Raw genomic sequence first — 49,745 nt, forward strand, 5'->3', positions numbered from 1 at the left:
CCGTGTTTCAGACGTTCGCCAGATCGAGCTGTCACCACGGTGAGACGGGGGCCGAAAGGCCCCCTACTCTCAACTAGCGGAGCAAAGCATGAGAATCGAGTTACCGAGCATATCTGAGCAGCAGCGCGCCATCTTCGAGCAGGCCACGCAGGATGGAATCAAACAACTGAGGGCCAACCTCGACGCTCCGCGCCTCCCGTCGCAGTCTGAGGTCGACGAACAGGCCTACAGCCGGGCGCACCTGTTGCGCGAGCATGAAGGCTGGGAAGCCCCGCACCCGGATGTTATCTGCGCCTACTTCCGACACTTCCAGGCACACTTTTCTGATTACAATACCGATGCCAAGTTGGCGGCGCTGCTTGGCCTGACCAGTGACCGACGTATCCGGGAGTATAAAAGCGGTGCGAGAACTATCCCTTACGGGGTGTGGCGGAAATTCCTAGTGATGACCGGCAGGGCTCCGCAGGAAATAATCCAGGTCTTGGCATTCATGGGATGACTGAATTTCAGTTCAGGAGCAGGCTACATGCCGCATCAGCTTGAATCATACGAACTCGAACAACTACAGCAAAATCCTGCTCTTCCGATAGTCGAAGTGCTGAAGGAAGGTCGCTACTTTACTGTCGATTGGGACTATCAGAGCGCTCCAGAATCTAGGGTTCTCTTCGATAGGAGCGAATATCTCGGTGGCTTTATCAACGGGGTTCTCATTGGCCTTGGTGTTGCCGAAAAGAATATTCGCTGCGCTAGTTCAACTACGGGAACCGTTAAGAAACTGGATGAGGGGCAGGCTAACCGGCTGGCCGAAATTTTGACTGGACTCCTTCACCCCATTGTTAAACAATCACACAAACGCTTGCTTAATCAGGCGCTTGTTATGAAGCATATACAGGGTGCAAAGGAGAACCATGATGTCTAAACTCGCTGCCTTCCGGGAAGCGGAACGCAAACTTCAGGAACAAATGCAGCTGCTGGAGAAGCTCAAGGCCGACAGCAGCCTGAAAAAGGAGCTGGAGTTCCGCAATGAACTGGAAAAGCTCATGAAGAAGTACGGCATGAGCCTGCGCAACATCATCGAAATACTTGATCCCAGCGCCGTCGCGAACCGGCCTGCCGGCCCGGCCTCCTCAATCCGTCGGCCGCGGGCGGTGAAGGTCTACCGCAACCCGGAAACCGGCGAGGTGGTGGAAACCAAGGGCGGCAATCACCGGGTGCTGAAATCCTGGAAGGAACAGCACGGCGCGCAAACAGTCAATTCTTGGCTTCAGGAGTAGAGGAGTTGTCATGAATGACAGAGACTGGCCAGTTGTTTTGGTCTTGGGTGTGGGGTTATTCATCAGTTTCCTAGGCTGGAAGGTCAAGACCGCGATTGGCGTTGACTTTACAGCAGGACTCTATTTCGTCTGCGGGGTTGCTGTAGCACTAGCCGTGTTTCTTTTCGCTTGGTGGCAGGGCATCGCGGCCATGGCTGTCGTTCCGTTGAACCTCGCAATCGTCTGGATCGGGTTCTGGCCAGCGCTCGAACAGCTCGGTGTGAAGAAACCGTTGTACGTAGGCTTGACCGCGATAAATATGGACCAGAACAGTGTAGAGTTGTACTGGTGGGCAGAGTGGTATTCTGAGTTGCTGGTCCTGGCAGTGATTCTTGGAGTTGGCTACTACTTGGTACTCGGTCGCCGGTACTGATCGGCCTACCATAAAAATGCCCCGCCGAAGCGGGGCTTTTTTATGCCGGCGTGACGGTCACGCCACGATATGGGCATCGTACAGACGCGGCACCTTCGGCTGAGCGCGCTGCTCTGCATGCCATAGCTCATAGGCCGCCTGCATGGCCAACCAGTGGCGGGCCCGGCCGATGCCGGCACGCTCAAGGCGCACGGCCAGGTCCGACGTGATCGAGGCGTGCCCATTGAGCACCTTCGACAGTTGGACCCGCGAATAGCCCAGGGCCTTGGCGAAGTCCGTGATAGTGATATCCAGCTCGGGGAGCACGTCCTCGCGCAGGGTTTCCGCAGGATGCGGCGGGTTGTGCATACCCATAAGTAGCCCCTCAGTGGTAGTCCTGGTAGTCGACCAGCTCAACATCCTCGCAACGAAGCGGTTGCGGCCCTTCCCCGCCTATCTGTCCGTTCTGATGATTACCTTCGCGCCACTACCGGTGACGATTGGACTGTTCGCACCATGCGTCGAGAGATCGCCGGATCCCGGCATGCAATCGGCGTTCTGTCCCGCGGAGTAGGTCTTTCCGTCAATGACCACGACGCTGTTTTCGCCAACCACGATCGGCGAGTCAGGCCCAGTGGTTGTGCAATTCTGCGCGCTGGCTGGACTGACTGTGGCCTGCGAAGCGGTAGCTGTAGCGTTCTCTTCCGATGCATTGCAGCCAGCGACAAGAGCGAGCGTAGCCAGGGCCAAAACAAACAAGTTCTTCATGGGCATCCTTTAACTCTGTTGCATGTGCTGGCCAATCTTCGCAGCCAGTTGCCGGAATTCGCTCCTGCTCATCAGTAGCCCACCTCCTTCTGGTGCCGGAACGCCAAAACATAGACCGCATCGGCAGCCGGTTCGTGGCGGTACAGCGCCACATAGCCGGAATCTCCGAAGGCAATCACCAGCTCACGCAGCTCAGGCATTTCAGGGAACGGTCGGCCAACGTCCGGGGCCGTTTCCAGCAGCAGTAGTTGTCTCTCGATGGCCTGTCCGGCCCGCCTGGTGGCTTCCGGTGCCTTGGCGGCCAGGAACCGCCGGCATCGCTCCAAGCCTTCCGCCGCACCTTCGGTGACGATTACTTGTGGCACTCAGGCACCGCCTTTTCGTCTTCAGTGCCCCAGGTATTCAACCAAGTACGCACTTCCTGACCGGTCAGGTGCCGTCCGGTTTCCTGATAGGCCGCCCAGGATGCCAAGGCTTCCTGCTTGAAGCTCTCACGGGCTTCCTCGCGCTCAACATACTGCTGAATGGCTTCGAGCATGATCCAGTGTGGCGAGCGGCGGCGCTGACTGGCGAGGTGTTGGACGCGGCTTTTCAGGGCATCGTCGATCTTGAGCGAGGTTGCCATTGCTGCTCTCCTATCACTTAGTAATACCAAGTGATAATTTAGACCTTCTCGACCTGTCCGGTAAACAGTCGGTTGAAATCTGCCGCTGCGGTGTTGCGCTTGTGCCTGACCTGAACAAAAAGCCCCGCTCATGCGGGGCTTTTGCTTGCGTGGCTCGCCGGCGTGACCGTCACGTCCGCTCGTCGACCGCCGGCTCGGCGCGCAGCAGGGCCTGGTGCAGCTGGTTGATGTGCTCGACCGCCTTGTTGCCCCGGGCCAGGTGGCTGACCAGGATCTCGCTGGTCTTGGTGAAGCGGTGGCCGATGCGCACGGTGTAGGAGCGCAGGGCCCAGCTGATGAAGCCGGTGAAGTACATCGCGTCCTCGATGTCGCGCCACTTCACCCCGCGGTAGCCGCGGCGCCAGGGCAGGATGCCCTGGTAGAGCCAGACGCCCACGTCGTCGGTGTAGAGGTGGACGCTGCGCAGGTAGAGGAGCTTGTAGACGAACAGTGCCAGGGCGATGAGCAGGACGCCGGCACTGGCCGCCAGGCCGAGCTGGTAGGCCTGTTCGCTCGGCGCCTTGTGCAGCGTCCACCAGCCGAGGGCCAGCGCGCCGGCGCACAGGACCAGGAACAGCAGGACCGGGCCGACGTAGGCCAGCCAAGACAGGCGGTAGACCTGGTGCGGAGTGGCGTTGCGGGTGGGGTGTTCGTAGCCGTCCATTGGGGGCGATCTCCTTGGGTTGCGGGGTAGGACTACAGCTCGACGCGGAATTCGCGCAGGCCGATCTTGGTGGCGTAGCGCTCCAGCTGCGTGAGCGAGGCGAACACGCGCAGCGGTTCGCGGCGTGAGCGTAACGGGTAGTGGTGGCCACCGCCGGCATAGCGCACCAGCAGCTGCCAGCCCTCCCCGCCCGGGCCGCGGGTGACCAGGGTGTCGCGGGCGCCGCCGGCGGCGATCAGCGCCTGCAGGGCGTCTTCGGTGATCGACTCGCGCATCAGCGACGTACCTCCTTCGGCGTGACGCCGGCGGCCAGGCCGAGGGCGTGACGGGCGCGGCGGATCGCATCGAGGCGCTGGCCGTCGTGGGGGGAATCCTCGAGGTTGGTCATGGGGAACTCCAGGGGGTGAACGGGGGTAGGTTCGCGCGGCCGCCAGTGTAGGGGGTTCTGGTAGGCCAGTGTAAGGGGGCGTGGTCGCCGGGGGTTGAGCATCTGGCGACCAGGGCCTGGCTGGGCGAGGGGGGTGATTTAACAATCTGCCCGTTATGAGAAGTTCGCCTGTTACGGCTAATTAGAAATGTCACCCTCGATCCGCTTTACCGTTTCGTTGCCAATCACCCGCTTGCGCTCGTACAGCTCGGCCATTTCGTCAGCGCTGAATAGCCCCGTGTCGGCAACGCGCAGAATGTCCATCGCATCGAGCATGCCCTGGGCATAGCCAATGTCGAAACGGTAGGTGCGTACGTCGTCGGCCTTGGCCAGCGCGCGGAACGAACTTTCCAGCAGGTGCAGCAGCTCGTCGCGCTGCTGTTGAGTGGTCGTCTCGGCACTCATAGGGGCGGGTTCCTTGTTGGTCAGTGTGACGGTCACGCCTGGGCTTCTTCCAGCGCCTGCACGGCCGCGTCCAGGGCGTCCAGCGCCTCGCCCAGCTGCTCGACGGCCTGCTCCATCGCCTGACCCTTCTCGCCCTGTTGCAGGCTTTCCGGCAGGTTGTCGAAGCCGTCCTGTTCTTCCTCTTGCAACTGCTCGATGCGGTCGCGCAGCTCCTGCACCTGCTCGGCAATCTCGGCGAGCTGCTTGCGGCGGGCCTTGTTCATGGTGGGGCGGGTTCCTTTCGTTCGTTGGGTGTAGCACTGCGGGCGGTCCAGGCCGATCAGCCGTCAGCAGGGAAGCGAATGTTGCTCACGTCAGCACAGACCGACTCCACCCAAGCCACATGCTGACGCCACAGTTCCTCCGCCGTGATCTCCCCCGCCTCGAAGGCTTCCAGCAGCATCGGCGGGGAACCAGTCAGCGCCTGGAACTGCTCCAAGGCCGCATTTTGCTCAGCACTGAGCCTCTGGCTGTAGCACTTCGCAGCTTGGGGTCGCTTCGACTGACTAACCGGCACGGCTTTTCTGCCATCAGGCCGCTCAGCGCCTTTCAGCTCTTGCCAGGACAGAAGAACAGCAACCTTCGCGCCGACTTCTTCTGCTGCCCATAGCTGGACCGCCTCAATATCGGTGTCGTACTCGATAGGATCCAACGTCTCGACTTGGCGTGTGTGGCGATTGGCCTTGTCAGAGTCCTCGTTAATGGACATGAAATGGATGTGGTAACGATGCATAGTCGCTGACTCCTCTACTGGCCTTCCGGCTTGTTGGACTTGCTCCTGCCTTTTGCCGGCGACTTCGCCGTGGACGCCCCAACATGGGCCAGCAGTTGGGCGTTGCTTTCCCGCAGACTTTCAAGCTCACCCTCGACGCGTGCTGCTCGAAGCCCAGCGTCTTGAGCCTGCTTCCGAGCCTCGTCCCGCTCGGCCTGCACCTTGGTAAAACGCTGCGCCTGGGTGTTCGCTTCGGCTGCGGCGCGCTTGCGCTGCTCCTGAGCCAGTTCGTCGGCAGCCTGAAGCCGGAACACCTCTTTCTGTGCCGCATCCAGGCGCTGCTGGAGATCCTCGGCGCGAGCCGCAATCCCTTCCAGTTGGGCGTCTGTCCTCCCCTTCGCCTCGGCCAACTCCGCCTTCGCGCGGTCGATCGCTTCGGCCGCCACCGCCTTCACCTGCTCCAGTTCGGCCTGGTGACTCTGACGTGCCGCCGACAGCTCATTACGCAAGTCGGTTGCCTCGTCCCGGGCCCGCTGAAGCTCGCCCTTCAGGTCCTCCACCCGCTGGGTGATTTCCTCGGTACGGGCCTCGGCCGTGTCCGCCCGCGTGGTTTCATGTCCCAGCTCATGCCGCAGTTCGGCCAGCAGGGCGTCCTGTTCCTCCAAGCGGCGCTGGACACCTTCCTTCTCCTGCTGAAGCCGCTCCAGCTCGCCCTGCTGTTCCTCGTACAACTGGGAAAGCTCGACCCGGGTGCTCTCCATATCCTCGCGCTCTTGCGCCCAGTCTGCCTCGGCTTTGCGCAGATTGGCATTGGCCAGCTCCAGCGCCTCGGTCCAGAGGGCCGCGCCCAAGCCCAAGGCGGCCTGATGCAAGGCCGGGGGCAACTCAACCTGCACAAGCTCGGGCTTCGCGGTCTGCAACTGCCGCCATTCCTTCATGACCCGCGTAACCGTGTTCATGTCCGCCCGCGCCGCCCGGCGCACATCCGGCACCGGCGGGAAGCGCTCACGGCCCAGCTCGTCATAGAGACGGTCAGCCTCTTTGAAGATACGCGCCCGTATTTCCGCTTCGTTGCTGAGTTGTTCCGTCATATATCCCCCTGGTCGAGGTATTTTCAATAATAAGAATAATAATTTAATTATTATTATTATGATACTACCGCCCGACGAACGGGATCCCCGCCCCAGCCCGTTAACAGGCACAAAAAAACCGGCCATCAGCCGGTTTCTTCGGTTTGGTAGGCGCCGCCGTGATGCGTCACGGCCCTTCTTCGCCCAGGTTGAGGTTGTCCCCCTCGGCCGCATGCCAGCCCTCAACCCAGGACCGCGAGGCAGCCTCTCCTTCGCTGCGCGGACACATATCCAGAGCCAGGCCAGCAATGAATGCCTCCCGACCCATGCCGTACCAATCGGCAGTGAGCGGTGGCAGCTTGCGGGGGTCTATCAGCGTCATGGGGTGAGTTCCTTTCAGGGCGTGACGGTCACACATACGGCCAGCGGCGCGGGCACTTGGTTCGCTCGGCGGGCTCCTTACGAATCCGGTAGATGATCCTGGCCCATTCGGTGAAATCACTTCCAGGGCCTATCTGGTCCTCGTGGTAAATGTCGCGCAGCGCCTCGCGCCGCTCGCCCTCGTCCAGCCACTCATTGAAGCTCAGTTCTCGTTCCATCGGGTCAGATCCTGCCGGCAACGCCGGCGCTTGGGTGGGTGCCCCTCGAACGCGGGGCGGGTTCCCTTCTACCTCTATCCGTTATGCGAGGAAACACACGGGCGGTTACGTCGGCGCCGGCGGCTCGCCCTGGGCGTCGTCGCGTTCACGCCGGCGCGATAGATGGCGAACGCCTTATCGATCTGAGCTTGTCGCTCCTGAGCGGTGATCAGCCCCAAACGATACTGTTGGAGCGCCTGGTCAACACGCTCAGTCAGTCGAAGACCGGCGCCCGTCACGGCTGAAGGAGTAGTCATCACATGGCTCCCGCCGGCAGTGCCGGCTGTTCGGTGGGTGCCCCTCGGAGTGGCAGGGCGGGTTCCTTTCGATTCGTGACGGTCACGCGGTCTTTGCCGGCCGACGGCGCAAGGCACGCAACACGGCGGCTTCTAGTGCTTCCTTTCCGCCGTAGTCATGGCGCTGCGAATAGCTGGCGTACAGCTTGCGCAACGGCAACAGCAGCTCTTCGATTTCGTGGAAGCGCTTGGCGTCGGCCTCCAGCTTGTCGGTACGCTGCTCGGCTTCGGCGGCTTCGTCGCGTGAACGCCAGTCGATACGGGCCAGATCGTCCGACCATTGGCCTTGGTAGGTGGCTTCGCCCAGCTTGCGCACCTGTTCATCTGAAAAGCTCGCGCCCCGGTAGATACCGCCAACCGCTTTGCCCTTCAGGGCACGGTATTCAAACAGCATGCGTTCGCCCAGGGCGCCGTTGACGACCACAATCACTTCGGCACCCATTTTGCCGCTCTTCAGCAGGCGGCGGCCTGTATACACATAATCGCGCGCGACGAACTCGGCGCCGCCTTCTTCTTTCTTGGCCATCGGTGCGGATTCCTTTCAGTTCGCTCCTACAGCGCGAGGAATGATGTGCACCCATATGATGTGCATCCAAAGCAGCAGGCTGCCCACGACGCCGAAGGCGAGGAGGCACCAGACCGCCAGTTCTGGCAGCATCTGTTGGAAAGGGTGTTTGCGAGGCGGTGTCTCTGCTTCAGCCGCCACAGGCTTCGATTCTTTGTTCATCCTATTTTCCTAATATTGTTCCGTTGCTTGCCCCGTACCGCAGGACAGTTCGCCCAGCGTAAGCTGGGCGAGAGGGTCACTCGGTGTCATCACCGTCAAGGTCCGAAAGACTATCGGCGAGGTCGATATCGACCTGGTGCTGATCCGTTTCGGCTACGACGACAAAGCTGCAAGCGCTGTCCTGCTCTCCTGCGGCAATGTGCTCCTGGAAATAGCTGTCGGCAACGAACTGCGCAGCGTCCTTATGATCCCCATCGACTTCAACATCAATGGTCCAGGTGACGGTATAAGCGGCCATGTGCAACTCCTCATTGGTTTGTTTCAATGAGGGTATTTTACCTTTTAAGGTAAAATTTAACAACCTAAATTTACCATTAAAGGTAAAATTTACTTAACTCGGCTGCACGCTGACTTTCTTTTCGCAGCACCGCTAGGCGCCGCGAGAACTGGCTCATGTTCACTCCATACTTCGTCCAGGCCTCACTGGCCTTTACGCCATTGACCAGGTGTTCGCGAAGCGCATCGATCAACGGCTGCGCTCGGATAGAAGTGCCTTCCAAGAGCAGTTCAAAATGCCGCGGGTCGACTTCTCCTGGGGTTAGAAAGGAGTCTTTGGCGGTTCCAGGTTTCATGGGGCTACGTGTCCTGTATCTGTTCGTGGATCCGCCTCGATACCGAGGCGGTACATCGGTTCGCCGTCTTCGTTGCGGATCCACGCCACAACTGAGCAACGGCACTCATTCGCCAAGTCCTGAGCCTCGCGGGCCAGGTCCTCAAGGTGATACTCCGCACGGCTGCATGAGATCCTGGACTCGTCCAGCAGCTGGCCACGATCGCTGTAGAATCCTACGTTCATCGTTCTATGAAGAGCTGCGCAGGGGTTTGGAAGATGAATCATCCATGGGGGAAAACCTCCTCGGGATCAGTCGTTTTGCTCATACTGTGCTGCCATTTGCTTGACTTGTTCAGCCAGCTCTGGCGGTAACCAGACACCCACGAAAACAAGGCCTGCGGCGCCTTTCTGCAAGTACGGTTCTACACGCTTCAGCGCTGAGTTGACGTTCTGCGCGCTGCGTCCAGTTTGCCGCGCGACTTCGACCGGCTTCACGCCATCCACGTACACGCTCCGGGCGATCGCCAGGGTGTCGGGGTGTAGGCGTTTCATCGCCGGCAGGCACTTCTCCCAGTGCTCCAGGGTGTAACGTTCTGGCATCGTTCCATTCGCTCCACGGCTGTTATACTGACGTCGCTCAGTTCGCAGAGCAAAACAGGGGCCCACAAGCGTTGCAGCGTTTGTGGGCCTCGCCTTTATCGGGCACGTCACGGTCAAAACTCAAACTCCATCTGCGGATCCTCCGGGTCACACTTTGGCAGGTTCAGGGGGTGACCCAGCTGCCGGCGAATCTCCGACAGCCAGGCCTTGTAAGGAGCATTCGTCCGAGGACCGAACGGATAGGCTTTCCTGAACTCCCGGCGCAACGCCTTCAGGTCTGATCGACCAACACGTCGAATGACCTCGTGGACAATCGGTGCCGCTTGCTCAACCCAGCTCATCACCTCCTTCCCTGCCCCGCTCTACACCCAACCTGGGGCTTCCTTGAAACCAGGTAGATCCTCGATAGCCGCCTCGCGGATCCGGGACAGCAGTTCGTAGGCCCGCGACTTGTAGTAGCCCGGTGCATCACATGAATTCCGATGGTACGTATCGGCAAGCTTCAGCAGTTCCAGCGCAGAAACCGACTCGGCCTGGCCGTCGAAGACGAATGGGATGCAGTGCCCTTCGTCATAGTCCAGGCCCCTGGAGCGGAACCGCACAGAGCGGATGTTTTCTTCGCGCAGGAGTTGGCCATCCTGCTGGATCTGCTGAAGTTCGAGCGCACAGGTAAGTCGATCGCTAGGGTAGACATAGCGCAGCAGGGTCGACAGGTGACGACAGCTCAGCACAAGGTTGGACTCACTCATGGGACATATCTCCGTTCGCATCGCAGAGCCCTTCGGAGCGGTTGCAGCCGCTGTTTCCGAGGGGGTTGAAGGGCCCGGCCGAGCCGGGCGCCAAGTGCAAGAGAAGTGTGCGATTAGCACCGGAGAAAATCAACCCTTTATAAACTATTTATTTATTCAGGGTTCATTAAAAAAGTCCGATTCGTCACTTCGGGGACCGAAGGTGCCAGGTCCTCAGCGCCGATGGCCACCTGCAGGATGTGATCGAGGTCGGCGTGCTCCACCAGCTGCTCACCGGCCGCGCCGGACGAATCCGCAGCACCAGGTCTTCAGCACCCGCGGATATCCAAGTGCGGTCCCTGAAGTGACGAATTGGCCTACTTAATCACCCCTGGACGGTCGACAAGGAAGTCAGGATCCGCAGGATCAACGTCCAGCAGCGAGGGCCAGGTGAGGCCGAGTTGTCGCCTGGCATGAGGCAAGCCGCAACCGGTGGCGTGACGATAGCGGCGCACGGCAGCTACTACATTCCCAGCCTTCACCAGGTCGACGCATTCCCGCCTGAGCACCTCCTCTGTCACCTCCTGGGAGGCGGCCTCAGCCTGCTCCTGCAGGCGGCCGATGAGCGCCCTCATGCCTGGGTAGTGCAATCGATCGGAATAGGCACGAATCGGGGGGATTCGACCCTGCAGCTGATCCTGATGACCACATTCAGGGCAACCGTCGTTGTCCAAGGGCAGCAACACGCAACAGACAGGGCAAATCACATCATCGAGCGTGAGTCTCTTCATGTTCCCTCCAACACGGCGTGAATCCGTAATCCTTTGAACCCCTTGGGATCCTGGGCGCCATCAATCGCGATGAAGGATAGCAACACACGTCTTCGGCAAACATCTGTCCCCGAAGTGACGAATTGCCCTATTCGAGTAGGTGTGGCAGTGCCAAAATACTGTATATACGCACATATAAAGGTAATGCCATGTCCTCCTCCCTACCACCGTTCAAGCCCATCACGCTTGCTGAGCTGCGGCAGATATGGGAAGCCCACCCTGCCCCCGACGTGCGCCGGCTGACTCTCGAAGTCGCCAGATACCGCCACGTCATCGCAGAGATAGATGGCCTGTATAGCAGTATCCACCAGTCATGGCGCGAGACCGTGGGCGGCGAACTTTGCGCCCTTCACCTACTGAAGGGCGTTATGGCAGCCGAACGTCAGCGGCTGTTGTAAGAGGGCATTACGTGACGCAGCAAGACGTTAAGATTTCATATTTACGAATTATGAATTCGTAAATATGAAATCTTAACGCTAATCGGCAATTCCTGTGACCCTCCGACGGTCCTCATCGGATTCATGATAGTCACCGTCGATCCCATGAAGCTTCAACCGGGCTTGTAATACTTCAACCGCCCGGAACGCCTTACCACGTTCAGCGACAACCTGGGCGTTCTCGCGCTCCAGTCCGCGAAGCCGCTCTGCCAACTTCGCCCGCTGCGCTTTTAGCTCATCCAACTGGCGGCGCAGTTGCGCTGCCGTGTCAAAAGCGCGGGCAGCCTCCTTCTTCTGGTAGTCCAGTGCAACGTATACGTCGGGGCTATGACCCAGCTGGGCAAGACCGTCCCGGGCGAACCAGGGCGTGGAGCCGAACACCCGCCCCAGGCGCTCGCGAATTTCGACGTTATCAAGCATCCCCTGATCAATGCGCAAAGTCTCCAAGGCGTCGACCGCCTGCCAAAGGTAATGCAGGTCAGCCAGCACCAGCGGGGCAGGTGACTCTGCGCCGTCACGCAAACGCTCGGCTTCGGCGCGGAAATGCTGGGCCAAGGCATACTGTTCCTTGAAGTCGGCAAGCCGCCGGCGCAGTTCTTCTTGCCACTGATCTCTCAGCACCTTCGCATCCTGGCTACGCCCTATTGCAGCCGCGTCAAACTCAGGTAGATCAGCGAAAAGACGCTCATACAACGCCGCCACCTTCGGCGCCTCGGATAGATCCAGGGCACAACCACGGAAGGCAAACCAGAAATCGCACGCCTCCAGCAGGTGACGCCGCTCGACGAGATCCAAGTTATACGGCTTGAGCCCTTCCAGTTCGCGCAACTTCTTGAGTTTTTCGCGGCGGCGTTTCTGCCGTTCGGCGCCGCTCAGCGGCTTTCTCGGGGCGGGTGAGTCACCGAACATCACCAGTTGGCCGTCACGCGTCACGCCGTCCAGCGCTTCGGCCAGCCACTGCGGGCGCTTCTTGATCCAGCGCAAGTCTTCTTTCGTGATCGGCTGCAAGCCTTCGGCCTCAATCTGAGCGGAAATCTCGGCGCGCACTGCTTGCTCAAGGCTGCGTCCCAGGTGATCACCGACAGTCATGTAGACGCCACGGTAGCCGGTAGAACTGATAAACGGCTTGTCGAAGTCAACCGCCGTAGCATCGAAACCGGGCGCCGAGCGCAGCCCCTCGCAGTCGTATTCGACAAGCACCCGCACGCCATCGACCTCGACCAAGAATTCGCCTCCCTGCCCCCAATGGGGAATCTGGCCAGGCTCGGCGGCGAACATCGCATCGAGCACCCGACCCGGCCTGGAGTCGTCGCCACGACACCCGAAGAAAGTGCAACCGTTGAGCTTGAACACAATCGCGTCATGCTCAAGGGCGGCACGCCGTCGCGCAGAGTCTTCCGCGGCGACAACCGCATCGTTGTAGATGGCTCGCACCACGCCAGCTCGCGCATGCATGGCCTCGGCATCATCCGGCAGGCTGGCCACTAGGGCCAGGAATTCGGGGTCGTCTTCCCGCTCCAGGTGCTGGCCTTTCTTCTTGCGGGGCTTGTTCATACGCACCTCACAATTAGTAATTATGAATTCATAATAATGTTATGCGCGAGCGCAATCGAAGTCAATAAATATGAATTCATAATTACTAGTTCATCATGAAAGGGTATCGCCACCCCGACAAGCCGCTGGCTCAGAGCGTCGCCGGCTCGCCCGCCAGAAAGTGGCCACGTGTACAGTTGGGAGTTCTTCATCACGCGCTGGCCAGCGACGTGCCACCTTGATGACGGGCCGCTTGTGAGAGTTGTTCATCACGCGGCGGCCGTTTTCCAGCACTACGGCAGCCAGGTCGATGGGAGTTCTTCATCACACGCGGCGCCAGGGCAGCGTAATCTGACGCACTCTTCTGAGAGTTCTTCATCACGGCCAACTGGCCAGGGGCAGCAGTACCAGTCACTCGACATGGCCATGCCGAGCTGGTCATTCGTGGGAGCTGTTCATCACGCGCCGAGCCGGCACCGACGACTGATTGCATGGGAGTTCTTCATCACGCTGGCCGAGGCCGCGGGCGCGGCTGGTGTCGCTGAAAATTCGGCCTCGCCAGAGCGCGCATAACGCGCGAACGCGGGCCGGGGAGGGGCGAGCCGTCGCCCAGGATGAGAAAATCGCTTCAGGGGCCTATCAGGCGGCGAGACGGCCATATTCTGAGCGCATCGCCCCGCCCCTTGTCTGAAAACTCGCTTTTGGGGTGTTCTGTCTGCGCTGAGGCTGCCAGTCCAGCGCGCACACGCGCCCGGTTGAGCGGTGAGGTGCAAAGCGCCTCGGCGCGATTTATCCGTGGACTTAGCGCCCCGTAGGGGTCGAGGCGCGAAGCGCCGAAGAGGGCGGCCGACTTGTCGGCCGGGCCGCTTAGACGGACTGTTGCACCGATCTGACAGGCAGCGCCAAGGTAGAAAGCCTCCCGTAGGGGCATTTTGGGCTGTTGCTTTGCTTTTGCTGTTGCTTTTCTTGCGATGTGTCAGGCAGATCGCTGATGGTGCGGCTTGCACGCAAGGTAGAGAGAGGCCGCCGTGGCGGCCAGCATTATTAAGACGTGCATGGATGCACGTCGAAGGCCGCCGAAGGCGGGGCGAAGCCAGGGATGGCGGAGGGTAGGCGCTGAGGTTCGACGCGCGCGGAGGTTGAGCTTATCCACGGAATCATGGGCATAATCTATCAGGGCTCTTCTCTTTATAAGGTTCTTCTAACTACGGGTAAAGCTATAGGGTGGAACCGCTGTTTTCGGGCTGAAAAGCCCGTGCGGCGCGGGTTTGAGGGCTGTGGAAAAGCTGTGCATGTGGGAGTTGTTCTCACGGGTTCTGAGAGTTGTTCTCCGGGGCCGTGGGAGTTGTTCTCACCCTCCTCTGTGGAAAAGCTCGCAAGCCATTGTAAATAAAGGGATTTTTCTTGGGAGTTGTTCATCACGGATAACTTTCGTTCTCCACTAAGTTGTCCACCGCGCAGCGGGCCGCCGTGGCGGCCGTGCGAGCTGCTGCAGGCGGTCGCCCAGGACGTGGCCACCGGCCGCGCCGGCAGCAACAGCTCGGCGCCGGCAGCGCCGTAGATGAAAGTTTCGGCCGCTACGAATGCCCGGAAAACCTTAGCGTACGATTTTTTCCGTTTTCTGCGGCCTCCCCTAGATGGCCAACTGCAGTACAACCCCTCGCCGGGGGGCAGAGGGCAGGGGGGCAGAGCTTCCCCCTGTCCTCTGCACAGTAGGGTCTGGAAGGCCTCTGGCGGCGTCCAAGCGCGCTCCGCTCGCCACCGGCACCCGGTCCACGCCCTCCAGCGCCTGCGGCGCCTCCAGGCGCGGCTGCGGCCTTGGATGGCGGCCTTGACTCCACCAGCGGCAAACACAACATCTTGCGTGGATCTGCCAACGATCGGACACAACATATGGGATCGGTGGTGGCGGAAACGAAACCGCCCGTGAGAGTTGTTCATCACGGGCGGCGAGTAGGATGGTCGGCGAGCGCGGCGTCACAGAAGGACAGTAGGAGGGGGGGGAACGCCTGGGCGAATCCGGGGAGGACTCCAGCCCGCCACCGACCGAAAGGGGTAGGCGTGCGATTCTATCGCAGCGCCTGGACGTGAGGGGAGCCCTCCAAGCGTATGAGCTGCGCAACGCGCTGCAGGTACGCGAGTCCGTCAAGGATTGGCGAGCAGGAGTGCATCGCGTAGGCCACGCGCAGCGACGTTTCCTGATGCTCCATCACTGGCCCCCGAAGGTCAGTTCGCCCTGGGCGAAATACTGGCGAGATACGTGGGTGGGGGAGGGCAGCAGGACAAGCCCCTTGTCCGTGACCTCGATGCGCGCATTGGGGTACGTCACCAGTACCAGCTTGAGGGCTTTCAGGAATCCTTTCTTGAAGTCCAACACCGCGCGCGGGCTGGAATAGTTGCTGCCGAACTGGCCCATCAGGGCTTCCCACGGGATCGGCCGCGTCTTCTTGTTCACGTAGAACATCCGGTACGTGAGCCAGGTGTAGATATCCATCGCCAGGGGTGCCCGGCGCAGCGCTCTGTATGCGCGCATGTCGATGGGTACGGGCCGGTCAATGCACTCGTCGTAGAAGTTCTGCGTCAGCTTCACATAGCTGCGCCAGGCGCCGGCCGTGTCCGTGGCCTGCGGCGTCCATAGCATGGTCTCGCTCTCGCCGGCAGGCGGATCGGGCGGGAGCTGCAGCGCAGTGTCGCCGAGGTCCAGAGGCATGGCCGGATCGCGCAGCGGCTGGCCATCTGCCCCGACAAGGCTGAGGGCATTAGGCCGTGGCCGCTCGAAATCGAAGTCGCTTGAATCGAACTCCGCGTCGTCGGCGATGGTGACGTTTTTCAGCTTGAAGCGGCGGCCCGTGCTCTCGGCCGAGGACGAGACGTTGACCATTGAGCCGAACAGCCTTTTCATCTGCTCGGCTACGCGCGTGCTGCTGCCGCGCTGGCCACCGCCGCGCTGAACCTCCAGCACCTCGCGCAGGAAGTAAGATAGCGAGTCGCCCAGCTCGACCACGCGCGAGCGCGTGCGAACGGCCTCGGTCGTTATCCATGCCATCAGCAGCCGCGGATAAACGCCGTAGGGGATACCGCCCGAATAGCCTGCGATGATGCGCAGCGAAATATCGCCGTTCTTGCGCGTGAAAACGTCCGTTTTCGGGTCTTTGTAGGGCATGGTCGCAATGACCAGGGCGCGGGTCATGAAGCCCAGAGCGCCTGCACTCTTTGCGTCCTCGGCTTCGATGGCAAGGTTGGCCTCGATCACCTCTTTAACCCATGCCGGCGTCCGGGCGCGGGTGTAGTCGCTGATGACTTCGCGGCGCTGTGCGTTGAGGTCTAACTGCCCCTGCTCTGCGGTCTGATCTGTCATTTATGGCCCTCCCTCGCTGTACTTGTCCCCACGTAAGGGGGCTCTGGTTGAAACTTGCTTATATTGACATTTAACTCCGGCCGCGAAAGCGTGGACGCAAAGGTTTGCCGGCGCCGGTTTTAAGGCTTAGCGTACGACTTTTTTCCGAATTCTGCGGGATCCCCAAAAGAGCTTATAGCCATTAAAAATGGGTCATTGCGGCCCATTCAGACAAACCAACTGCCAACTCATAGTTATGAATTGGCAGTTGGTAATAGTGAATTACGAAACGATATACCCTTTGGCCTCAAGAGCGTCGCGCACGATAGCAGACACAGTCTTGAGGCCTCCGTTCTCCCGCTTATTCCTAAGCGCAGCATCCTCCAGTTGCTCGATCATTGAAGGTGGCAAGCTGATGGTGACAGGCTTCGCCTTCTGCTTAGCGGGCTGCTTCGAGCCATATGGACGCCCCGCCAGCTCTCGCGTCAGAGCCTCGATTTCGGCGGGGGCAGGGGTCTGCTTAGCAGGTTTGGTGTTCCTACTGTCTGCAATCACCGGCTGCTCAGCTCCGGCTTTCTTAGCAGCGGCAGTTTGGCTACGCGGTTTAGCCACCGAACACCTCCTTGGCGAGTTGTGCGATCTCAGCAGCTGCCTGAGCGTTGTCGCCCTCCAGTACTGACTGACCATTCGAAATCGCATCCCGGTACGCCTTCCTATAGAAGCCGACAGCCTCAAGACTCTCGATCGATGGGAACTCCTGCAGGTAGTTTAGAAATTCCTTTCGCTCCGTCTCTTTGACGGCTGGATTGGTGCTCGCCATGCTGTGGTAAGCAAGCACACGAAGCTCAGGGTTCAGCACTCGTACCCGCTCAAACTGCTCCTGGAGTTCCTCCATGGTGTCGAGGTCCAGCTGGCTGCACTGATGGGGAGCGATGATGACGTCCGCAACGGTTGCACCTGAGATAAGTTCAATCGAGTTACGGCCCGCTACGTCAACCAACACATAATCGAACTTTGCGTCCAAAGTCTTGAGCGTGCTTGCGATGTTCTCGCGCTTCTCTACCAGAGTGATCATCGGCAGAATCTGCGACTCCTCACGCTCAGCATGCCACTTTGCACTTGAGCGCTGAGGATCCGCATCGACCAAGCAAACCTCTTTGCCTTCCCGGCGGGCGAGAGCTACAGCAAGATTCAGAACGGTCGTAGTCTTCCCCGATCCGCCTTTGTTGCCACCGACAATGACGATCATGACGCCTCCATGTAAGCGTGTAAGGTTGGTAATTCATAATTATGAATTACCAACCTTGTGTCAACACCTCTGGAGCAAGCTTGCGTCAGTCAGGCTCGGGGCCAGTCTCCTCGATCTCCAGCACCTCCACCTCGGCAGGAGCACTTGCGGACAGATCCTGATCGCGCTCGGCCTCTCCTTCCTTCCACTCTCTGAACTCCGCCCGTTTCTCCTTCGAAGACAACTGCTCGAAACGTTCTGGGTCAGCGGCCAACTGCTCCTTGGACCACTGCTTGAACTCGCGCTCGGTCGCGCGCCTGGCGATGTTCTTGTCGTGCTTCGCCTGCAGGTCCGGTAGAACCTCCGGGCTCGCCTGCTGCTCTGCTGCGCGTTCCTTCGGCGTGAGCGCTGATTGCCGCTCTTCGTCACGGGTAACAGGCGTAGGGGAGGGCGCTTCGCTGGCCATCTGTGCTTCGAACGCTCGGTCCTGGGCTTCGATCGCTGCGATCGCAGCATCCACATCGATCCAGTCGGTTTCCTGGCGCTGCCGCTCTTGGTCCTCCAGCTGAGCCTTCTGTGCTTCCTGCACAGCGTCCGGGACTGCACCATAGCGCTGCTCCGCCTGCTCTATGAGCGACCGGGCCAGTGCGTAGCCAGGCGAGACCAGCAGCTCTTCGCGCAACACCGGGTTCAGGCGCTCGGTACGGTCACGTACCACCTGTTGGAAGGTTGCCCGGTAAGCCTCATGCTCCATCAAGGATGCCACCCGCTCGCGGCCGGCCTCGCTTCCATCCTCGCCAAAGAGCACCTGCACTGCATGCTCCTCTGCGCGCATGCCCAGCATCGCCGGAGCCGTGCCCACCTCGGCCATCGATAGCCCACTGTTTCGCTCCCAGCGCGCCTCGCGCGCCAGGATCGCAGAGCCTTCCCCAGCATCCACGGCATGTGCGGCTTCCGGCGTGACCACCTTCCCGGGCTCCCGCTCGACCTGTCCCGCCTCTGCGGCCACCTCTGGCGCCGAACGCGCCACCGGCTCCGCCGCCCATCCTCGCCGCTGCACCTCGCGCTCCAGCTCCAGCCCCGTGCGCTCGTCCCGGGTACGCACCAACACCGGGACAGTGCCCATGTCCTTCAGGCGAATCGCCTGGCCCAGCCTGAAGTCTTGTGCCTCCATCGCGTCCTTCAGGCCGACGCCCCAGTACATCTTCTCGCCGGCCGCCGTCATCAGCCGCACGTAGTAGCTCATGTTCTGCTTCGGATCGTGCTTGTAGGGGGCGTCCCCATGGTCCAGCAGTACACCCTTGATCACGCTGGGGTCGTCCACTTCAGCTTCGGCCGAGGCTGAAGTCTGCTCCGGCCCGACAGGCTCCGGCTGGTCCAAGTCCGCAGCGGTGATAGTCGCCCCCTCCCGTTCGGCCTCGATCTCGGCGCGGCGTTCAGACAGCAGCTGGTTCATACCCTTGTCGGCGAAGTGCACGTCCAACCCGTTCTTCGCAACCGTCTCGACGACCAGGCGCTTGAACTCTTCGCTACCCTTGATCGTCAAGGTGCTGCCGAAGCGTTCCTTGGCCAGCTCCAGGGCGACTTTCACCGCGGATTCGCTCATCGCTTCGCGCCTCAACGTGATCGCCTTGCCGGTGTCGACGAACAACGTCTTGTCGGACTGCTTGTCGAGGTAATGCACGTTCTGGCTGAACCTCGCCCGCTTGGTGTAGAGGTCGGCAGCGCTAAGCTCCCTCGCTCGCTCGCGCTGTTTCTCGGTGCTCACATCTTGCTTCATCCGCTCCATCAGGCGCTGCATGCGCTCTCTTGCCGGGGCTGAACTACGCCCCCCGCTGATGGAGTTCTCCGGCGCGTCGTCGTTCGCGCTCAGCAACGCGCGAATCTCTTTACTACCCATACTGCGGTCCTCTTCTGGTGGTTGAGCCAACGTCGGCTCCTCGATCCGCTGACGCGCCTTCATACGCTCGAACGCCAACACCGCCAGGAGCTGCTGTTTCTCCTGGCGGCTGAAACGTTCGTCGGCAAAAAGGGCGCGGCGGGTTTCATGAAACTGCTGGTCGACCCGCCACAGCGCCCGGCGCTGCGCAGGTCCGATCTGGTTCTCTTCGTGGCAGCGTAGGAAGTACCCCGCCACAGTCGACGCCGCCTTCCCTTGAGCCCTCCAGGTTTGTTTGCCTCCAGCTCGCCGGACTGCCATAGGTAACGGGGCCGATTCCACGCCCGCACTTCCGAACAAGCGGCTCGCGCGCTGCTCCAGCGCCTTGATTGAGGCGCTGCGCAGCGGATTGACGTAGGGGGGAGGGGAGGGGAACCTCAAAGCCAGGCCAGGACCGGGCTTCCACTCGAAGTTCTTTCTGTCTCGGCTGGGTCGGCCGGGTCGGCTGGGCCGTCCACCAGGTGGTCGCCGGCGAGCAGAACTCGCCGTAACGGTAGAACCGGCCCCCGCGCCAGAGGAGAGTTCGGCCGAGCGCTGCTGCAACGCGAGCATCGACGTGTCACGCTCTGGCCCGCCGGTGGAAACGGGAGGAGGAAAGGGGAACGTCAGTCCTCGTCCTGCAGACGTTCGATCTCGCCCTGGGGCTTTTCCCTCAGTCCGCGAAGGAACGGGGGCAGATCGTCGCTGCGATCCTCCTCGTCCTCCAGTCCTTCCTCCTGCTCTTCCGTGGCGTACAGCATGTCGCAGTCCAGGATCTCCTCCTGGTTCTTGCTGTCCCAGGTGAACGTATGCATCGTGCGGCAGTAGCAGCGAGCGGTCACCTTCGCCGTATCCCTCCCTGTGATCTGCCACATCGCGGCCGGACAGGTCTTGCAGGCCAGCGGCAGATCTGGAAGTGCTTTCTCTTCCAGCTTCAACAGGACTTCGCTGATGACTTCCCGCTCGTTCGGAAGTATGTAAGCCATACTGTTCTCCATGTTTTAAATAGAACTGTGATTCACGCTGCGCCAGTAGGTCGTGACGTTGCGCAGGTGATGCTTGGTTGTAAAGTTTTCTAAATGAAGGGGTGGCCTTGCTTACGTACTTGATTTCTTTGGCTCGCTCCGGCCAGGCTCGCAGGCGCTCGTTAATTACATGTCTCTCCAACGGCGGCTTCTTCAGTTCACGATGGACGATGAAGCTGTCGTGAAAAATAGTGTCCTTCAGATTGGTGAACTTAGCGTCACCGGGTAGCTTTACAGCAAGGTATTCATTCTCCTTTCCTTCATTGCGCACGCGAGTTTCCCCGAACTCAGCCACCAGGTTATGGAACTGCTCGCGAGTGCGCACATCCCGCTCAACGATCAGTGCAACCAGTTTTTCTTTGAAATCTCTGTTTTTGCCGCGAAAGTCGTCTCCTTTGTACCTGGACAAGATACTCGAAGCATCCGTTGGATCAATGCGTATGCGATCCCGCGGGGAGGTAAGTTGATACTTCTGGTTTATGTATTCTTGAAAGGCCTCGAAATAAGCAACATGAGAATCGTACATTCCTCTTGGGTTCATTTCCCTGTCAGAAAGTAAATTACGCCGTGGAATGACGACGTGAATATGAGGCTTCCGAACTTCCATTTCGCCCGTCGCCTTGTTCTTTATTTCCTTTAGCCTAGGCAGATGAGCCTCGGCGTAAAAGTTGTATTCCTCCTTTCTGTACGCAACCATTAAGAACGATTCAAACTCTTCAGTTATCGCCTGTAGTGTTTCCCGCGGAATGTCGTCCTCCGCAAAAGACAGGGTGAAAGTCACATAGCGCTCTTGCCCTTCATCTTCAATGGACTGGTATATCCGCTGGGTTAAATCCAGGTCTCCACTAAGAATTACGCGCTCATCCAGTTCTTCGCGCGAATAATCGCGCCCGGCCTTATTCCCTTCCTCTAAATACTCCTTGACTCCGTTGTTATAACCGCTAACCCGAATCAGCATCGTCCACCCCCGATAAAAGTAGGGCATGAATTGCCGCAAGGGAATTCATGAGTTTGAGGTATAATCTTTCGGAGACAATTTCAGACTTGTAGGCCAGGTGAACCCGATGTGCTAATTGGTTAAGGTTGTTGCTCGCCTTGTTGTACAGAAAGAGTAACTTAGCATTGTCCTTGGATGGAGCAACGATAGTGACTTGATCCAGCCTCTCTAAGAGCAGCTTCCTAAAGAAATCGGACTTACTGATGCCCAGTTCCTTGAGCTTCTGTTCATAAGGGGCGAACTTTTCGTCCGGCACGCGAAAAGCCACGACCTGGCTACGGGCCGCCTTCTTGTCCGACATGTGATGACTCCGACGATGACTGACTCGACCGACTGGCCGCTTGCTTCGCAGCGTTACGCTGCGCGGGGTTTCAAAGGGGTGTCCCCTTTGGCACGTCGATTGTTGGAAGGGGCTTGCCCCTGTAAACAATCGGTCACGTGCCTCTGTTTTTCCTGGCGATATTCGCCACTAGACATACAGTAGGCAGAACATGGCATTGCATAGACACTCTCAAATCATTACATCCTGCAATCTAGACATTACCTGCCGATTCATGGCATACAACGGACAGTTCATAGACAGGTGATAGACAATGAGCCGATCCAGCCTGCAAGAAACCCTCCGTGCTCTCTCCTCCGGCACCGCCAATCGATCTCAGACAGCCCGCCTGAACGAGGTCTTTGATGATGTTGAGCGGGCACTGAAAGCGGGCGTTAGCAGGAAGGCTGTGCATAAAGCCCTTCTCGACGATGGTTTCACCATGAGCTTCGCCACGTTCGAAAATAGCCTTCACCGCATTCGTAAGCGCCGGGTTAAGTCAACGTGCAGCACGCCACTCGAAGCCCCCCTGCACGAGCCTGAACCGGAGAAACCACTGTGAAAGACGAAGACCTCCCAACCATCTTGGAGCCTGTCATTCAGGCCCTACGCTGCTCGATCAGTAAGCAGAAAGCCATCAACAACAACCTGCCGTTGCTGGAAAGCCTTCGGACCTATGGCTACTCCCATGCACTGATCGCCGGGATTCTCTCCAAAGAGTCCGAGAACGGGATTACTCCCGCGCTTCTGGCCTCGATGATGTATCGAGCGAGAAAGCGCAAAACTCATATGAAAGGGAGTAAACACCTTCCAGCAGCACCCGTTGAAGCTCCGGCAGCAAGTACAGGCTTCCGGTTTGGCCAGGGAAAGGTTGACCCTAACGCACCAATCCGAAGAAACACCTTCGAATGGGACTCGGTACCCAACAAAGAAAAGCTCTACGGTAAAAAGGAATAGCGCCTCCTAGAGGCGCTATCTTCACTTCTTGGATGCCTTATATTGGGTGTACCAGTAGTTGGCGTCCTTCATCGCATCCTTCACCGCGAAGTATGAGTACCCACCAACCCCCAATGTGGTTGAAGCAAAGAAGAAACACAGGGCCATCACGATAGAGAACTTGGTGTGGCTGACACCTTTGCTCCCCTCCAGGCTTTCCCGAACCACTTTCACCAGTTTCTTGGCCTCGGTATCTCGCACTTCGACAAGGGCGGTTTTCCCCTCCTCAACCAATCGCTCAACAGTCTGCTCGGCATCTTCGACGGCGCTCGCGATTTTCTCAATGCTGATCCCCATTTCACCAGGTATCTGCTTCACCGCGAGCACCAGCGGCTCCGTCATCCGTTCAAGCACTGCCTCAGTAGCAAACACTACGCTGAATATTGGGTCCTCTCGGGACACCTTTATATTCAGTTCAGCTAGGGCCCGCTTGCGAACCTCGTCCAGCACATCCGCCTGGCGTTCACTCATCGTCGATCACCTCCCTGCCGAATACCTTGTCCAGCTCGGTGAAGATATCGTTATACACTCGGCAAATTCGGCTCTTCGCAATAACTCCGAAGTCCTCGGACTGCTTAACCTCCTGTAACGTCAAATGTGCCTCTAGAACATTACGAATGTCTGCCGTGAAGGCGTCGCTGTTCCTGTCAATGACAGGACATATTCCTTGGATTATGTCTGAATTGCCCAAGATCAGCTCTGTCTTATCAAGTGGCTTCCCATCAAAAACGGGAACTCCCCAAAATTCATTCTGCCAGACCACCACTTTAGTGTTACTTTGCTCGGCGCGTATCATTTCAATGAGACGCTCCAGGCCATTAAAAGTATCATCCTTCGCTTGGCCAGCCGTAATAACAGTGTGGATATATAGCTGCTTACCTGCATCCTGGAGCGCCGACAACATACAGTTGTCACTGATGAACTTGAGCATCGGAATGAAAGTAGATGCGCCGTTATCAACGATGCAAACATCATCCGTGGATAAAAGCTCTTCAAACAGCGGATCAAAGAGCTTTTGAGAAATCACACCACCTTCCATGATCTTTAGCAAGCTGACATTAAGCGCCGCGAATTGGTAGAACGAACTGTTCACCGGATCAGTATCAGCACATGCCACGTTATATCCGCGCTCGATAAAGTACTGCGCCAAAGCGCTAGCGCTAAAAGACTTGCCGACGCCGCCCTTACCTTGAAGAACAAGATGAGAAGTATTTTTCATTGGATAATCCACTATAAATAACGGCGACCTTAGCCGCCGCACAGTTGAAGTTATTCAGTTTTCGCCAAGGTGACCGCTAGAACGGAATGTCGTCGTCGAAGCTGTCGTTGTCCTGGGCAGGCGGCGGCGGAGGGGAGGTCTTTCCTTTGCCCTTGTCGTAAGTCCCTCCTGACGCCTTGCCTTTCCCCTTTCCTTTGCCGCCGGCGGGAGCCTCCGTCGGCGCAGCAGCGTTACCCGTAACGTTGTCGTCCGCGCTGTCGCCTGCACTTCCGCCAGGCCTACCGCCAAGCAACTGCATGTTGCCGTTGATGTCGACCACGATCTCGGTGGTGTAGCGATCCTGACCGTCCTGGCCCTGCCACTTGCGGGTGCGCAGGCTGCCTTCGACGTAGACCTGGGAACCCTTGCGCAGGTACTCGCCGGCGATCTCCGCCAGGCGGCCGAAGAACACCACGCGGTGCCATTCGGTGCGCTCCTGTTGCTGGCCGGTCTGCTTGTCCTTCCAGCTCTCGCTGGTGGCGAGGGTGATGTTGGTCACCGCATTGCCGTTGGGCATGTAGCGGGTTTCCGGGTCACCACCGACGTTGCCAACCAGGATCACTTTGTTAACTCCACGTGCCATCTGTATTACCTCTCTCGTTCAAATCGATAGAAAGGGCGCGCATGGGTCTGTCCTGCATCAGCCCCCAATCGCGCCCAGCTGTCATCGTTGTTCCACTCGGCCACAACTTCTTCGAGGGAATGGCCGCTCACCATTGCCATGCGACACTCCTGCACCCGGCATTCAATCGAGTGCGTGAGATCTCCTGCGCCGCCAGGCAGAGTCCTGACGGTTGGTCGTTGGTGGCATACCGGGCACCCCTTGATACGGTCCTGTTTCATGGATGAAGTCCCAAAGTCGTAGGGCTCTGCCCTACTACCCGCTCTCGCCGTCGAGGACTCGGGAGCATGGGCGATGAAGCTGCCCTTGCTCCCGGTCGAAGGCTGTTTCTTTCCAGTTGGCGTCAAGTGTTCGCTGCGCCCGTGCCTCCGTTCAGCGGGTCGATGAAGCCGACCCGCCGAGCCGGGGGCGCGGCACCTGACGCGGTTGCTGATGTTTTTGAGGGGGGGGGGGAGGGCAGAGCGTTACGCGTAACGCTTCCCGTTGGTCTTGCTGGCCTTGCTGGTCTTCGGAAAATCGAACGCAACCTTTCCTTGGCCATCGAGGCGCAGGGCGGCGTCGAAGGCCTTGCCCTCTTTGTTCTTGAAGCCTTTGATCAAGCTGGTCTTGCCCTTGCTGAGTAGGCTTTCGAGGTGACTGGTGGTCAGCTCTTTCCCAGCGATGCTCGGGTACATGCGAAACTCGCACCCCTTGCACCCCACCACCTTTGCCGTCCTTACCAGCTCGCCACCGCACATGGGGCAGCGCGCCGCCAGCGGCTCGACCCCAGCACGTCCGGCAATGGGCATGTCGCCGAGATCGATCGTGCTGATCTGCTCACCGATGAAGGCCTCCAGCTCGTCCAGGAAGGCATCGACGGACAGCTCGCCACGCTCGATCATCACCTGCTGCTCATGCCACAGCGCCGTCATGTCGGGGGTCGTTGCGATCCGCGGTAGCGCCTGGATGAAGGCCACTCCGAGGGCCGTCGGAACCAGCTTCTTCTTCTCGATCGTGTAGAAACCGCGCTCCTGCAGCTTGCCCAACATCGCCGCCCGGGTGGCAGGGGTGCCGATGCCGCCACGCTCTCCAGCCTTGCCATCGTCGCGGTCCAGCAGCAGCGCCTTGATGCGAGGATCCTGCACGTATTTGGCCACCTGCTTCAGGTCTTTCAGCAAGGTCGCCTCGGTATACAGCGGTAACGGCTTGGTCTTCGCCTTGGAAACCGATACATCCAGGCAATGGCCTTGCTCCCCTCCAGCGAGAGCCGACAGTTCCTCGAACTGCGTAGCCTCCACCTCGCCCTCGCCCTCATCCTCTTCGCCGGCCTGGCTCGCCTCATCGGCTACCTCGCGCAGCAACTGGGTCCAGCCCGGCGCTGTAGTCTTGGTCGCGCTGGCCTCAAACACATGACCCTGCACATCAAACAGCGCCTTCACGGCCAAATACCGCTTCTCGCTCATGAACTGCACCAGGTACTGCCTGACGATCGCCAGGTAGACCGCTTGCTCGTCGGCGCTCAGCGCCTTCATGTCCACCACTACCGCGGTCGGGATGATCGCGGTATGCGCCGACACCTTCGAATCGTTGAAAGCCCGTCCCTTACGTCCTGGGTCAAGCTGCTCGAAGGTCGTCCGCAGCTCCGGTAGTGCTTGCGATAGCGCCGCCAGCGTTCCCGGCGCCTCGGCATGCTGCTCGGTGGACAAGTAGTTGCAGTCCGAGCGGTTGTACGTGATCGCCTTGTGCTTCTCGCGCAGCACTTGGGTGATCGCCAAGGTCTTTTCCGCATTGATCCCATGTTCACGGCTCATCTGCGCCTGCAGGTCCAGCAGCGAAAATGGCAACGGTGCGACCTGCGATTTCTCTTCCTGGACGACCGACACGACTAGGCCCGGCTGGCCGCGACACGCGTTCGCGATGCTGTTGGCATAACTCTCTTCGAGGATCCGCCCCTTTTCGTCAGTCGGCGCGTCATCCGCGACCAGCAGGCGCCCCCGGATCCGCCCCTTAAAGTCCAGCGCTGCCGATACGTTGTAGTAGAAAGAGCCCTTGTGAGCCGTGTGTGCGAGATATCGACTCACGATCAGGCCCAGGATCGGCGTCTGCACCCGCCCCACCGACAACACTCCTCGGCCCCCCCGCGCCTGAACCGCCAGGCTGTACGCCCGCGTCATGTTGAAGCCGTAAAGCTGGTCTGCGATGCTCCGCGCCTGGCCTCGCAACGACAGCCCAAGGAACTCGCTGTTGTCGCGTAGATTACCCAGCGCCTTCCGTGCCGCGGCGGCGTTCAGGTCGTTGATCAGGATCCGCTTCACCGGTCGACTGTTGCCGAAGTAGGCCAACACCTCGTCCACCAGCAACTGTCCCTCTTCATCTGGATCCCCGGCATGCACGATCTCATCGGCCTGGGCGATCAGCTGGCCGACCACATTCAACTGGTCAGCTGTTCCAGGAATTGGCTGATATTTCACCGGCCGCAGCTTCATCGGCAAATCCTCCGCATTCCACTTCGCGTATGCCGGGTTGTGCACTTCCGGCGGGGCCAGTTCGAGCAAGTGCCCAACGCACCAGGTCACCACGTCCTGACCACACTGGATACTGCCGCCTCGACGTTGACCGCCGCCCAGCGCCTCGGCGATGACTTGCCCGAGCTGGGGTTTCTCCGCAATGAACAACCGCATATAACCTCCTTGCCCACCCTTCCGCGCACGACGGACAGCCGCATCCGCGGCAAGCCAACTGGCCCGCCGGCGCGTAAGGAAATGGTTTGTGATGTGAAAAATGCTGATGGAAATCTGAGTTCAGATTTCCGCTACCGCTTGTTCCGCCTGGCTCGCTTCGCTTCCCTCGGCCAGCGCCTCGGCGTAGGCACGCACCAATTGCTTGCCAGCCCGCAAGGCGGTGGTCGATACGCGTCCATGCCGCCCCCCCTCATGCTGATCCCACCGGGCGTGCCCCTTGATGACCCTGAACCCGAGTGTGGAACGCCTGCCGTCCGGCTCCCGTACCGCGTACACCTGGTACGCCCCCTTGGCGCAATGCCCGTCATACGAGCCAACACAGTGGCCCATCTCGTAACCCTCCTCCGCCAAGGCCCGGCTGTTGTTCAGCGGGGTGAACACGATCCCCTCGATGACCGTCTCGCCCAGCAACGACGACCACTGCAAGCCCTTTTCGCCCTCCAGGTGCTCAATAGCGATGCGTTTGTGCCAGTCCTCGGAACGCCGCAACAACGCCGGCCAGGTCGCATTGCGCTCTGGCTGCCCACGATCGAACCCTTCATTCATCAGGTAATCGAGCATGTTCGACACATTGCCGGCCTCGCTGCGCAACCAGCCCCGCACGTAACCGTGGCCTTGCTCCTTCCAGAGCATCGCGCAGTGGATCAGATAGACCCGCAAGAGCTGTTGCAACTGCCCCGGATAGCTGCCGGCATAACGCTCGATGCTTTCCTGACGGCGTTCTGCCGCTCGAAGCACGTGGACATACGCGCACACCGGTACCCGGACACTGACCTTGGCCAGCGCCAAGTGGGTAACGATCGCTCGTCCTCCTCGCCATTCCTTCACCACCACGCTGCTGGCCCGGCTCAACCAGCGCCACGCGGCGCCGTCGTCGAAACTGCATACCCGCCAGTAGTCGTCACCCTCGATACCCGCGCCCCAAGCAGGGCGGACAGGCCGCCGGTCTAGCGCCGTGAATCGGCGCCCCCCGCGCACCCACAGCTTGCGCGAGAACAAGTTGTTTCGCGTCCACTGCTCCGGATTGATGCGACGTAGCAGTGGCAGCAGGTTTCGGTGTTCCCGAGCGACCTTGAGCAGCCCCTCCCGCCACCGCGCATAGCTCAGGTAACGGGTGAAAGAGCAGTTCCGATAGTCGATGACCCGCATCGCCGACAACACCTCGCCATCGAGGATGTGTTCGAAGAAGCCCGCGCGCAACGCCCGGGCACCGGCCTGCATCGATTTCGATTCCAACAGCCCGCCCTTCCACCGGTACACGCCCGTCTTCCCTTTCCCTTTCACTTTCACTTGTTTGCCGATGTAGCGCTCAATCATTCGGTAGGCCATGTGCGCGGCCGACATTTCCTGCTGCCCGGGTGCCGGCACTGGAAACGGCGAACCTTTGACCTCCACCCATCTAGTCACCAGGCGGCGATACTGCGGCAACTCGGCATACCCCGCTGCGTTCAGCGCCTTCCAAATCGCCTTGCGCGCAATCTCCCGCCACCAATCGAGCGTTCGGGTCTCTCGGACCGGAAAGAACGGCACTTCCGGCCAGCCCGCTAAATCCTCCACCTCTACCCACGCGTCATGAACCAGATCGTGTTCCAGGATCCGGATCGCCCCGTCGGCATAACGCTCGATGCGCCATAGATTGCTGATCGTCAGTTGCCGAACGCCCTCCAGCTCCGCATACCGCACCAGGCGGAACAGCTTGTGCGTGATGATGAGGTCCTTCGCCTGGCGGTAAACCTTCGCCAAGTCGGCACGTCCAAACGCTTCACGCGCGGCAGCCTCCACCCTCGGACCACCCCTGACCGCCGCCACCTCCCTTAACAACATTCAGCACCTCCTTCCCCTGGCCGACCAACGCGCAGCCGTCCCCGCGGTACGCCGCGAGGGCTACCGATGAAGCGGTCCAGGGGAGTGAACGACGTAGAACGAATCAGCCGGGGACGCGGCCGTACTTGTTGAGGATCTTCGACTTCGCGGCCGGGTCAGCGCCGAGTGCACGAGCAGCTGCATCGGGGTCAGCCTCGGAACAACCGTTCAGGTACTGCTTGCGCTTCTCGAACGTCGGGTTCGATTTGAACTTGCCCTTCTTCCTGACCTGGATGCTGAAGAACTTCTTCTCCGCCGCCCGACACTCACTGCCCCCACTGTTGCCGGTCGTCTTGCCGTACATGCACAACGCCACTTCGCAGGCGCTCATCGCCTGGGCCCCCGAGGAGAGTCCCACTGCTCCCGCGAGGGTCAGCGTTACCAGTAACTTTTTCATGGTCACCATCCTTTCACGACGCCGAACGACGCGCCCGACACCGCTTTGCTGGTCCCGATAGCGCCGCGGAACGTGACCACGGTCGAGTCGTTCACGTAGTGGTTCAAGCCGATGGCCATCGCCGACGCGCTCTGCACCGTCCCCATGCCGAAACCGAACTGCGAGCGGCCGAGATCTTTTGGCCCAATGCCTATCGCCGCGGTGGCCATGGCCAGCGCGCCGATCGCACGGTACTCCTGCCGCATCTGCTGGTTCTCTTTGCGGACATAGTTGTAGGCGCCGGCGAGTGCATCGTTGAACGAGTTGTCGAGTGCATCGATGCGCTGGTCGGTGTAGTGATTCGCACTGTTCAGCGTGTTCACGTCGCCGGCGTACATGTCCTGCCGGATTGCCACTTCCCGGCTGTCTGTGTACTGGTTTGCGCTGTTGAGCGTCTGCAAGTCAGCGGCCTGCATCTGCGAGAGATTCACGGCGTCGGTGGCGGCCGTGCCGGCACGAACGTTCGTGATCTGCCGCTCGCCGCCGGCGGCGCCGACAGACACGGTGTTCGCGCGATCGGCAACCGACCCCGCACCGAGCGCAACGGATCCTGCAGCGGTCGCGCTCGATCCTTTGCCTACAGCGACCGAGCCGTCCCCGGCCTCTACTCCGCGCGCGACCGAGTAATCCTCAGTATGGCTCTTGGCGCTGGCCAACGTCGCGGCGTCACCATCCGCCCGCGCCTGGGCCTCGGCATCGACACGCTGGTTGGTATGGTCCTTCGCGCTGGCCAACGTCGCGGCGTCACCATCCGCCCGCGCCTGAGCCTCGGCGTCGACACGGCTGTTGGTGTGGTCCTTCGCGCTGGCCAACGTCGCGGCGTCACCATCCGCCCGCGCCTGGGCCTCGGCGTCGACACGCTGGTTGGTGTGGTCCTTCGCGCTGGCCAACGTCGCAGCGTCACCATCCGCCCGCGCCTGAGCCTCGGCATCGACACGCTGGTTGGTATGGTCCTTCGCGCTGGCCAACGTCGCAGCGTCACCATCCGCCCGCGCCTGAGCCTCGGCGTCGACACGGCTGTTGGTGTGGTCCTTCGCGCTGGCCAACGTCGCGGCGTCACCATCCGCCCGCGCCTGAGCCTCGGCGTCGACACGGCTGTTGGTGTGGTCCTTCGCGCTGGCCAACGTCGCGGCGTCACCATCCGCCCGCGCCTGGGCCTCGGCGTCGACACGCTGGTTGGTGTGGTCCTTCGCGCTGGCCAACGTCGCAGCGTCACCATCCGCCCGCGCCTGAGCCTCGGCGTCGACACGGCTGTTGGTGTGGTCCTTCGCGCTGGCCAACGTCGCGGCGTCACCTTCCGCCCGTGCCTGGGCCTCGGCGTCGACACGCTGGTTGGTGTGGTCCTTCGCGCTGGCCAATGTCGCAGCGTCGCCATCCGCCCGCGCCTGAGCCTCGGCGTCAACACGGCTGTTGGTGTGGTCCTGGGCAGTTTTCAGCGTCGTCGCGTCACCATCTTCCCGGGCTTTCGCTTCAGTCTTGATCGCGCTGTCAGTGTGGTTGTTCGCGCTCGCCAAGGTTGCAGCATCGCCGGCGTGGCGGGCTTGAGCCTCGGCCGCCACTTGCTGATTCGCATGATCGATCGCCTCGCCGAGGACGCGTGCGTCCTCTTGTCCGCGTGTTTGCGCTTCGTTGGCGACAGCCTGGTTCGTGTGGTTCGTGGCCGTGCTGAGAACCCGGTTATCCTCGTCTGCCCGCTTCTGCGCCTCTGCGCTCACCTGGGTGTCGGTGTAGCCCTTCGCCGCGGCCAGGGTCGCGGCGTCACCGTCCTGGACCTGGCCGAGATTCGATGCATCGGTCCGCGCGGATCCTCCGGCAACGTTGGTGATCTGTCGTTCGGCGCCGGCGGCGCCGACAGACACGGTGTTGTCCCGGTTGTTGCTAGACCCTGTGCCGAGGGTGACGCTGTTGCTGGCCGTCGTCGTGGTTGCCTCACCGATCGCAACGGATCCCCGGCCCGTCATCGTATGACCGTTGCCAACAGCCGTGTTGCTCTGCCCGGTGACGTTGTTGCTGGAGCCAATAACCGTTGTTGTCCCGTTCGCCGCATCGATCTTGTTCGAGTCCCCGACCAGTTGGCCATATGCGTTAGAGACTGTGTTGCTCTCGCCTTTAACTGCGATATCGCTGTTGGTGACGGTGTTGTAGTTGCCAATGATCTCCGACGACATAGTGTTGTTCAGGGTGTTGTGGTTACCAACGATCACCTGGTCATTGGCCGAGGTCGCGCCCGAAAAGTGGGTATCGCGGTTGCCGGTTACGCTGTTCCCGTCGCCAGTGACAATGGTGTTCGTGAACCTGGAGTCAACCGTATTCGCAGCGTGAGCCACGCCTGTTGCGGTAACCATCAGGGCGACGCCCGTGATGAAGTGTTTTTTCGAACGGCAATAGAGTGCCGCCGCACGATTAACGCGCCTGCACATAGAGTTTTCCTTTCAAATAAGTGTGTTGCTGATACAGCCCTTGCGAACTGCGACGGTGTGCGCTTACTGCTGCGAGTTTTTGGAAGTGCTTTTCTGCTGTGCACTTTTGGAAGTGCGCTTCTGTTGTTCCGCTTTTATCTGTTCGTCATGCGGTGCCACCACCGCGGCAGTCTTCTCCTCGATCCGAACCGGAACGGTGATGTTCTTGAGTTTCTCCAAGTCTGCTGTCGGCAGCGCCGGCGGGGGCATGTTGGCCCGTTCCTGGAACACCGGCTCTTCGTACCAGAAAATTTTCCGGGCCCGAATGCTCAGCGACGGGTGTTCCTTCGTCGCCCCGATGAAGATCAGTTCCTCGTCATATGGCAGCTCGTTGACTTCCTGCGGCAGCATGAGCGGGCGGGCTTGCTCGCTGTAGCTGCGCCCCCTGGTGCGCTTGTCGCCGTAGTTCACTGAATCATTCGCGACTCGAACAGTGGTGTTGCCCAGCCGCTTGCTGTACTCGGTAGCGAGTTCGATATCGTTCGGCGTATAGACGATCTCGGCGTGGAACGCCTTCATGATCCCGTCGCCCCCCTCGCGGCCGTATGTACGTTCGGCCCGGAGCTGGTCTTTGCTCTGAAAGATGATCAAGAAGCGCAGACCTGCACCACGCATCAGCGCCGGCGCTGTTTCCATTACCTCCATCCGCCCCATCACGGCGATTTCATCGATCAAGAACAGCAACTGGTGCTTCAAGCGCAGCGAGCCATCGGCACAGTGCCCGCCCTGCTCGGGTAACACCTTTGAGTTCTCGTTGATCGCTTGCGAGAAGAACAGGTTCATCAGCGGCGCGAATTTCTTCAGCGCGTTACTCGTCACGCAGAAATAGACGCTGGTCTTCTCTTCCCGGGGCTTGGAGAAGTCGATGTCATCGCCCGAAAGAGCCCACGCAACCGTCTTCTCGCCGTATATGGCCAGCACGTCGCGCACAATGTCGCTCGTAGTCGACCAGCCCGAGGACTTGTTCTGCGAGGCGACATAGACGCTGTACAGCTCACGCCGGCATTCCTCTGAAAGCGCGTTTTCCCCGTCGGATCGATCGCTGATGACTTGCTGCGCCCACTGCCCCAGGCCGGTCCCCAACGAAGCCAGCTCGTAGAGCTGCGGCAGAGTGCAGGGCAGCTCTGGCGTTTCCATCAGGTACAGCACCAGGGCGCCGAACACGTTCGCGGCCTTGTTGTACCACTCTTGGTTTTTCGGGTTGTCCGACACGAACAGCACGCTGGCCAGGCTGCGAATGTCCCCCAACCGGTACAGCGGATCCCGGCGCAGGCCCGACAGCGGGTTCCAACGGTGGGTCTCCAGACGTTCCGGTGAGAATCGGAAAACTTTCTGCCCCATCGCTGCGCGGAAGCCCGCCGTCGTATCCCAGTTCTCGAACTTCGGATCGTTAACCACGACCGAATCCGGGTAGCTGAGCAAGTTCGGAATGACGATCCCCACACCCTTGCCGCTCCCTGGGGGAGCGGCAAGCATGACGAACGTCTGCCCGTAGGTCGCCAGGAACGCGTCTTTGCGCGGATGCTTGCCGAGCAACAGCGGGGGATACTGAGTGATTCGCCGCTGCGGCCGGGAAGGACTGTACTGTGGCACCCCTGCCGCGCTAGCCATAGTTGACCTCCTCGGCCCTCACGACGAAAGCCAACTCCCGCGACGGCAAGCGACTCTGGATATCGTTATCCCGAGGCAGCAGCCGACCGGGTTCGATAGTCGGCATGCGGAACTGCTCGCAAATTTCGACCGGCGACACAGGCCTGCGGGTCCTGTCGTCGAACGACGGTGGATCGAAGGTCGCCCGAGGGTAAGACAACCCAAGAGGACAACCTCGCTCCTTTGCTTGCTGCAACAGCACGTCGGTGACACGGTTCGGGAAGTCACCCATCTCGAAGCACAACCCGTTCCACAACACGGGGTAGTCCGTGACCGCATCGAACTCATCATCGAGCACGACGTATTCCACCCGATGCTGCACAACAATCTCGCCGGCGATCTTCCAGCGGGTGATGACAGTGAAGTACGGCACCTGGCCCGGCACGTCGATCAGCAACCCGTTCGTTGCCTTACGGCCTTTGTTCCGGCAAGCCACGTAGTAGCGCTTATTGGGAAATGGCTGGCGGGCCACTACGTCGTGCCCACCGGCAAGCAGTAGACCGAACTCTTTCACCTGCACGTCAACTAAATCGCAGGCAGAAGGGAAGGACCTAGGCACTAAGAGCCTAGGAGCGATGTGAATCAGCATGATTTTTCTCCGAAGGAGGATCCCGGCAAGCGGGAAAAGACGAAGTTGTGAAGCGCCTGCAGGCGCCTACTGGTACTCGCCGCGGTACTCGAACAGGCGCAGCTCGCGTTCGTTGGCGAACCGCGCGTCGCCGTGCAACGACTGTTTCGTTGAAAAGCGGCTCATGAAGGCCAGCAACGTGACCCCTACCGGCAGGAACGTCAGCGCTGCCGTTACGCACCAGGACCACGGCACATAGAGCAGTCGAGGATCGGACAGGGGCAGCTTCGAAGCCACGAATAACGTGGTGAGCCCCACATCCCCCGGGTTCGCATCGGTCAGCCAGAGGAACAGTGCACCACCGGCATACAGCCCGCCGATGAAGAACAGCAGCATCAGGACCAGGACCAGCAGCACCACCTTCCACCACACGATCAGGCCCTCCCTTGGTTGAGCAGGGCCAGTTTGGCCTCCGGCTCGTAATGCACTTCAAGGATGTGGGTCCGTTCCATGTAGACCACGACGTCGAAGCTGATCCGCACTTGGCGTTCGATGTAGGCCATGTCCAGGCCCTGGCCGACCGCGGACTGCTTCACCAGGCCTCCGACCCGGGCATAGCCCGACACACTGTCGTTGGCGTGCGCCGTGGTTACCGTGCCGGGGTTGCCGGTGTTGAGGATCTCCATGAAGTGCCAGGCTTCATCGCCCGTCAGCTCGGCCAGGAACAAGTGGTCGGGCTTCATCCGCAGACAGCTCGCCACCAGCTCCTTGGCCGTCACCGTCGCACCGTACAGCAGGTGGACGTGGTTGGCGTGGAACGGCAACTTCATCTCGTTGATCTCCTCGATGGTGATCAACCGCCGGTCACGGGGGAACAGGTCCACCAGGGCTTTGCCGAGGGTGGTCTTTCCCGACCCGGGGCCGCCGAAGATGATGATGTTCAGCCGGTGCTGTATCGCCAGGGCAAAGAACTCGCTCCAGGCCCCGGCCGCGTGCAGTTCCTTCAACTCACGTTGCCAGTCCGCAAGCTCGACAGTCGAAGTCGCCACCGACTGCGCCTGGTCGAACCGGCCGCTGTCGATGTAGTCCTGCAGGCTGAATCGGTCGAGGGATGGCTTGCGCACCGTGAGCGATATCGTGCCCTTCTCGCATGCAGGAGGCATCACGATCTGGCAGCGCTCGCCGTTTGGTAGCTCGACGGTGTGGATGGGCGTCTCTGCCGAAAGGTGGCGGTGGCTGTAGGCCGCCAACGCGTTCGCGACCTGCCGACAGAGGTCAAACGTCAGCCACGGCGCATCTTCGCGTTGCCACCCGTCTACACCTTCGGTCCAGATCTCGCCGGGACGGTTGATCGCCACTTCACTGACGCCAGGCCTGTCCAGCCGCTCACTGATGCCGGCCTTGTTCAGGAAATCGCGCGCCAGGGTCGAAGCATCGAGTCCATACCCCGTTTTCTCTTCAGCACTCATGAAGCCTCCTTATCGGTTCTCGAAGACCGTGGAAAAGTCGATATCGCGGGCAACCACTACGGTCATGACAGTGCCCGGCAGGATGTAGGCAGTTGGCGGAATGTTGATGCTGTTCTCCAGAGCCCGATCAGCCATGTTCTCGACGCTGCTTTCGGTGTTGTTCACCGTGTAGCCATCGGAGTTGTTCTTCTGCGAGCGGTTGACCAGGATCTGCATGCCATCCTTGAACACCGACAACATCACCGCGCCCATGAAGCGGTCGGCCAAGTGCTTGTCGATGTAGGCCTCGGTGCCGCTGGCCCCCATCGGCCCAGCCCCCAAGCTGTCCAGTCGTGCGCGTACTCCAGAGGCGGTTTCCAGCTCGGTCCAGGCCGTGAAAACAGTGGTTTGGCCTGGCTTAACCTCGATTCGCTGCTCTCCGGTCAGCCGGTCCCCGGCTTCTGCGATCACCGTCGACCCATCCGCCGAAAGCAACGGCTCTGTGAGGCGGCATTCGGGCAGGCTCGGGTAGTTCGTAACGATCGCTGTGTACAGCACGCAAGTGGTGTACGTGTTGTGCCGCACAAGGTACTTGCCCGGCGGAGCCAGGACAGCTTTGCTCGGAACGAAGGTAGTACCGCCCAATTGGTCCAGGCGTGCCCGTCCACTGTTCGTATCCGTATCCAAAGCCACGCCACCGCTTCCTGAGTCGGCTTGCCCTTGTCCCATCAGGTCCAAGGCTGTCGGCGGCGTGCCGGCGCCCGCTGCTGGTCGTCCTGCACCTGAGCTGGATCCGGCGGTCGAGGAGGCGTTGTAGGCCGAGCCACTGGCAACCTGGGCTTGCACCACAACCCCACCCGCAAGCTTCCGCTCCAGAGGGCTCGGCGGTACATCCTGATTGCTGGCCGTGGTCGTCGAACCAGCCGGAGTAGCAGAGGTAGAGGTGCTACCTCGCTCGACGTGCTCCGCCGGTGCCTCCGCCGCCGGTGTCCTTGCCGCTTCAGCCTCCGCGGCGGCCCTCCGTTGCGCCTCTTCCATTTCCCGGAGCTTCTGCTCTTTGATCCGCTGCATCGTGGCATCGTCCTGTTCCTGGACTTCCAGCGTTGCATCAGCCTTGACCTGGCTCTCGTCGATATCGCTGGTGTCTGAACGCATTTCCGAGATAACCCACATCCAGCCGGCAACGATAATCGCCACCACTACAAGAACGAGCACTCCGATTCCCACGTAGAGACCGCTCCGTCCCTCACGCTTGATCTTGCCCTTGCGCAGGTCAAACGCCCCGCGCGCCTGAGTCGACGCTTCTGCCGCTGCATCAGCCCCCTGCACCTGGTCGTCGGCCTGGTGGTCTTTCGGGTCGAGCGGTTCAGTGTTGGAGGTCATTCTCGTCCTCCTTCCCTGCCGCTTCTTCCTTCTTCACCTCCGCGATCAGTCGGTCGATCTCGCTGCCACCGAACAGCACCGGGAAGACCACCAAAGCGGTAACGACTATCGACCACAAGACCGCCCCGGCTTGCCACCAGCCCTCACCACCTGGGCTTAGCAATGCCGCCATGTCCTCGACAATGGACAAGGAAAGCCACAGAGCCAGGGCAAAGCTGAGACCGGACAAAACCCACCCAACGGGCCTTAATTGCAATTCCCATTTTTTGAAATCTTCAATGCTCGGTTTCATACTTGATCTCCTTCATAGCACTCGACAGGCTGATTACCGCTCGTACTAAGCAGGTAAAGCCGAGCATCCCAAGAATCCCCACATCAGAAAGGAGCACAAACACCATCGCGGATCTCGCCAACTCTCGAACGAGCAGCCCCCATTGATTGAGCGCGAACAGGATCAGGAGAACCAGAACCATGTGCAGGCACACGACCAAGAGTTCGATGCACAGCACGTCCAGCATTCCGTTACTGTTCCGTTGCATGTTTCACCTCCCGCACCTCTCCCGTGGTGGTGCCGTCGTAGTTGTAGAAACCGCCGCCCTGGTGCCGCGTACGCACAGCCAGTACCTGCCGGTTCAGTCGGAAGCGGTATTCGTCGCTGATCCCGTGGACGACGACGATGTTGTGTACCTGGTGCCAGTTCGTCAGGGTTTCGGTTCCGTCCGGCAGAACGCGATAAACCACCGGCCGTGGCATGGCCGAGCTGAAGCGGAAGCACGTCAGCATGCCGTTGTCCCAGGCTTCCGACGGCGACAGCTCCATGTCGCCGCGCTTCTGGTAGCGACGGTTCTGGAACGTGCCCGCGCAAGGGTCGGCGTTGAGGTTGCGGCCGGCGGTGGGCTTCGGTGGTTCCGGGTAGCGAAAGCGCAGCAGGTACGTCATGTCCGCCACGCGCTGGGCCAGGCGCAGTTCCAAGACGTATACGCGGCGGTTGGTGTTGATGATCAGGTTGGTGTCCGGGTCCTGGTCAGACATAGGCTTGATCGCCACAAGATTGCCCGCCTGGTTCACACCGATGGTCCAGGCGCCAGGATCTCCACTGACGATCAGGCCAGTGTCACCGTTGACGGTCTCGCCCTGCCCAAGCTGGATGAGCGAGGACCGTCCCACTACCGACTGAACTCGGTAGACGTTTTCCGGCGAGTACAGCGCGGTCTGGATACGCGCGTCGAAAGGAGACCCACCACCCATGACCTCTGCGCCGGCCGGCACCCCGGCAAAGCTGACCCACGCCCCGAGGATCGCCGCACACAGCGGCTTCTTCAGCTGCTTCATTGCGAACCTCCAACTTCTTGTGCCACCGAATATGCCGCCACGCCAAAGCCCAGGGGGTTCAGCCAGCGCTGTTTGCGGGTCTTCGGCGCGTTGCCGTAGTCGAAACTGATCGTGCCCAGCCAAGTCACCGGAGCCATGCCCAGGACCGGCACACCGTTGCGATCAAGGACTGTCTTCGTGAAGCGAACCTGAGCGGTTCGGAACTTCTTCGTGCTGCCGGGCAGCGAGCCATCGGCATCCAGGAACACGATATTGTTGATGTCCACGCGCAGCTGCCGGTTATCCCCCAGCACCTGGGTGTACCCCTTACTCGACAACTGGAAGTTCCGGTACTCGGCGAACGCTCCCGAGTACGACAGCAGCCGGACCATGCCGTAGTTCACGTCGGCGCCGGCGAAGCTGTAGCTCTCGCGGAAACGCACATAGGTAGCCAGCCAGAACTCATCTTGTGTGTCCTGCTCATCGCCGCCGCCAGTTCGGTCTTTCATCACCGGCACAACGTCGGTGAACCCGGTGTTGTTGTCGACCCGTACCAGGAAAGCCTCCACTGTCTTCAGCGGCGTCAACCCCAGCACCGCGCCCACCGCCATGAAGGCCAGCAGGCCGAACACGATTGCGATCGCCCGCCAGGTCCTCGCCTTGCTCCGCTCCTGCTTGGCCACCGAGCTTTCGAACCAGCGTGCCGCGTCTGTGTACGCCTTCAGAGCCAGGCTCGCTTCGCGTGAGGCCTCCCCCACCAACGGCTGAGCCTCCAACTGTTGTTCGCGCTCGGCCAGCGCCTTGAAACGTTGCTTACTGCGCCCCTTTAACATCTCGACCTCCCGAGCCTTCCAGTGTCGAAACCCGTGCCGCCGGCGGGGTAGTCGCGGGCTTGCTTGTCTGTGCTTTTGCCTTCACCGCCGGTGGATTCAGGTCCACCCACGATCCCGTTGGCTGGGAAAGTTCAGGGGGCGAGCTGCACCCCGACAGGCAGGCAGCACAAAGCAGCCCGCCCCAAAAGAGCTTGGTCATGTCATTCACCTGTTTTCTGTGCGTCTGAGTGAGCCGATCCGGCTCAGAAATCACCCGGCAGAACGCCGGTTTGAAGGAAGTGCGCGGTTGGAGCTGGCATCTGAATTCAGATTGACCGCCAGCGTCTTGGCTATCAGCTGATTCTGTTTCCTCGGGCCCTCGACAGAAGTCTGCGCCCAGCCCCTGCTACTCCTTTAGCCATCCGCATCGCCGGGTGCAGACCCAATCCACGTTTGACTAGACCACCAAGCCCTCCACCCGCTGAGGTCGGCGCCCCTGCCATGATGGTGGCCGCGTAGTTCGGGATCTCCAGTGCAATAGCTGTAAACGCCGAGAAGTAGACCAGTATCGAGATAGCAGCCTGCAACGTGTTAGGAATATTGCCGTCACGGATCACGTGTTCATTAATGAACCGCATTTCCAATCCGAGGATCACAGAGAACAGCACCTGTGCCAGCATGAACCCACCCAGTACCCCGACCCACCCCCAGAACCACTGCCGGGTCTGCGGGAAGATCGAGAAGGCAATGAACAGCGGCCCCACCACCAGTATCACAGTAGCGCTAACCTTCAATGTTACTAAGGTGCCAACTGCGATCAGCAGGAATGGAATACCGCCCAATAGCATATATAGAACCGTGAGGAACGATATAAATACAACCGAGAGTGCCGCACTAAATGGATTGAAGTCCATTTCATATACAAGACGCTTCACGGCAGTGAAAAAATCACTAATCAGCGCATCAACCTGATTAGTAAAAATATCACTACTCCCCGATAAAGTCTTCGCCATCCATAGTGGAAGCCCCTGTACAACCGGAACCACCCAGTTCCAATATGTTCCGACGCTAAACGCAATCGAAATCAAAAAGGAGATCTTGATCAGCTCAATCGATACTTCTTGAAACGGCACATCCAACCCCGTCCAAAGCCATCGAATGGCCCGCATCATCAGGTGCACCAACCAGAAACTTCCAAAAACTGCGCCCATGACCAGCATGACCTTGGCCATTCCGACCATGATCATGCTTTGCAGGGCTGAGTCGATGAAAGTGTAGAGAGGCCCGGCCACCTCAATCACGATAGGTGAGACGTTGTCCTCCATGTTTATTCCCTCCGAATATACACTCGGCCATTGTAATGAATTTTCCCATCTTCAAAATAAGCAGCCAGGGGGAGTCCTTCCCAAGACAATACCCTTTCTTCTTTTATTTTCGGCCTAGAGAATTCAGGCTTCCGTTTACCTTCCCCAAAATCCCATATATCTATCACGAAGTCGCAATACCCTCCGGAGCATGATATATCCAGTTTCTGGGGATCAGAGCTATGGTCCCCCTCACGAACCCACTTCCCTTCGAAGTTCTTTCCGCTCGGTTCAAAGCAGCCCGCCAGAGGAGCAGCTAGCACCAAACACGCAACCACTTTCAGAAGAATGCCACTTTTCATAATCCGACCCTCTCTAGCCTAGGAACCCTTACCGTCCAGATAGTCCAAGAAGTTCTGGACTTTCCTTTCGTTGTCGTTCTTTTCTTTCTGCTCCGTGAGCATTTTCATATTCGCAAGGCGCATCTGCTGGTTCTGTAGCTCCAGGAACTCTTGCTGGTAGCGCAGCTCCAGATCCTGTTTCTGCTGTGGCGTCTGCACCTGGTCCAACTGCTCCCGCAACCGGGCGGCGTTCTCCACCCGCCGGTTGCTGGCCTTGTAGTTGCGTTCCAGGGCATCGGTCACGGCCAGCAGCTTGTCGAACTGGGCCTGCACCCGGCTGTCGCTTGATACCAGACCGTAGCGGTTCCGCAAACTAGCCATATCGCGAGCGCTGCTGTACACATCGGCCCAGTCGCCCAGGGGCAGTACCTGGTTCAACGTCGGATCGTTTAGAAATCCGCCCAGCTTGTCGTTGCCATTGATGAGCGACTTGTAATGCTCATATTGCTGCCTGGCTTGCTCGATCCCGCGCTTAGCCTCGTTGAGGGCCTTCAACGCCTCTTCAGCCTGCTGTTTGGCATTCATCCCCAGCTGCAACACCGTGGCCGCATCCAAGGTCGGGATACCGCTGGCCTGTATCAACGGCGCAGCCGTTACCGTCACAGCGGCCAGCGCCGCCGCCAGTAAGGTCTTTTTCATCGTCTTTTTCCTGCAGATATGTTTCAGAAGTCCAGACGGCTCTTCACCGTCCGGTCCAGCTCAATGCGCCGATCAATCAGCGCGTCTATGAGCCGTTGCGTTGCCGCCGTCAGCACTTCTTTCCAGGGACTGGACTCGACGATAGGGTCACCGTCCAGAGCGAGTTCCAAGGCCTTGAGTTCACGCAGACTCAACAGAACCGGAACCGGGCGGCCCTGCTCTTCAGCGGGGTACTCGAAGTAGCTAGCCATCGCTACCCTCCTCCCTCGCCTTCAGTCACCAGGGACTGCCGCTGCATCTCGTCCAGGAACGGCTTCACCCACACTGCGGGATCGTCTGTTCCCAGCTCGGCACGGATCCGAGCGGCCACGGCCGCGTTCTCCGTCGTCGTGGACAGCAGCGGCAGCCAGTACTTCAGCTCGTCCCGCACTTCGGTATGCGTGGAAAGGTCCATCTTCAGACGCACCGACCGGGGCCCCTGTACAACCACTGCCTGGCGGTCGTACGGGTCCTGCTCGGCGACCGCCTCGAACAGCCGTCCCTCGATACCGAACTTCGCGTAGCTCTCGGCCGTGGCCTTGTCGTTGGCCAACCAGATCGAGGTCACCACCTGCTGCACGACTGCCGGCGCATACGGCGTTGCTAACGCATCTTCCGGCGACTGGGTATCCATCATCAGGATCTCTCCCCGCAGCCTGCCCGCCTTCAGCACCTCCTTGATCAGCTCCGCCGTGCTCTCGAAGGAAAGCGGCGCCCAGTACTCCGCGACAAAGTTCAGCAAGAGGCTGCCCGGCTGGGTCTGGTGCATCAGCCGCTTCATGAAGAACAAGGTCTTCAAGAGCACCTCCATTTCAGCCGGGTGCCTGCTGACATACTCCTTTTTCAGGATGTGCGTGCAGTCGAACGCAAGGCGTTGGTAGGCAGTGGGATCAAACAGGTTCCGCGGCGAGTCCAGCACCCATGCGCAGCTCCCTTCCCGACCGCCATCGGCGCGCAGTCGACACCAACGCGACAGACGCGTGTGCAGGCAGTTTCCCCCCCTGGGGGTGATGTTCTGGAGCAACAGGGACATACCTCGGTGTTCAACCGTCGAGTGGGCCATCACCGCATCGATCGATGCCTGGATCTCCCGTTCCTCGACCTCATCCACCAGCCCGCCGCTCCCGTCTTCCTTCTTCATCCCACCGGCGCAGGTGATCACCACATCGAGCAGAAATTGCCGCAACTGCGGCGTGTCCTGGAGCTGGAACGGGTTCAACCCAGTCGACGTTCCCGGATCGATAGCGAAGTACTGCGTGCCTAGGGCGCGCAGCAGGTTCTCCAGCGAGTGGTTGTAGTCGATGCCGAACAGCATCGGCTTCCATCGGCTGAAGAAGGTCAACAAGACCGCCTCCAGAGTGGTCTTGCCAGCGCCCGTCATGCCGGTCACCGCGAGGTGCCCGGGCAATTTCTCGCCCAGGTTGTTCTGGCCTGGCGGGCTGTCGTGGGCGTTGAGCAGGAACATCCCGTCGCTGAGCGTGCGCATCGGCACCAAGGCGGAGCCGTCGCCAATCGGGTTGCCGCGTGCCTTGCCGCTGGGAGTGGCATGCAGGGAAAAGCCGCAGGCCAGGTTCTCGGTGGATTTCATCATCGGGTACATGGCCTGCGTCACCCCGGGGAACTGGGTGTACCAGGTGTACACGTTGCTCAGGGTCGACCGTACGAACGTCGCGTCCTTCGCGCTGAATAACGACTCCATCTTCGAACCGTTCGTGATCGCCTCGTCCGGCGTATCGCCGTAGACGATCAGCGAAGCGTGGTAGCGCCCAAAGCTCTTGATGCCCTGCGCGATTTCGCTCGCCGCATCATCCAGCTCGTCGGTCTGCTTCGACTCGCCCTCTACCGAGGCCAGGTCCGCTATCTGTTTCTTGAAGTTGCGCTTGATCTCGTTGCGCTCCTCGAACATGAACGCCTGTACCAGGGTGAAGTCCAGCGGCTGCTCAATCGCCTCGTCCCACATCCCCGGCCGGCTGCCCTCGCTGGGGTAGTCGCGCAGGTCGTAGGTAGTAGCGAACCGCCGGCCACCGTGGTTCGGGCGGTTCTCGACGAAGTCATAGGCGCCGAAGCTGGTCACGCTATCAATGATCGCCTCGCCCAGGCGCGTATCGGACAACCGGACCGCTTGCTCACGGCCATTGAACAGCAGGCTGTAGAAGCGCCCGATCTGTGAGTAGAACGCCCCTGTCTCCGTCTCCTCCACTCCCAGCAGAACGGGCTCGAATCTTTTGAGCATACTGACCGAGGTGATCAACAGGTCCTGCATGCGCCGGATCCCGTCGTCCAGATCGCGGTATTTCAAGATCACCGCCAGGTGGTAGCTTACCTCCCGGTAGCTGCCCTGTTTGAACGGACGCACGTAGGCGTCGACGAACTCCTGCAGCACCGGTAGATCGAGCTGGTACTCACCGTCCAGCTCTAACTGGCTCTTGGTGACGTACGTCTGGAGCATTAGGCTTTTGCCTTCCTTCTTCCCGAGCGTGAAGAAGTAGCGGTTGAGCCGGTGGAACAGTTGGTCCAGGTCGGCCTTGTCACGGGTTTCGTGAGAAACGCCCTTGAGCCGGATCAAGCTCAGCAGACGGTTTCCCGTCAGGGTCACCATGTGCTCATGCACGTGGTACTTCATCAGCGGCGCCAAAGCTTCCGCCGGCATGACGACGTTGTGCGAAACGCTTGCCATAGAACACACTCCAAAGGGGATTGATCGGCGTCAGGCACACCCCGCGGCCGTATCTCAGGTTCAAGGAAAAACGACGCATGGCGTAGACGATTCGGCGCATGTAGCGGGCGTCGAATGAACTCACCACGGAAAAGCCGACCAAGGCCAGGAACAGGGGCGAGGCCAACAGCAACGCCCCCCACCACGGAAACAGCAGGAAACCGATTGTGCCGACCACCAACAACGCGACCGCAATTCCTACGAAGGGCAGGATCGGCACACCCAGGAACGTCGCCGGGCGGCTCATGGCGTTGTAACTTGGGAACAGCAGTTCCTCATCGTTCATCGGCCAGCCCTCACGCAATCGTGCCGCCGCCAAAGAACGCCCAGGCCCACGCCCCGAGGAGCAGAACCCCACCGACTACGCCCAACACACCTACTTGCTTCACGTAGTCCATGAACGTAGTGCTGTGGTCGCCCGCAGCCCTGGATGACATCCAGCCAATGCCGACCCACAGCAGGCAGATCAGGGCGATGCTGCCACCCACGGCGAACATCCCCAGGCGGATATTTCTGCCCAGCGCCACCAGCTTCTGATCCCACTCGTCGGCCATCGCCATGTATGGCGTGTAGACGGCCAGGAATACCGCCAGCCGCTGCAACATCTCGCGGGCCTTACTCTTCAGTTTTTGCATCGCTCTTTACCTCTCGATCCTGGTCTTCCAGGGGTTGTGGTTGTGCCTGCGGCTGATTTGCCGCCGGCGGGTCATAACGGGGGTACTGCCGAAGCACATCCCAGCTCTGGTAAGTCGGCTGGGGGGCGACGGGAACATTTGCCGGCCCGGCCGGAAGGGTTGGCGCAGCTGGGGGCTGTGCCTGAAGCGCCGGGACGTACGCTGGTAGATCCGCGTTGGCCAGAACCCGCTGAACATGGCTCGTTCCGCCAAATTCGGGCTCGGGCCGGAAGCCGGTGGTGAAGTTGCCGCTGTAGTAGCAGCTGTAGGCCTTGCGGATGGCTTCCTGGTCTGAGCTGCTGACCGGTCGCGCCTGGCCATAGCAGCGGCGCAGTTCCTCAGCAGAGCGTTTCAGGTTGTGGCAAGGCTCGAACATCTCGGCCACCTGCCGGGGATCGCTGGCATCGAAATGCTGCCGATGGACCTGGCCCAGCCCCACAGCGAAGCTCTTGCCCTCTTCCACCAGCTTTTTCACCGCCGCCAGGGCCTCCGCGAGGCTTTGCGGCTGACGCGACAAAGCACCGTCCTTCACGCCGATGGCGTAAGGATTGAGGGCGGATTCGGCTTTAACGACGGGATACAGCGTGGAGGGATGGACAGCAGGAGCACATTGCAGGGCCAGCGCCATGAAGGCACTGGTAGTAAGCATTTAAATCTCCTTCTTTTCGACCTGTGGCACGTGAAGCTCTCGGAGGATCTCCGACTTCGCCATGTCGCTGTAGTGATCGACCAGATACTGGGCGATCTGAGTTGGCGTCACCTGGTCACCAACCTGATAACTGATTTCGATGGCAATTCCGGTGAGCTTCGAGTAACGCTCGGTGCCAATATGGATATTGCCCCTACGGCCATTTTTGGGCGGGCCAGCTTTGCTTGGTGTCATAGCACCTCCTATTGGTGATAAACGAACAGCAGAAAAACCGGCAGGAACGCTCCTGCCGGTGGAAAGTAGAGTGGGAACTGTCTGGTTAGTGGGACATTCTTCAGGCTACAGCGCGCTTACCACCCACAAACTTGGGTACCGGAGTATCGGCCACCGAGATAATCCGCGAGCGATCAAACATGCTCCGACGGACTCTGATGTTTTCGTGTTGGAGAATCGCCAAGAACCGCGCACGCCTCTGTGCGGCAGAGCGTAGACCAACCACCAGGTGCAGCGACTTCTCCAGCTCTGAGGGCAGGTTGCGATACTCGATGCAGGCCAGTGTGCGGTCGACACGCAAGAGCAACACATCCCGAAGCCCTTGGATCACAGATTCAGGCACTACATAAGGTTCGCCCGCGAAGCGGACGAACTGAATAGCACCGGGGAAACGAGTGATCTGTGTGGTGTGTACTTCCTCGGGGTCGAATCGCAAGAACAGGTAGCCAGGGAAGAGATCCTTCTCCTTGACTCGAAACCCACTAAGGCGGTCAGAACGCCTTTGCTTCTCTATCAGAATCGGAGAGTAGGCCTCAACCCCCGCCAACTGTTCAACCTCCGACTTAACCCATTGATGTGCATTGGATTTGCACGAGAGCAAATACCAATTTCTCATCCCTCTCATCCTCCATTCGAGCAGCCGCCGCCCGGACCGATCCCACCTTGGTCTCGGCTTCCCACAGCAGCCTTCAGGGCTGAATACTGTATATATATACAGTTGTTTTTTAGATTTCCACAAATGCCCAGTCGGCGCAAGGCGCCCTTGGTGGAAGGATGATAGGTGCTTTGGAGATGAAAATAAACACTTTTCTACAAAAATTTGTACTAAAGTGATTTTTATAAAAAATCGTCATATGAAATGATCTGATTTTTTATGGAACTAATGTGCCGAGCCTTCGCGAGATAATCGGGGCGAGAATTAAGTCTCTTCGAAAAGCCTCAAATTTAAGCCAATCAGAACTTGCCGAGTTGATTGGTTGTGATGCCCCATTGGTTAGTCGCTACGAAAGAGGAATAAACCTTCCGGGCATTGAGCAACTTATTAGAATTTCGACCATCTTTAATGTTTCACCTGGCGATTTGCTGCCAAGCAAAGACGACGAGTTAAGGGAAAAGCTCACCGCGCTTCGGAGAGAAATTTCAGAAAGGGTACTTCAGATAGACACACCTGGAGATTTAGAAGAAATAATATCGCACATAGACAGGCTAGCCCCGGGACCAATTAAAAATAAATCCCAGAAATCAGACCGCTAGCCATCCCATGCCGAACCTAGACATTAACTCATTAATACGCAGTCTTCTTTTAAGGTGGCTATTTAATGAAAACTCGTCGACTGGCAGCAATCCGTCCTCCACAAGAGCCGAGTACTTCCTATCCATCTTCAGAAGTATTGCAAGTTCTTTTAGTTCTTTTTTTTCTTGTTCATCTAAAAGCATGATACCCTCGCTCACCGGCCAGCTTAGATAGCTGGCCGGCTTGATCGCTCTACAGCCCGCTCTTGATCCGGTTCCACACCCGCGTTCTGACCCGCTCGGCCTTCAGTGGCAGAGTTTCCAGGGGGAACAGCCGCTTCATGGTTTCATCGTCGAAATACACAGCGGGATCTTCCCTGACTGTTTTTTCCACGTACTGGAAGGACTCCCTGTTCCCATTTGGATAGCCAATATAGCTCGAAGACTTCGCGATCACGTCAGGCTTGATCATGAAGTTTATAAACTTCCTTCCCTCTTCGGGATGCGGCGCATCTTTGAGTAGCACCATATTCTCTATCCAAACAAGGGAGCCCTCTTTAGGAATGCTATATCCAATCTCCCGGTGGACTTTTCCGCTCTTATTGGCGTTTCTTGCAAGATAGGCCGTACCCTGCCACCCCACAGAAACACAAATATTTCCGTTGGTGAGGTCGGCTGTCAGCTTAGACGAGTCGAAGTATCGAATATAAGGACGCACTTTCAGAATCAGTGCTTGTGCTTTCTCATAGTCGGCAGGATTCTGGCTGTTGTAGGGGAGCCCAAGGTAGTTCAATGCGATAGAAAGAATCTCAGTGGAAGAGTCGAGCATCGCCACCCCACACTTCGAGAGCTTCGAAATGTTCTCTTCCTTGAAAATCAGATCCCATGAGTTGGTCGGCGCATCAGCGCCCAGGTACTGACGCACCTTCTCTGCATCGTAGGCTATGCCCGTGGTGCCCCACAGGTAGGGAACCGCGTATCGGTTCCCGGGATCCGTGGCACTGAGGTTCTTCATCACCTGGGGGTCCAGGTTGGACCACTCTTTCAAGTCCTGGTGCTCCAGCTCCTGGAGCACCCCCGCCTTGATCAGGTTGGGCAGCAGGTTGGACGTGATCACCACTACATCGTAACCGGACCGCCCGGCCAAGAGCTTGCCTTGTGCGAACTCACCACTATCGAAAGTGCCGGAAATGACTTTCACGCCCGTCTCTTTCTGAAAATCGCCGGTCACGCCTGGGGCGATGAAATCGATCCAGTTATAGAAGTGAACACTCTTCTCCTGACGTTGATCAGCCGACACGCCGGCAGAGCCGGCAGTGAAGGCAATAGACAAGGCAAGTGCAGCAATTCCTTTCATAAATACCCCATTAGTTAAACTACTAGAATTAATAGGTATCGCTAGATTTTTCCCTCATTCACTGCCGATATTATTCTCACTGGAAGGTCATTTCTATTGACCGGATTACCTAGTCCCCTGGGAGTAGTGAAATGGAAATCAGCTTGAAGGACATAGCTTGGCAGCGCTCGCTTGGGAACCTGCTCGACCACCTGGACCAGCCAGACTTTTGGTTGGTACTGGTGGAAACGGTACGGGAGTTCGTGCAGGTCGATAACTGGGTTTCTCTGGTATTTAGTGACTCCACACCAGTGATACTTTTCTACGCCGAGGAGGAAGAAGAGGAAAAAGACGAAAGGAAGCCCAACCATTTAATTGGCAAATACATAACCGGTTACTATCGCATCGATCCGTTCTATGCCGCCTCACGCTCTGCACCCGGCCCTCGGACGATCTATCTTCGAGATATCGTGACGCCCGCATTTAATAAGAGTCGATACTACATAGAGTACTTCGAGACGCATGTGGTATGCGATGAAATGCAATATAACATCCCTATTGATGAGCGCCGCACGCTTTGCCTGTCGCTGGGAAGCGAGGCGAAGTATACCGCCGAGAACATTGCGTTTCTTGAGATCATTCGCCCTTGGGTGCTTTCCCTCATGAGCAAGCGGCTCCACTTCGAGGAAAGCCTACAAGACGACAGTAGCCCATCGCTCAGAGTCGACAGCTCTGTGCTGAACGCTCTTGTCGCACCACTGACAGGGCGTGAATCCCAGGTCTTGAATCTGATGCTAGAGGGTAAGTCAAATAAGGAAATAGCTGACAAGCTCGCAATATCCGTATCGACAACCAAAGTTCACCGGCGTCACGTCTACGCCAAGTTGAACGTAAGTTCTCACTCCGAACTATTTGCCTTGCTCCTAAAAGATATACCGTCTGTCGGAAACATAGTTTCTCAAACATAAAACATTTACATATAGGCGCAATGCGCCTAACATAAGTCTTGTTGGTGGCACGCAGAAAGCCACTCACCCCGAGGGGGCTAGTCGTTGCCACCGGGGAACGAGATGAGACTTTCAGATGTTGCGACAATCCGAACGAACTACCCCGAGGCGCATTTCTGGTTAGTTCGGCGGGGCTCAGCGGAGCGATGCGGTGAGCCGGTTCGAGAGTTCAATCCAGAACATATCGGAATCCGGGTAAACCGAATAGACATACTCCTCCCCGACTATCTCTTTTACGCCCTGGTCCATATCCACCAGGTCGGTTACTGGAAGACGATAGCAACCGGAACGCTGAGCCTAGTCAACAT

60 protein-coding genes are annotated in these 49,745 nt (G+C 59.3%); 8 read left to right on the top strand and 52 right to left on the bottom strand.

All coding sequences use genetic code 11. The annotated features are described in order from the left end of the window. Positions 1-88: 88 nt before the first annotated feature. From VQ065_RS31665 to VQ065_RS31680, 4 genes are read left to right on the top strand one after another with little or no spacing between them, the layout of a single operon-like run. Positions 89-499, top strand: coding sequence for a hypothetical protein (locus VQ065_RS31665; protein WP_340080525.1), 411 nt, complete (start codon positions 89-91; stop codon positions 497-499). A 27-nt stretch (positions 500-526) separates the two neighbouring features. Then, positions 527-919, top strand: a complete 393-nt coding sequence (locus VQ065_RS31670) for a hypothetical protein (RefSeq protein ID WP_340080526.1) — start codon at positions 527-529, stop codon at positions 917-919. Further along, positions 912-1,274: a histone-like nucleoid-structuring protein, MvaT/MvaU family gene (locus VQ065_RS31675; protein WP_340080527.1), complete on the top strand. Its 363-nt coding sequence runs from the start codon at positions 912-914 to the stop codon at positions 1,272-1,274. Before VQ065_RS31670 ends, VQ065_RS31675 begins: the two co-directional genes overlap by 8 nt. A 10-nt stretch (positions 1,275-1,284) precedes the next feature. Beyond that, the gene (locus VQ065_RS31680; protein WP_340080528.1) at positions 1,285-1,686 is read left to right on the top strand and encodes a hypothetical protein; all 402 of its coding nucleotides are present in this window, start codon (positions 1,285-1,287) and stop codon (positions 1,684-1,686) included. A gap of 57 nt (positions 1,687-1,743) precedes the next feature. Here the strand turns inward: VQ065_RS31680 and VQ065_RS31685 are convergent, their stop codons facing one another. The 26 genes from VQ065_RS31685 to VQ065_RS31810 form a co-directional block, all read right to left on the bottom strand. Continuing rightward, positions 1,744-2,040: a HigA family addiction module antitoxin gene (locus tag VQ065_RS31685; protein ID WP_340080529.1), complete on the bottom strand. Its 297-nt coding sequence runs from the start codon at positions 2,038-2,040 to the stop codon at positions 1,744-1,746. 464 nt (positions 2,041-2,504) lie between these two features. Then, complete coding sequence (locus VQ065_RS31690; protein WP_033946089.1) at positions 2,505-2,798, bottom strand: type II toxin-antitoxin system RelE/ParE family toxin; 294 nt, start codon at positions 2,796-2,798, stop codon at positions 2,505-2,507. Further along, on the bottom strand, positions 2,786-3,058 hold the full coding sequence (locus VQ065_RS31695) for a CopG family ribbon-helix-helix protein (RefSeq protein WP_033946091.1): 273 nt from the start codon (positions 3,056-3,058) through the stop codon (positions 2,786-2,788). The genes VQ065_RS31690 and VQ065_RS31695 overlap by 13 nt, the downstream gene beginning before the upstream one ends. Positions 3,059-3,227: 169 nt before the next feature. Then, entirely contained in the window at positions 3,228-3,761 is a 534-nt protein-coding gene (locus tag VQ065_RS31700) for a hypothetical protein (protein WP_033949763.1), read from the bottom strand. A 32-nt stretch (positions 3,762-3,793) separates the two neighbouring features. Continuing rightward, a complete protein-coding gene (locus tag VQ065_RS31705) occupies positions 3,794-4,036 on the bottom strand; it encodes a hypothetical protein (RefSeq protein WP_003142927.1) in 243 nt (80 codons plus the stop codon). A 290-nt stretch (positions 4,037-4,326) separates the two neighbouring features. Then, complete coding sequence (locus tag VQ065_RS31710) at positions 4,327-4,629, bottom strand: hypothetical protein (RefSeq protein WP_164550116.1); 303 nt, start codon at positions 4,627-4,629, stop codon at positions 4,327-4,329. Further along, positions 4,626-4,856, bottom strand: a complete 231-nt coding sequence (locus tag VQ065_RS31715) for a hypothetical protein (RefSeq protein WP_164550117.1) — start codon at positions 4,854-4,856, stop codon at positions 4,626-4,628. The genes VQ065_RS31710 and VQ065_RS31715 overlap by 4 nt, the downstream gene beginning before the upstream one ends. A 56-nt stretch (positions 4,857-4,912) precedes the next feature. Next, complete coding sequence (locus tag VQ065_RS31720) at positions 4,913-5,365, bottom strand: hypothetical protein (RefSeq protein WP_074198637.1); 453 nt, start codon at positions 5,363-5,365, stop codon at positions 4,913-4,915. A 14-nt stretch (positions 5,366-5,379) separates the two neighbouring features. Beyond that, a complete protein-coding gene (locus tag VQ065_RS31725) occupies positions 5,380-6,435 on the bottom strand; it encodes a DNA-binding protein (protein WP_164550118.1) in 1,056 nt (351 codons plus the stop codon). Positions 6,436-6,601: 166 nt separating this feature from the next. Continuing rightward, the gene (locus tag VQ065_RS31730; protein ID WP_033949778.1) at positions 6,602-6,796 is read right to left on the bottom strand and encodes a hypothetical protein; all 195 of its coding nucleotides are present in this window, start codon (positions 6,794-6,796) and stop codon (positions 6,602-6,604) included. A 28-nt stretch (positions 6,797-6,824) separates the two neighbouring features. Continuing rightward, complete coding sequence (locus VQ065_RS31735) at positions 6,825-7,013, bottom strand: hypothetical protein (RefSeq protein ID WP_033949781.1); 189 nt, start codon at positions 7,011-7,013, stop codon at positions 6,825-6,827. Between the two features lie 378 nt (positions 7,014-7,391). Continuing rightward, entirely contained in the window at positions 7,392-7,874 is a 483-nt protein-coding gene (locus VQ065_RS31740) for a hypothetical protein (RefSeq protein WP_042165505.1), read from the bottom strand. A gap of 15 nt (positions 7,875-7,889) precedes the next feature. Next, positions 7,890-8,075: a hypothetical protein gene (locus VQ065_RS31745; protein ID WP_073655361.1), complete on the bottom strand. Its 186-nt coding sequence runs from the start codon at positions 8,073-8,075 to the stop codon at positions 7,890-7,892. Positions 8,076-8,151: 76 nt separating this feature from the next. Further along, a complete protein-coding gene (locus VQ065_RS31750) occupies positions 8,152-8,373 on the bottom strand; it encodes a hypothetical protein (protein WP_058130760.1) in 222 nt (73 codons plus the stop codon). Between the two features lie 76 nt (positions 8,374-8,449). Then, complete coding sequence (locus VQ065_RS31755; protein WP_071577160.1) at positions 8,450-8,707, bottom strand: PapB/FocB family fimbrial expression transcriptional regulator; 258 nt, start codon at positions 8,705-8,707, stop codon at positions 8,450-8,452. 290 nt (positions 8,708-8,997) lie between these two features. Continuing rightward, the gene (locus tag VQ065_RS31760) at positions 8,998-9,288 is read right to left on the bottom strand and encodes a TrfB-related DNA-binding protein (protein ID WP_033949796.1); all 291 of its coding nucleotides are present in this window, start codon (positions 9,286-9,288) and stop codon (positions 8,998-9,000) included. Between the two features lie 113 nt (positions 9,289-9,401). Next, the gene (locus VQ065_RS31765) at positions 9,402-9,629 is read right to left on the bottom strand and encodes a hypothetical protein (protein WP_033949799.1); all 228 of its coding nucleotides are present in this window, start codon (positions 9,627-9,629) and stop codon (positions 9,402-9,404) included. A gap of 21 nt (positions 9,630-9,650) precedes the next feature. Next, the gene (locus tag VQ065_RS31770) at positions 9,651-10,037 is read right to left on the bottom strand and encodes a hypothetical protein (RefSeq protein WP_033949800.1); all 387 of its coding nucleotides are present in this window, start codon (positions 10,035-10,037) and stop codon (positions 9,651-9,653) included. Positions 10,038-10,393: 356 nt separating this feature from the next. Beyond that, complete coding sequence (locus VQ065_RS31775; protein ID WP_033981015.1) at positions 10,394-10,807, bottom strand: hypothetical protein; 414 nt, start codon at positions 10,805-10,807, stop codon at positions 10,394-10,396. Positions 10,808-11,322: 515 nt separating this feature from the next. After that, entirely contained in the window at positions 11,323-12,837 is a 1,515-nt protein-coding gene (locus VQ065_RS31780; protein ID WP_126071764.1) for a cell division protein ZapB, read from the bottom strand. A 2,188-nt stretch (positions 12,838-15,025) separates the two neighbouring features. Then, positions 15,026-16,174, bottom strand: coding sequence for a replication protein RepA (locus tag VQ065_RS31785; RefSeq protein ID WP_075116722.1), 1,149 nt, complete (start codon positions 16,172-16,174; stop codon positions 15,026-15,028). Between the two features lie 261 nt (positions 16,175-16,435). Then, positions 16,436-16,765, bottom strand: coding sequence for a hypothetical protein (locus tag VQ065_RS31790; RefSeq protein WP_206437408.1), 330 nt, complete (start codon positions 16,763-16,765; stop codon positions 16,436-16,438). Next, complete coding sequence (locus tag VQ065_RS31795; RefSeq protein ID WP_033946165.1) at positions 16,758-17,402, bottom strand: AAA family ATPase; 645 nt, start codon at positions 17,400-17,402, stop codon at positions 16,758-16,760. Before VQ065_RS31795 ends, VQ065_RS31790 begins: the two co-directional genes overlap by 8 nt. An 85-nt stretch (positions 17,403-17,487) precedes the next feature. Next, positions 17,488-19,518 carry an LPD7 domain-containing protein gene (locus VQ065_RS31800; protein WP_164550119.1) on the bottom strand — a complete coding sequence of 677 codons (2,031 nt, stop codon included), beginning with the start codon at positions 19,516-19,518 and terminating at the stop codon, positions 17,488-17,490. A gap of 407 nt (positions 19,519-19,925) precedes the next feature. Then, positions 19,926-20,285 carry a hypothetical protein gene (locus tag VQ065_RS31805; protein WP_235195429.1) on the bottom strand — a complete coding sequence of 120 codons (360 nt, stop codon included), beginning with the start codon at positions 20,283-20,285 and terminating at the stop codon, positions 19,926-19,928. A 980-nt stretch (positions 20,286-21,265) separates the two neighbouring features. Further along, a complete protein-coding gene (locus tag VQ065_RS31810) occupies positions 21,266-21,622 on the bottom strand; it encodes a plasmid mobilization protein (RefSeq protein ID WP_033949811.1) in 357 nt (118 codons plus the stop codon). A gap of 292 nt (positions 21,623-21,914) precedes the next feature. On the opposite strand from VQ065_RS31810, the gene VQ065_RS31815 reads away from it, so the two are divergent. Next, the gene (locus VQ065_RS31815; protein ID WP_126071765.1) at positions 21,915-22,202 is read left to right on the top strand and encodes a hypothetical protein; all 288 of its coding nucleotides are present in this window, start codon (positions 21,915-21,917) and stop codon (positions 22,200-22,202) included. After that, positions 22,199-22,597, top strand: coding sequence for a hypothetical protein (locus tag VQ065_RS31820; RefSeq protein ID WP_126071766.1), 399 nt, complete (start codon positions 22,199-22,201; stop codon positions 22,595-22,597). Before VQ065_RS31815 ends, VQ065_RS31820 begins: the two co-directional genes overlap by 4 nt. Before the next feature lie 21 nt (positions 22,598-22,618). Here the strand turns inward: VQ065_RS31820 and VQ065_RS31825 are convergent, their stop codons facing one another. The 25 genes from VQ065_RS31825 to VQ065_RS31945 all read right to left on the bottom strand — a co-directional run bounded on the left by VQ065_RS31825 (position 22,619) and on the right by VQ065_RS31945 (position 46,477). Next, positions 22,619-23,107, bottom strand: coding sequence for a hypothetical protein (locus tag VQ065_RS31825; RefSeq protein WP_033995777.1), 489 nt, complete (start codon positions 23,105-23,107; stop codon positions 22,619-22,621). Then, positions 23,100-23,855: a nucleotide-binding protein gene (locus VQ065_RS31830; RefSeq protein ID WP_033995779.1), complete on the bottom strand. Its 756-nt coding sequence runs from the start codon at positions 23,853-23,855 to the stop codon at positions 23,100-23,102. Before VQ065_RS31830 ends, VQ065_RS31825 begins: the two co-directional genes overlap by 8 nt. A gap of 76 nt (positions 23,856-23,931) precedes the next feature. Further along, positions 23,932-24,477: a single-stranded DNA-binding protein gene (locus tag VQ065_RS31835; protein ID WP_033995781.1), complete on the bottom strand. Its 546-nt coding sequence runs from the start codon at positions 24,475-24,477 to the stop codon at positions 23,932-23,934. Between the two features lie 503 nt (positions 24,478-24,980). Then, positions 24,981-27,176: a type IA DNA topoisomerase gene (locus VQ065_RS31840; RefSeq protein ID WP_033995596.1), complete on the bottom strand. Its 2,196-nt coding sequence runs from the start codon at positions 27,174-27,176 to the stop codon at positions 24,981-24,983. Positions 27,177-27,296: 120 nt separating this feature from the next. Further along, positions 27,297-29,060, bottom strand: coding sequence for a PcfJ domain-containing protein (locus tag VQ065_RS31845; protein ID WP_052156231.1), 1,764 nt, complete (start codon positions 29,058-29,060; stop codon positions 27,297-27,299). Between the two features lie 103 nt (positions 29,061-29,163). Then, the gene (locus VQ065_RS31850) at positions 29,164-29,496 is read right to left on the bottom strand and encodes a TrbM/KikA/MpfK family conjugal transfer protein (protein ID WP_340080530.1); all 333 of its coding nucleotides are present in this window, start codon (positions 29,494-29,496) and stop codon (positions 29,164-29,166) included. 2 nt (positions 29,497-29,498) lie between these two features. Beyond that, a complete protein-coding gene (locus tag VQ065_RS31855) occupies positions 29,499-31,955 on the bottom strand; it encodes a YadA family autotransporter adhesin (RefSeq protein ID WP_340080531.1) in 2,457 nt (818 codons plus the stop codon). Positions 31,956-32,018: 63 nt separating this feature from the next. Continuing rightward, the gene (locus VQ065_RS31860) at positions 32,019-33,605 is read right to left on the bottom strand and encodes a type IV secretory system conjugative DNA transfer family protein (RefSeq protein WP_052156230.1); all 1,587 of its coding nucleotides are present in this window, start codon (positions 33,603-33,605) and stop codon (positions 32,019-32,021) included. Then, the gene (locus VQ065_RS31865) at positions 33,598-34,233 is read right to left on the bottom strand and encodes a DUF6012 family protein (RefSeq protein WP_033980993.1); all 636 of its coding nucleotides are present in this window, start codon (positions 34,231-34,233) and stop codon (positions 33,598-33,600) included. The genes VQ065_RS31860 and VQ065_RS31865 overlap by 8 nt, the downstream gene beginning before the upstream one ends. Positions 34,234-34,299: 66 nt before the next feature. After that, the gene (locus VQ065_RS31870; RefSeq protein WP_073655371.1) at positions 34,300-34,644 is read right to left on the bottom strand and encodes a hypothetical protein; all 345 of its coding nucleotides are present in this window, start codon (positions 34,642-34,644) and stop codon (positions 34,300-34,302) included. Positions 34,645-34,646: 2 nt separating this feature from the next. Continuing rightward, complete coding sequence (gene virB11 / locus VQ065_RS31875; protein WP_033949712.1) at positions 34,647-35,681, bottom strand: P-type DNA transfer ATPase VirB11; 1,035 nt, start codon at positions 35,679-35,681, stop codon at positions 34,647-34,649. A gap of 9 nt (positions 35,682-35,690) precedes the next feature. Next, positions 35,691-37,043 carry a TrbI/VirB10 family protein gene (locus VQ065_RS31880; RefSeq protein WP_340080532.1) on the bottom strand — a complete coding sequence of 451 codons (1,353 nt, stop codon included), beginning with the start codon at positions 37,041-37,043 and terminating at the stop codon, positions 35,691-35,693. After that, complete coding sequence (locus tag VQ065_RS31885) at positions 37,027-37,335, bottom strand: hypothetical protein (protein ID WP_075116732.1); 309 nt, start codon at positions 37,333-37,335, stop codon at positions 37,027-37,029. The genes VQ065_RS31880 and VQ065_RS31885 overlap by 17 nt, the downstream gene beginning before the upstream one ends. After that, complete coding sequence (locus VQ065_RS31890) at positions 37,319-37,582, bottom strand: hypothetical protein (protein WP_149128423.1); 264 nt, start codon at positions 37,580-37,582, stop codon at positions 37,319-37,321. The genes VQ065_RS31885 and VQ065_RS31890 overlap by 17 nt, the downstream gene beginning before the upstream one ends. Next, a complete protein-coding gene (locus tag VQ065_RS31895; protein WP_178386430.1) occupies positions 37,566-38,375 on the bottom strand; it encodes a TrbG/VirB9 family P-type conjugative transfer protein in 810 nt (269 codons plus the stop codon). The genes VQ065_RS31890 and VQ065_RS31895 overlap by 17 nt, the downstream gene beginning before the upstream one ends. Then, the gene (locus tag VQ065_RS31900) at positions 38,372-39,187 is read right to left on the bottom strand and encodes a virB8 family protein (protein ID WP_003142959.1); all 816 of its coding nucleotides are present in this window, start codon (positions 39,185-39,187) and stop codon (positions 38,372-38,374) included. Before VQ065_RS31900 ends, VQ065_RS31895 begins: the two co-directional genes overlap by 4 nt. Before the next feature lie 332 nt (positions 39,188-39,519). Further along, positions 39,520-40,491: a type IV secretion system protein gene (locus VQ065_RS31905; protein ID WP_121359441.1), complete on the bottom strand. Its 972-nt coding sequence runs from the start codon at positions 40,489-40,491 to the stop codon at positions 39,520-39,522. 359 nt (positions 40,492-40,850) lie between these two features. Further along, positions 40,851-41,510 (bottom strand): P-type DNA transfer protein VirB5, encoded by a 660-nt coding sequence (gene virB5 / locus VQ065_RS31910; protein ID WP_075116731.1) that lies wholly within the window; start codon positions 41,508-41,510, stop codon positions 40,851-40,853. 23 nt (positions 41,511-41,533) lie between these two features. After that, on the bottom strand, positions 41,534-41,761 hold the full coding sequence (locus tag VQ065_RS31915) for a hypothetical protein (protein ID WP_033951589.1): 228 nt from the start codon (positions 41,759-41,761) through the stop codon (positions 41,534-41,536). A 2-nt stretch (positions 41,762-41,763) separates the two neighbouring features. Continuing rightward, positions 41,764-44,226: a VirB4 family type IV secretion system protein gene (locus VQ065_RS31920; RefSeq protein WP_052156229.1), complete on the bottom strand. Its 2,463-nt coding sequence runs from the start codon at positions 44,224-44,226 to the stop codon at positions 41,764-41,766. Then, the gene (locus tag VQ065_RS31925) at positions 44,153-44,551 is read right to left on the bottom strand and encodes a VirB3 family type IV secretion system protein (RefSeq protein ID WP_058130747.1); all 399 of its coding nucleotides are present in this window, start codon (positions 44,549-44,551) and stop codon (positions 44,153-44,155) included. Before VQ065_RS31925 ends, VQ065_RS31920 begins: the two co-directional genes overlap by 74 nt. Positions 44,552-44,561: 10 nt before the next feature. Then, positions 44,562-44,900 (bottom strand): hypothetical protein, encoded by a 339-nt coding sequence (locus VQ065_RS31930; RefSeq protein ID WP_058182842.1) that lies wholly within the window; start codon positions 44,898-44,900, stop codon positions 44,562-44,564. Beyond that, positions 44,881-45,588 carry a lytic transglycosylase domain-containing protein gene (locus VQ065_RS31935; protein ID WP_319382126.1) on the bottom strand — a complete coding sequence of 236 codons (708 nt, stop codon included), beginning with the start codon at positions 45,586-45,588 and terminating at the stop codon, positions 44,881-44,883. Before VQ065_RS31935 ends, VQ065_RS31930 begins: the two co-directional genes overlap by 20 nt. Further along, positions 45,589-45,822: a hypothetical protein gene (locus VQ065_RS31940; protein WP_340080533.1), complete on the bottom strand. Its 234-nt coding sequence runs from the start codon at positions 45,820-45,822 to the stop codon at positions 45,589-45,591. 100 nt (positions 45,823-45,922) lie between these two features. Next, entirely contained in the window at positions 45,923-46,477 is a 555-nt protein-coding gene (locus VQ065_RS31945) for a transcription termination/antitermination NusG family protein (RefSeq protein ID WP_052151164.1), read from the bottom strand. Positions 46,478-46,746: 269 nt separating this feature from the next. Here VQ065_RS31945 and VQ065_RS31950 point away from each other — a divergent pair, with 269 nt between their 5' ends. Continuing rightward, on the top strand, positions 46,747-47,115 hold the full coding sequence (locus VQ065_RS31950) for a helix-turn-helix domain-containing protein (RefSeq protein WP_320472059.1): 369 nt from the start codon (positions 46,747-46,749) through the stop codon (positions 47,113-47,115). Between the two features lie 232 nt (positions 47,116-47,347). On the opposite strand, the gene VQ065_RS31955 is transcribed toward VQ065_RS31950, so the two are convergent. Next, positions 47,348-48,451 (bottom strand): polyamine ABC transporter substrate-binding protein, encoded by a 1,104-nt coding sequence (locus VQ065_RS31955; protein WP_033973292.1) that lies wholly within the window; start codon positions 48,449-48,451, stop codon positions 47,348-47,350. A 131-nt stretch (positions 48,452-48,582) separates the two neighbouring features. On the opposite strand from VQ065_RS31955, the gene VQ065_RS31960 reads away from it, so the two are divergent. Continuing rightward, positions 48,583-49,398, top strand: coding sequence for a LuxR C-terminal-related transcriptional regulator (locus VQ065_RS31960; RefSeq protein WP_058130755.1), 816 nt, complete (start codon positions 48,583-48,585; stop codon positions 49,396-49,398). Positions 49,399-49,745 lie beyond the last annotated feature (347 nt).

Origin of the sequence: Pseudomonas sp. KBN10P06128 (genome assembly GCF_037574945.1) — a bacterium.
In the GTDB taxonomy this organism is placed as follows: domain Bacteria; phylum Pseudomonadota; class Gammaproteobacteria; order Pseudomonadales; family Pseudomonadaceae; genus Pseudomonas; species Pseudomonas aeruginosa.

Bases quoted from the DNA above. Each gene is read 5' to 3' on its own strand.
- VQ065_RS31730 (WP_033949778.1), bottom strand. From the start codon at position 6,796: ATGACGCTGATAGACCCCCGCAAGCTGCCACCGCTCACTGCCGATTGG.
- VQ065_RS31860 (WP_052156230.1), bottom strand. From the start codon at position 33,605: ATGGCTAGCGCGGCAGGGGTGCCACAGTACAGTCCTTCCCGGCCGCAG.
- VQ065_RS31715 (WP_164550117.1), bottom strand. From the start codon at position 4,856: ATGAACAAGGCCCGCCGCAAGCAGCTCGCCGAGATTGCCGAGCAGGTG.
- VQ065_RS31705 (WP_003142927.1), bottom strand. From the start codon at position 4,036: ATGCGCGAGTCGATCACCGAAGACGCCCTGCAGGCGCTGATCGCCGCC.
- VQ065_RS31775 (WP_033981015.1), bottom strand. From the start codon at position 10,807: ATGAAGAGACTCACGCTCGATGATGTGATTTGCCCTGTCTGTTGCGTG.
- VQ065_RS31865 (WP_033980993.1), bottom strand. From the start codon at position 34,233: ATGCTGATTCACATCGCTCCTAGGCTCTTAGTGCCTAGGTCCTTCCCT.
- VQ065_RS31700 (WP_033949763.1), bottom strand. From the start codon at position 3,761: ATGGACGGCTACGAACACCCCACCCGCAACGCCACTCCGCACCAGGTC.
- VQ065_RS31855 (WP_340080531.1), bottom strand. From the start codon at position 31,955: ATGTGCAGGCGCGTTAATCGTGCGGCGGCACTCTATTGCCGTTCGAAA.
- VQ065_RS31675 (WP_340080527.1), top strand. From the start codon at position 912: ATGTCTAAACTCGCTGCCTTCCGGGAAGCGGAACGCAAACTTCAGGAA.
- VQ065_RS31935 (WP_319382126.1), bottom strand. From the start codon at position 45,588: ATGCTTACTACCAGTGCCTTCATGGCGCTGGCCCTGCAATGTGCTCCT.
- VQ065_RS31670 (WP_340080526.1), top strand. From the start codon at position 527: ATGCCGCATCAGCTTGAATCATACGAACTCGAACAACTACAGCAAAAT.
- VQ065_RS31725 (WP_164550118.1), bottom strand. From the start codon at position 6,435: ATGACGGAACAACTCAGCAACGAAGCGGAAATACGGGCGCGTATCTTC.
- VQ065_RS31685 (WP_340080529.1), bottom strand. From the start codon at position 2,040: ATGGGTATGCACAACCCGCCGCATCCTGCGGAAACCCTGCGCGAGGAC.
- VQ065_RS31780 (WP_126071764.1), bottom strand. From the start codon at position 12,837: ATGAACAAGCCCCGCAAGAAGAAAGGCCAGCACCTGGAGCGGGAAGAC.
- VQ065_RS31795 (WP_033946165.1), bottom strand. From the start codon at position 17,402: ATGATCGTCATTGTCGGTGGCAACAAAGGCGGATCGGGGAAGACTACG.
- VQ065_RS31810 (WP_033949811.1), bottom strand. From the start codon at position 21,622: ATGTCGGACAAGAAGGCGGCCCGTAGCCAGGTCGTGGCTTTTCGCGTG.
- VQ065_RS31945 (WP_052151164.1), bottom strand. From the start codon at position 46,477: ATGAGAAATTGGTATTTGCTCTCGTGCAAATCCAATGCACATCAATGG.
- VQ065_RS31825 (WP_033995777.1), bottom strand. From the start codon at position 23,107: ATGAGTGAACGCCAGGCGGATGTGCTGGACGAGGTTCGCAAGCGGGCC.
- VQ065_RS31785 (WP_075116722.1), bottom strand. From the start codon at position 16,174: ATGACAGATCAGACCGCAGAGCAGGGGCAGTTAGACCTCAACGCACAG.
- VQ065_RS31895 (WP_178386430.1), bottom strand. From the start codon at position 38,375: ATGAAGCAGCTGAAGAAGCCGCTGTGTGCGGCGATCCTCGGGGCGTGG.
- VQ065_RS31765 (WP_033949799.1), bottom strand. From the start codon at position 9,629: ATGAGCTGGGTTGAGCAAGCGGCACCGATTGTCCACGAGGTCATTCGA.
- VQ065_RS31850 (WP_340080530.1), bottom strand. From the start codon at position 29,496: ATGAAAAAGTTACTGGTAACGCTGACCCTCGCGGGAGCAGTGGGACTC.
- VQ065_RS31740 (WP_042165505.1), bottom strand. From the start codon at position 7,874: ATGGCCAAGAAAGAAGAAGGCGGCGCCGAGTTCGTCGCGCGCGATTAT.
- VQ065_RS31915 (WP_033951589.1), bottom strand. From the start codon at position 41,761: ATGGCTAGCTACTTCGAGTACCCCGCTGAAGAGCAGGGCCGCCCGGTT.
- VQ065_RS31745 (WP_073655361.1), bottom strand. From the start codon at position 8,075: ATGAACAAAGAATCGAAGCCTGTGGCGGCTGAAGCAGAGACACCGCCT.
- VQ065_RS31830 (WP_033995779.1), bottom strand. From the start codon at position 23,855: ATGAAAAATACTTCTCATCTTGTTCTTCAAGGTAAGGGCGGCGTCGGC.
- VQ065_RS31835 (WP_033995781.1), bottom strand. From the start codon at position 24,477: ATGGCACGTGGAGTTAACAAAGTGATCCTGGTTGGCAACGTCGGTGGT.
- VQ065_RS31840 (WP_033995596.1), bottom strand. From the start codon at position 27,176: ATGCGGTTGTTCATTGCGGAGAAACCCCAGCTCGGGCAAGTCATCGCC.
- virB11 (WP_033949712.1), bottom strand. From the start codon at position 35,681: ATGAGTGCTGAAGAGAAAACGGGGTATGGACTCGATGCTTCGACCCTG.
- VQ065_RS31665 (WP_340080525.1), top strand. From the start codon at position 89: ATGAGAATCGAGTTACCGAGCATATCTGAGCAGCAGCGCGCCATCTTC.
- VQ065_RS31955 (WP_033973292.1), bottom strand. From the start codon at position 48,451: ATGAAAGGAATTGCTGCACTTGCCTTGTCTATTGCCTTCACTGCCGGC.
- VQ065_RS31900 (WP_003142959.1), bottom strand. From the start codon at position 39,187: ATGTTAAAGGGGCGCAGTAAGCAACGTTTCAAGGCGCTGGCCGAGCGC.
- VQ065_RS31890 (WP_149128423.1), bottom strand. From the start codon at position 37,582: ATGCAACGGAACAGTAACGGAATGCTGGACGTGCTGTGCATCGAACTC.
- VQ065_RS31750 (WP_058130760.1), bottom strand. From the start codon at position 8,373: ATGGCCGCTTATACCGTCACCTGGACCATTGATGTTGAAGTCGATGGG.
- VQ065_RS31845 (WP_052156231.1), bottom strand. From the start codon at position 29,060: ATGTTGTTAAGGGAGGTGGCGGCGGTCAGGGGTGGTCCGAGGGTGGAG.
- VQ065_RS31815 (WP_126071765.1), top strand. From the start codon at position 21,915: ATGAGCCGATCCAGCCTGCAAGAAACCCTCCGTGCTCTCTCCTCCGGC.
- VQ065_RS31960 (WP_058130755.1), top strand. From the start codon at position 48,583: ATGGAAATCAGCTTGAAGGACATAGCTTGGCAGCGCTCGCTTGGGAAC.
- VQ065_RS31770 (WP_033949800.1), bottom strand. From the start codon at position 10,037: ATGAGTGAGTCCAACCTTGTGCTGAGCTGTCGTCACCTGTCGACCCTG.
- VQ065_RS31805 (WP_235195429.1), bottom strand. From the start codon at position 20,285: ATGGCTTACATACTTCCGAACGAGCGGGAAGTCATCAGCGAAGTCCTG.
- VQ065_RS31680 (WP_340080528.1), top strand. From the start codon at position 1,285: ATGAATGACAGAGACTGGCCAGTTGTTTTGGTCTTGGGTGTGGGGTTA.
- VQ065_RS31930 (WP_058182842.1), bottom strand. From the start codon at position 44,900: ATGCAAAAACTGAAGAGTAAGGCCCGCGAGATGTTGCAGCGGCTGGCG.
- VQ065_RS31940 (WP_340080533.1), bottom strand. From the start codon at position 45,822: ATGACACCAAGCAAAGCTGGCCCGCCCAAAAATGGCCGTAGGGGCAAT.
- VQ065_RS31755 (WP_071577160.1), bottom strand. From the start codon at position 8,707: ATGAAACCTGGAACCGCCAAAGACTCCTTTCTAACCCCAGGAGAAGTC.
- VQ065_RS31925 (WP_058130747.1), bottom strand. From the start codon at position 44,551: ATGAACGATGAGGAACTGCTGTTCCCAAGTTACAACGCCATGAGCCGC.
- VQ065_RS31695 (WP_033946091.1), bottom strand. From the start codon at position 3,058: ATGGCAACCTCGCTCAAGATCGACGATGCCCTGAAAAGCCGCGTCCAA.
- virB5 (WP_075116731.1), bottom strand. From the start codon at position 41,510: ATGAAAAAGACCTTACTGGCGGCGGCGCTGGCCGCTGTGACGGTAACG.
- VQ065_RS31735 (WP_033949781.1), bottom strand. From the start codon at position 7,013: ATGGAACGAGAACTGAGCTTCAATGAGTGGCTGGACGAGGGCGAGCGG.
- VQ065_RS31760 (WP_033949796.1), bottom strand. From the start codon at position 9,288: ATGCCAGAACGTTACACCCTGGAGCACTGGGAGAAGTGCCTGCCGGCG.
- VQ065_RS31880 (WP_340080532.1), bottom strand. From the start codon at position 37,043: ATGACCTCCAACACTGAACCGCTCGACCCGAAAGACCACCAGGCCGAC.
- VQ065_RS31920 (WP_052156229.1), bottom strand. From the start codon at position 44,226: ATGGCAAGCGTTTCGCACAACGTCGTCATGCCGGCGGAAGCTTTGGCG.
- VQ065_RS31720 (WP_074198637.1), bottom strand. From the start codon at position 5,365: ATGCATCGTTACCACATCCATTTCATGTCCATTAACGAGGACTCTGAC.
- VQ065_RS31905 (WP_121359441.1), bottom strand. From the start codon at position 40,491: ATGGAGGACAACGTCTCACCTATCGTGATTGAGGTGGCCGGGCCTCTC.
- VQ065_RS31885 (WP_075116732.1), bottom strand. From the start codon at position 37,335: ATGAAACCGAGCATTGAAGATTTCAAAAAATGGGAATTGCAATTAAGG.